Annotated in this window: 54 protein-coding genes and 6 pseudogenes (2 of these 60 cut by a window edge); 31 read left to right on the forward strand and 29 right to left on the reverse strand. The window is 67.9% G+C overall.

Features of this window, described 5'->3' with window-relative positions; all coding sequences use genetic code 11:
* Positions 1-1,850 carry the 5' end (the start) of a hypothetical protein gene (locus tag OG520_RS38000; protein WP_406016163.1) on the reverse strand. 2,374 nt of this gene lie to the left of the window's left edge, so the window shows 1,850 of its 4,224 coding nt (coding positions 1-1,850); it begins with the start codon at positions 1,848-1,850; the stop codon falls past the left edge of the window.
* Between the two features lie 219 nt (positions 1,851-2,069).
* Here OG520_RS38000 and OG520_RS38005 point away from each other — a divergent pair, with 219 nt between their 5' ends.
* Positions 2,070-2,279 carry a hypothetical protein gene (locus tag OG520_RS38005; protein ID WP_399332506.1) on the forward strand — a complete coding sequence of 70 codons (210 nt, stop codon included), beginning with the start codon at positions 2,070-2,072 and terminating at the stop codon, positions 2,277-2,279.
* 478 nt (positions 2,280-2,757) lie between these two features.
* On the opposite strand, the gene OG520_RS38010 is transcribed toward OG520_RS38005, so the two are convergent.
* From OG520_RS38010 to OG520_RS38020, 3 genes are all read right to left on the reverse strand, one after another.
* Complete coding sequence (locus OG520_RS38010; protein ID WP_406016164.1) at positions 2,758-3,714, reverse strand: SDR family oxidoreductase; 957 nt, start codon at positions 3,712-3,714, stop codon at positions 2,758-2,760.
* Positions 3,715-4,517: 803 nt separating this feature from the next.
* Positions 4,518-4,988, reverse strand: coding sequence for a hypothetical protein (locus tag OG520_RS38015; protein WP_406016165.1), 471 nt, complete (start codon positions 4,986-4,988; stop codon positions 4,518-4,520).
* A 113-nt stretch (positions 4,989-5,101) separates the two neighbouring features.
* Entirely contained in the window at positions 5,102-5,287 is a 186-nt protein-coding gene (locus tag OG520_RS38020; protein WP_406016166.1) for a Tn3 family transposase, read from the reverse strand.
* 1,136 nt (positions 5,288-6,423) lie between these two features.
* On the opposite strand from OG520_RS38020, the gene OG520_RS38025 reads away from it, so the two are divergent.
* A complete protein-coding gene (locus tag OG520_RS38025; RefSeq protein ID WP_406016167.1) occupies positions 6,424-6,708 on the forward strand; it encodes a hypothetical protein in 285 nt (94 codons plus the stop codon).
* On the opposite strand, the gene OG520_RS38030 is transcribed toward OG520_RS38025, so the two are convergent.
* Both OG520_RS38030 and OG520_RS38035 read right to left on the reverse strand, forming a co-directional pair.
* The gene (locus OG520_RS38030; RefSeq protein WP_406016168.1) at positions 6,692-6,889 is read right to left on the reverse strand and encodes a hypothetical protein; all 198 of its coding nucleotides are present in this window, start codon (positions 6,887-6,889) and stop codon (positions 6,692-6,694) included. The two genes, OG520_RS38025 and OG520_RS38030, sit on opposite strands and share 17 nt — an antisense overlap.
* Positions 6,886-7,146, reverse strand: a complete 261-nt coding sequence (locus tag OG520_RS38035) for a hypothetical protein (RefSeq protein WP_399332494.1) — start codon at positions 7,144-7,146, stop codon at positions 6,886-6,888. The genes OG520_RS38030 and OG520_RS38035 overlap by 4 nt, the downstream gene beginning before the upstream one ends.
* Before the next feature lie 195 nt (positions 7,147-7,341).
* Here OG520_RS38035 and OG520_RS38040 point away from each other — a divergent pair.
* A pseudogene (locus OG520_RS38040) lies at positions 7,342-7,867 on the forward strand (transposase); the annotation flags it as partial.
* 19 nt (positions 7,868-7,886) lie between these two features.
* On the opposite strand, the gene OG520_RS38045 reads toward OG520_RS38040, so the two are convergent.
* The gene (locus tag OG520_RS38045) at positions 7,887-8,276 is read right to left on the reverse strand and encodes a hypothetical protein (RefSeq protein ID WP_406016169.1); all 390 of its coding nucleotides are present in this window, start codon (positions 8,274-8,276) and stop codon (positions 7,887-7,889) included.
* A gap of 196 nt (positions 8,277-8,472) precedes the next feature.
* On the opposite strand from OG520_RS38045, the gene OG520_RS38050 reads away from it, so the two are divergent.
* Positions 8,473-8,841: a hypothetical protein gene (locus tag OG520_RS38050; protein ID WP_406016170.1), complete on the forward strand. Its 369-nt coding sequence runs from the start codon at positions 8,473-8,475 to the stop codon at positions 8,839-8,841.
* A 123-nt stretch (positions 8,842-8,964) separates the two neighbouring features.
* On the forward strand, positions 8,965-9,279 hold the full coding sequence (locus OG520_RS38055) for a hypothetical protein (RefSeq protein ID WP_406016171.1): 315 nt from the start codon (positions 8,965-8,967) through the stop codon (positions 9,277-9,279).
* A gap of 192 nt (positions 9,280-9,471) precedes the next feature.
* On the opposite strand, the gene OG520_RS38060 is transcribed toward OG520_RS38055, so the two are convergent.
* From OG520_RS38060 to OG520_RS38095, 8 genes and pseudogenes are all read right to left on the reverse strand, one after another.
* Positions 9,472-9,795, reverse strand: coding sequence for a hypothetical protein (locus OG520_RS38060; RefSeq protein WP_406016172.1), 324 nt, complete (start codon positions 9,793-9,795; stop codon positions 9,472-9,474).
* Between the two features lie 72 nt (positions 9,796-9,867).
* Positions 9,868-9,965 (reverse strand): annotated as a pseudogene (locus OG520_RS38065) (phosphotyrosine protein phosphatase); the annotation flags it as partial.
* Positions 9,966-9,968: 3 nt separating this feature from the next.
* Positions 9,969-10,535, reverse strand: coding sequence for an alkylmercury lyase family protein (locus OG520_RS38070; RefSeq protein ID WP_406016173.1), 567 nt, complete (start codon positions 10,533-10,535; stop codon positions 9,969-9,971).
* A 142-nt stretch (positions 10,536-10,677) separates the two neighbouring features.
* On the reverse strand, positions 10,678-10,941 hold the full coding sequence (locus tag OG520_RS38075) for a hypothetical protein (protein WP_406016174.1): 264 nt from the start codon (positions 10,939-10,941) through the stop codon (positions 10,678-10,680).
* 314 nt (positions 10,942-11,255) lie between these two features.
* Positions 11,256-12,020, reverse strand: coding sequence for a DUF899 family protein (locus tag OG520_RS38080; protein WP_399337812.1), 765 nt, complete (start codon positions 12,018-12,020; stop codon positions 11,256-11,258).
* On the reverse strand, positions 12,013-12,372 hold the full coding sequence (locus OG520_RS38085; RefSeq protein ID WP_406016175.1) for an ArsR/SmtB family transcription factor: 360 nt from the start codon (positions 12,370-12,372) through the stop codon (positions 12,013-12,015). The genes OG520_RS38080 and OG520_RS38085 overlap by 8 nt, the downstream gene beginning before the upstream one ends.
* Positions 12,369-12,863 (reverse strand): SRPBCC domain-containing protein, encoded by a 495-nt coding sequence (locus OG520_RS38090; protein WP_406016176.1) that lies wholly within the window; start codon positions 12,861-12,863, stop codon positions 12,369-12,371. The genes OG520_RS38085 and OG520_RS38090 overlap by 4 nt, the downstream gene beginning before the upstream one ends.
* A 282-nt stretch (positions 12,864-13,145) precedes the next feature.
* Positions 13,146-13,406, reverse strand: coding sequence for a relaxase domain-containing protein (locus tag OG520_RS38095; RefSeq protein ID WP_406016662.1), 261 nt, complete (start codon positions 13,404-13,406; stop codon positions 13,146-13,148).
* Positions 13,407-13,421: 15 nt separating this feature from the next.
* Here OG520_RS38095 and OG520_RS38100 point away from each other — a divergent pair.
* The 9 genes and pseudogenes from OG520_RS38100 to OG520_RS38140 all read left to right on the forward strand — a co-directional run.
* Positions 13,422-13,835 (forward strand): annotated as a pseudogene (locus OG520_RS38100) (IS30 family transposase); the annotation flags it as partial.
* Between the two features lie 1,490 nt (positions 13,836-15,325).
* Positions 15,326-15,799, forward strand: coding sequence for a nuclear transport factor 2 family protein (locus tag OG520_RS38105; protein ID WP_406016177.1), 474 nt, complete (start codon positions 15,326-15,328; stop codon positions 15,797-15,799).
* A gap of 752 nt (positions 15,800-16,551) precedes the next feature.
* Entirely contained in the window at positions 16,552-17,025 is a 474-nt protein-coding gene (locus OG520_RS38110; protein ID WP_406016178.1) for a hypothetical protein, read from the forward strand.
* Positions 17,026-17,278: 253 nt separating this feature from the next.
* Positions 17,279-17,749: a MarR family winged helix-turn-helix transcriptional regulator gene (locus OG520_RS38115; protein ID WP_406016179.1), complete on the forward strand. Its 471-nt coding sequence runs from the start codon at positions 17,279-17,281 to the stop codon at positions 17,747-17,749.
* Positions 17,746-19,218: an MFS transporter gene (locus OG520_RS38120; protein ID WP_406016180.1), complete on the forward strand. Its 1,473-nt coding sequence runs from the start codon at positions 17,746-17,748 to the stop codon at positions 19,216-19,218. The genes OG520_RS38115 and OG520_RS38120 overlap by 4 nt, the downstream gene beginning before the upstream one ends.
* Positions 19,215-19,832 (forward strand): cysteine hydrolase family protein, encoded by a 618-nt coding sequence (locus tag OG520_RS38125; RefSeq protein ID WP_406016181.1) that lies wholly within the window; start codon positions 19,215-19,217, stop codon positions 19,830-19,832. The genes OG520_RS38120 and OG520_RS38125 overlap by 4 nt, the downstream gene beginning before the upstream one ends.
* 531 nt (positions 19,833-20,363) lie before the next feature.
* A complete protein-coding gene (locus OG520_RS38130; protein ID WP_406016182.1) occupies positions 20,364-21,026 on the forward strand; it encodes a M15 family metallopeptidase in 663 nt (220 codons plus the stop codon).
* Between the two features lie 289 nt (positions 21,027-21,315).
* A complete protein-coding gene (locus OG520_RS38135; RefSeq protein ID WP_406016183.1) occupies positions 21,316-21,756 on the forward strand; it encodes a hypothetical protein in 441 nt (146 codons plus the stop codon).
* Positions 21,757-22,275: 519 nt separating this feature from the next.
* Positions 22,276-22,366, forward strand: a pseudogene (locus OG520_RS38140) (VOC family protein); the annotation flags it as partial.
* A 17-nt stretch (positions 22,367-22,383) separates the two neighbouring features.
* Here OG520_RS38140 and OG520_RS38145 read toward each other — a convergent pair.
* Complete coding sequence (locus OG520_RS38145) at positions 22,384-24,132, reverse strand: IS1182 family transposase (protein WP_406016184.1); 1,749 nt, start codon at positions 24,130-24,132, stop codon at positions 22,384-22,386.
* On the opposite strand from OG520_RS38145, the gene OG520_RS38150 reads away from it, so the two are divergent.
* Positions 24,131-24,541, forward strand: a complete 411-nt coding sequence (locus tag OG520_RS38150; RefSeq protein WP_406016663.1) for a VOC family protein — start codon at positions 24,131-24,133, stop codon at positions 24,539-24,541. The two genes, OG520_RS38145 and OG520_RS38150, sit on opposite strands and share 2 nt — an antisense overlap.
* Positions 24,542-24,697: 156 nt before the next feature.
* Here OG520_RS38150 and OG520_RS38155 read toward each other — a convergent pair.
* Positions 24,698-24,940 (reverse strand): annotated as a pseudogene (locus OG520_RS38155) (helix-turn-helix domain-containing protein); the annotation flags it as partial.
* 233 nt (positions 24,941-25,173) lie between these two features.
* On the opposite strand from OG520_RS38155, the gene OG520_RS38160 reads away from it, so the two are divergent.
* Positions 25,174-25,839, forward strand: a complete 666-nt coding sequence (locus OG520_RS38160) for a DUF4097 family beta strand repeat-containing protein (RefSeq protein ID WP_406016185.1) — start codon at positions 25,174-25,176, stop codon at positions 25,837-25,839.
* A gap of 53 nt (positions 25,840-25,892) precedes the next feature.
* Positions 25,893-26,711 (forward strand): alpha/beta fold hydrolase, encoded by an 819-nt coding sequence (locus tag OG520_RS38165; RefSeq protein ID WP_406016186.1) that lies wholly within the window; start codon positions 25,893-25,895, stop codon positions 26,709-26,711.
* Positions 26,712-27,389: 678 nt separating this feature from the next.
* Here the strand turns inward: OG520_RS38165 and OG520_RS38170 are convergent.
* Positions 27,390-28,100, reverse strand: coding sequence for a DUF6796 family protein (locus OG520_RS38170; protein ID WP_406016187.1), 711 nt, complete (start codon positions 28,098-28,100; stop codon positions 27,390-27,392).
* A 251-nt stretch (positions 28,101-28,351) separates the two neighbouring features.
* Between OG520_RS38170 and OG520_RS38175 the strand changes: the two genes are divergently transcribed.
* Positions 28,352-29,008 (forward strand): hypothetical protein, encoded by a 657-nt coding sequence (locus tag OG520_RS38175; protein ID WP_406016188.1) that lies wholly within the window; start codon positions 28,352-28,354, stop codon positions 29,006-29,008.
* A 753-nt stretch (positions 29,009-29,761) separates the two neighbouring features.
* Here the strand turns inward: OG520_RS38175 and OG520_RS38180 are convergent.
* Positions 29,762-29,896 carry a hypothetical protein gene (locus tag OG520_RS38180; RefSeq protein ID WP_399336630.1) on the reverse strand — a complete coding sequence of 45 codons (135 nt, stop codon included), beginning with the start codon at positions 29,894-29,896 and terminating at the stop codon, positions 29,762-29,764.
* A gap of 136 nt (positions 29,897-30,032) precedes the next feature.
* On the opposite strand from OG520_RS38180, the gene OG520_RS38185 reads away from it, so the two are divergent.
* The 3 genes from OG520_RS38185 (at position 30,033) to OG520_RS38195 (ending at position 32,565) form a co-directional block, all read left to right on the forward strand.
* Positions 30,033-31,016: an aldo/keto reductase gene (locus tag OG520_RS38185; RefSeq protein ID WP_406016664.1), complete on the forward strand. Its 984-nt coding sequence runs from the start codon at positions 30,033-30,035 to the stop codon at positions 31,014-31,016.
* Between the two features lie 373 nt (positions 31,017-31,389).
* Positions 31,390-31,677: a hypothetical protein gene (locus tag OG520_RS38190; RefSeq protein WP_406016189.1), complete on the forward strand. Its 288-nt coding sequence runs from the start codon at positions 31,390-31,392 to the stop codon at positions 31,675-31,677.
* A 603-nt stretch (positions 31,678-32,280) separates the two neighbouring features.
* Positions 32,281-32,565, forward strand: a complete 285-nt coding sequence (locus tag OG520_RS38195) for a hypothetical protein (protein ID WP_406016190.1) — start codon at positions 32,281-32,283, stop codon at positions 32,563-32,565.
* A 59-nt stretch (positions 32,566-32,624) separates the two neighbouring features.
* Here OG520_RS38195 and OG520_RS38200 read toward each other — a convergent pair whose 3' ends face one another.
* Positions 32,625-34,037, reverse strand: a complete 1,413-nt coding sequence (locus OG520_RS38200) for an aminopeptidase P family protein (RefSeq protein ID WP_399336626.1) — start codon at positions 34,035-34,037, stop codon at positions 32,625-32,627.
* A gap of 214 nt (positions 34,038-34,251) precedes the next feature.
* Between OG520_RS38200 and OG520_RS38205 the strand changes: the two genes are divergently transcribed.
* The 3 genes from OG520_RS38205 to OG520_RS38215 all read left to right on the forward strand — a co-directional run bounded on the left by OG520_RS38205 (position 34,252) and on the right by OG520_RS38215 (position 40,496).
* Entirely contained in the window at positions 34,252-35,235 is a 984-nt protein-coding gene (locus OG520_RS38205) for a LuxR family transcriptional regulator (protein ID WP_399336624.1), read from the forward strand.
* A 324-nt stretch (positions 35,236-35,559) separates the two neighbouring features.
* Entirely contained in the window at positions 35,560-35,943 is a 384-nt protein-coding gene (locus tag OG520_RS38210; protein WP_406016191.1) for a hypothetical protein, read from the forward strand.
* 776 nt (positions 35,944-36,719) lie between these two features.
* On the forward strand, positions 36,720-40,496 hold the full coding sequence (locus OG520_RS38215; protein ID WP_406016192.1) for a CHAT domain-containing protein: 3,777 nt from the start codon (positions 36,720-36,722) through the stop codon (positions 40,494-40,496).
* Positions 40,497-40,879: 383 nt separating this feature from the next.
* Here the strand turns inward: OG520_RS38215 and OG520_RS38220 are convergent, their stop codons facing one another.
* The gene (locus OG520_RS38220) at positions 40,880-41,854 is read right to left on the reverse strand and encodes a LysR family transcriptional regulator (RefSeq protein WP_406016193.1); all 975 of its coding nucleotides are present in this window, start codon (positions 41,852-41,854) and stop codon (positions 40,880-40,882) included.
* 86 nt (positions 41,855-41,940) lie between these two features.
* On the opposite strand from OG520_RS38220, the gene OG520_RS38225 reads away from it, so the two are divergent.
* From OG520_RS38225 to OG520_RS38235, 3 genes are all read left to right on the forward strand, one after another.
* Entirely contained in the window at positions 41,941-42,486 is a 546-nt protein-coding gene (locus OG520_RS38225) for a dihydrofolate reductase family protein (RefSeq protein WP_406016194.1), read from the forward strand.
* A gap of 30 nt (positions 42,487-42,516) precedes the next feature.
* Positions 42,517-43,353: an alpha/beta fold hydrolase gene (locus tag OG520_RS38230; protein WP_406016195.1), complete on the forward strand. Its 837-nt coding sequence runs from the start codon at positions 42,517-42,519 to the stop codon at positions 43,351-43,353.
* A gap of 206 nt (positions 43,354-43,559) precedes the next feature.
* Complete coding sequence (locus OG520_RS38235; RefSeq protein WP_399336610.1) at positions 43,560-43,904, forward strand: hypothetical protein; 345 nt, start codon at positions 43,560-43,562, stop codon at positions 43,902-43,904.
* A 75-nt stretch (positions 43,905-43,979) separates the two neighbouring features.
* Here the strand turns inward: OG520_RS38235 and OG520_RS38240 are convergent, their stop codons facing one another.
* On the reverse strand, positions 43,980-45,365 hold the full coding sequence (locus tag OG520_RS38240; protein WP_406016196.1) for an MFS transporter: 1,386 nt from the start codon (positions 45,363-45,365) through the stop codon (positions 43,980-43,982).
* The gene (locus OG520_RS38245) at positions 45,362-46,027 is read right to left on the reverse strand and encodes an ArsR/SmtB family transcription factor (protein WP_406016197.1); all 666 of its coding nucleotides are present in this window, start codon (positions 46,025-46,027) and stop codon (positions 45,362-45,364) included. The genes OG520_RS38240 and OG520_RS38245 overlap by 4 nt, the downstream gene beginning before the upstream one ends.
* 357 nt (positions 46,028-46,384) lie before the next feature.
* On the opposite strand from OG520_RS38245, the gene OG520_RS38250 reads away from it, so the two are divergent.
* Entirely contained in the window at positions 46,385-46,774 is a 390-nt protein-coding gene (locus tag OG520_RS38250; protein ID WP_406016198.1) for a hypothetical protein, read from the forward strand.
* 765 nt (positions 46,775-47,539) lie between these two features.
* Positions 47,540-47,944: a nuclear transport factor 2 family protein gene (locus OG520_RS38255; protein ID WP_406016199.1), complete on the forward strand. Its 405-nt coding sequence runs from the start codon at positions 47,540-47,542 to the stop codon at positions 47,942-47,944.
* Between the two features lie 693 nt (positions 47,945-48,637).
* Here OG520_RS38255 and OG520_RS38260 read toward each other — a convergent pair.
* Positions 48,638-48,787: a hypothetical protein gene (locus OG520_RS38260; RefSeq protein WP_399338051.1), complete on the reverse strand. Its 150-nt coding sequence runs from the start codon at positions 48,785-48,787 to the stop codon at positions 48,638-48,640.
* Here OG520_RS38260 and OG520_RS38265 point away from each other — a divergent pair.
* Positions 48,780-49,976: an alpha/beta hydrolase family protein gene (locus OG520_RS38265; protein ID WP_399338053.1), complete on the forward strand. Its 1,197-nt coding sequence runs from the start codon at positions 48,780-48,782 to the stop codon at positions 49,974-49,976. The genes OG520_RS38260 and OG520_RS38265 overlap by 8 nt on opposite strands.
* A 1,368-nt stretch (positions 49,977-51,344) precedes the next feature.
* On the opposite strand, the pseudogene OG520_RS38270 reads toward OG520_RS38265, so the two are convergent.
* The 3 genes and pseudogenes from OG520_RS38270 to OG520_RS38280 form a co-directional block, all read right to left on the reverse strand.
* Positions 51,345-51,797: pseudogene (locus tag OG520_RS38270) on the reverse strand (GNAT family N-acetyltransferase); the annotation flags it as partial.
* Positions 51,798-51,844: 47 nt separating this feature from the next.
* On the reverse strand, positions 51,845-52,852 hold the full coding sequence (locus OG520_RS38275) for an IS3 family transposase (RefSeq protein ID WP_406016200.1): 1,008 nt from the start codon (positions 52,850-52,852) through the stop codon (positions 51,845-51,847).
* A 17-nt stretch (positions 52,853-52,869) separates the two neighbouring features.
* Positions 52,870-53,262 carry a transposase gene (locus OG520_RS38280; protein WP_331737243.1) on the reverse strand — a complete coding sequence of 131 codons (393 nt, stop codon included), beginning with the start codon at positions 53,260-53,262 and terminating at the stop codon, positions 52,870-52,872.
* A gap of 290 nt (positions 53,263-53,552) precedes the next feature.
* Between OG520_RS38280 and OG520_RS38285 the strand changes: the two genes are divergently transcribed.
* Positions 53,553-53,996 carry a hypothetical protein gene (locus OG520_RS38285; RefSeq protein WP_406016201.1) on the forward strand — a complete coding sequence of 148 codons (444 nt, stop codon included), beginning with the start codon at positions 53,553-53,555 and terminating at the stop codon, positions 53,994-53,996.
* Between the two features lie 95 nt (positions 53,997-54,091).
* Here the strand turns inward: OG520_RS38285 and OG520_RS38290 are convergent, their stop codons facing one another.
* Together OG520_RS38290 and OG520_RS38295 are read right to left on the reverse strand one after the other, a co-directional pair.
* On the reverse strand, positions 54,092-54,280 hold the full coding sequence (locus OG520_RS38290; protein WP_406016202.1) for a hypothetical protein: 189 nt from the start codon (positions 54,278-54,280) through the stop codon (positions 54,092-54,094).
* A 493-nt stretch (positions 54,281-54,773) separates the two neighbouring features.
* Positions 54,774-56,063: the 3' portion of an alpha/beta hydrolase gene (locus tag OG520_RS38295; protein WP_406016203.1), read on the reverse strand. 354 nt of this gene lie beyond the right edge of the window; only the last 1,290 of its 1,644 coding nucleotides appear in the window; its start codon lies beyond the right edge, outside the window; its stop codon occupies positions 54,774-54,776.

Here is a 56,063-nt window from a genome sequence, read left to right on the forward strand (position 1 = left end):
GCGCTGTCCGGAGCGTGACGCAGTCCGGCCAGGATGCGCAGGAAAGTCTCCCGCGCGACCGGAGAAGAAGCCTGGGCCAGGTGCGCCAGCCACGGGTACCAGTGACTCGATCGGTGTGCGTGCATGCGGTCGCTGTAGTGGAAGGAGTGGCGGGCGGCCTCGGCGAGGTACAGGTCCTGGGGGTGCTCGGTGATGCGACCGACCGTTGCTTCGAGCCCCGCAGGGGCCTCGGCGAGGCCCCTGCCCGCGGCGTACTCGCCGATCGCCTGGTGGTGGAAGCGCAGCCGGCCGGGAAAAGGCTCGCCCAGTACGCCTCGCCGGAGCAACAGTCCGATCCGGTGGGCCGCGGTGTCCGGGGACACGGCAAGGCGGGACGCAACGAGATCGCGGGCGCTCTCCCGCTGAAGCTCGATCGAGCCTTCGAGCAGGGTGGCCAGACCGAGTTCGGCAGCGGCCTCGCCGAGGGACAGAGTCTGTTCCTGGGGTTCCACGCCGGGGGCCGTCACCGCGTGCCGGTTATCGCGGTCGACGCGCCACGTCCAGTAGTCGTGGAAGAGGCCGGCCACGTCGAGGTCGAATCCGCTCGGTCCCTTGGGCTGATACAGGTCGAAGATCATGCGCAGGTGCAGCGGGTGCCGGATCAACCTGCCCAGGGGCAGACCGCGGGCGGCCGCGTCCGCCAGAGCCCGCCTCATCTCCGGCAGGGTGCCGTCGTGGTCGTTGCGGGCCGGTGCGTACGCGCCGGCGTAGGCGTCGACCGCGCGGTCGAGTTCGGAGCCGGGGGCCCAGCCGTGTCGACGGTCGGCCTCGGGGCCCTCGTCGTACAGACCGAGGCGAATGTCGGCGAGGACCGAGGTGTAGGCGCCGGACTCGTGTTCCGTGTCCCGGCGCTGCTTGAGCAGGCCGGCCTCGCCCGCCCGGCAGGCCAGGGCGACGGCGGTGTTCCTGGACCGCAGGACGGTTATGAGTTCGACGAAGTCGTGCGCGGTCTCCGGCTGGTGCAACAGCAGGTCGGCGGTGTCGAGCAGCAGGACGATCCGGTGCCGGGCGCCTGAGGTGCCGGCGGTCCGTCTGTGGTGTTCCTCCAGCAGCGCGGGGAGTTCGCGCGGGCGCAGATCCGCGGCCCCGCCGGGACCGGCCAGGAGGGAGGTCGCGGAGAGCAGGACGAGGCAGATGTCCTTGCGTTCGGACAGAACCTGGTACACGCCCCACAGGGAGCAGCTCTTGCCGACACCGGGCTCACCGACGAGAGCGGCGGCCCGCCCCGGAGCCGCACCGGTCAGTTGGCGGTCGATGTGCTTGAGCACCTGTCGCTCGGCCGCCCGTTCGATGCGGACCTCGGCCAGTGTCACGCGGTCGAGCCCCGGCCCGAACTGGTTGACGGTGACCGTCTCGAGGGATCGCAGTGCGCCTTTCCGAGCCTGCGCCAGTGTCGGCAGCCTCCGGTCGACTTCCTGCCGAGTGAGGGCGTGCGAGGCAGGGACCGCGGGTCGCCGTTGTGATCGCTGCCGTGCCGCGGACTGCTCCTCGTCGCTGTGGGGCAAGGCCGCTGCGTACCGCTTCCGCAGCTCGGCGAGAACCCCGTAGCCGCTGTCGCACTCGGGAGAGCAGCCCGACCGCACTCGGGCCTCCTCGCAATAGTCCAGGCCGGCCTGCCTCCATACCCCGCCCTTGCGGATCCAGGTGGAGATGGTCCCGGGCGACCGCACACCGCACCATTCGGCCAGGTCTCCCGTGCGCATACGGCGCCCCTCGTAGCCGTGCGCGACGCTCCACATCCAGTGCTTCAGCGCATGCAGAATCCAGAGCCGGTCATTGCTCCAGCCCTTGGTGTCCTCGGGCCACTGCACCTGACGGCCCGGACTCGCGGGATGCCATCGCTGTTCTTCACCGGCCAATTCTTCAACCCCCGGCACAATCTGAAAAACGACCACTCAGTGTCATCCGACCAGGCAGGCAGCGTACGCGAATTGTGTGAGCAGCGGTCGGCGATCGGCTCCGTTCTGCACAACTTCCCCGTCGAGAAACCTCGTTCGTGCCGGAAGAACCGACATGACCAGGAGGAACCGATGAACCTCGACGAGCTGCTCGACCACGCGACGGACTGGGCAGAGACCATCGCCCCGTGGACGGGCATCAACCACGGACTACGTTTCGCCCGGGACGTCGTCCGCTACGGAACGGTGCTGTGGATGACCCGAGGCTGCACCCCGCGAGAACGGGCCCTGGCCTTCGCGGCGATGCACCGGTCGCGCCGGGGCCACCGCCGGAGGAGGTGAGCACCTGGCGTCCCGCCCTCCGAGCCCCGCGGACCACGCCCTGTCGGGACCGAATTCGGCGAGCGGGGCGAGCTTGTCCGCGGGGAGCATCGCGAGCCTCGCCTCCGAGTTCGAGGCCCAGACCCCGGATTCGCCCCGATCGCCTTGGCCTCATCATCATCACCACCACCATTACCACCACCATCGGCCACGCTGTCCTTCAGCACCTCGACATGTTTCTGCTTCTCCGCATGGGCACTGGAGGCGGATCATGTGTCCTCTGTACTCCGTAGCCCAGTGATCAACGACCCCGTGTGGAGAGGAAGGCGCTTCTTGAGGTGAGCGCAACAGCCGAGGGCATCCAGCTGATCCGACCGTCACGCCGTTGCCCCGGCTGTCGGGCGCGCCCGCGGAGGCGCCGGCCCCGGCGGGCCTGCGCGCCCGCCTCCGCGAGCAGGCGCAGGCCCTCGCTGTACTTTGTACGGCGCGGGGCCGGGGGTCAGCGGTAGTCGTCCGGGGAGCTGTCCTTCCCGCCGTACGTGACATCCTCGAAGTACGCCCAGGCGTCGGGCCGGCTGCCGTCCACGTCCCGTACGTCGTAGGTCCTGGCGAGCTCCGCACTGGAGGTGGACTTCCTGTTCCAGCGGGCGGCCCGGTCCAGGTCGGCGGCGAGCGCGGCCACCCCGCGGGCGAGGTAGTGCGGCGATTCGGCGATCGCGAAGCCCGGTTCCCGGGCGACGGCGTCGCGCCAGTTCTCCTCACTCACGCCGAAGTGGGCGAGCATCTGTTCCGAGCGCAGGAAGCCCGGCGTGACGGCGACCGCCGTGCCCCCGTACTCCGCCAGTTCCTCGCCCAGCCCGAAGGCGATCCGGATCGGGGCGTTCTTCGCGAGGTCGTAGTAGAGGTTCTCGCGGTACCGGCGGTTGGAGACTGCTGTGCCGTCGGTGACCTCCACGTGCAGGGGCGCGTCCGAGCGGACCAGGAGCGGGAGGGCGAGTGCCGCGGTGATCACGTGAGAGCGCACCCCGAGTTCCAGGATGCGCAGACCGTCGGCGAGCGGCGTCTCCCAGCTCTTCTTGCCGAAGACGGAGCCGACGAGCAGATGCTCCCCGCCCCAGAGGTCGTTGACCAGGATGTCGAGCCGCCCCTGTTCGCGGTCGATTCGCTGGACGAGGGCGCGCACCCGGTCCTCGTCCAGGTGATCGGTGGGGACGGCGATGCCCGTGCCGCCGGCCGCTGTGACCAGCTCCGCAGTTTCCTCGATGGTCTCCGCCCGGCCGACCTCGCTGGCATGCTCGCGGGTGGTGCGGCCGGTGACGTAGACCGTGGCGCCGGCGCGGCCGAGTTCGACGGCGAGGGCACGCCCGGCGCCGCGGGTGGCCCCGGCGACGAGCGCGATCCGGTCGGCGAGCGGGCCGTTCTGGCTGGTGTGCTGGGTGTTCCTGTTCTTGTCCATGGCACCACGGTGCACGTTAAAGGCGACAGTTCATGTCGCCTTTTTCCCTGAGTTGTTCCCGCATGCTCTCTGGGGGTGCAGCCGAGTTCCACGGCTGACGGTCATGTGGTGGTGGACGTGAGCTGTCGGACATCAGGACCGCTACGGGGTGTGGGTCGGGCTCTACGGGTGGTGCGGCAAGAACCCGAAGGTTGTGGTTTTCCTTGTTGGGAAGACTGGCGGCCGGAAGCGCGTGCTTCGTACGTGGACGGCACGGGGCGAGAACCCTGTCGCAGAGCGAAACCAGCGGGTTCGCGGATTCTGAAGGTCGTCCGAACGTGAACCTGCTGGTAGTAGAAAGCCGTTGAGGGGATGGGCACTCGGGTTGAACGCTGCTTGAATGCTCCAGTGATCCAAATAGTGGTTGTTTTGGTAGCGGCCGGATTGACGGCGTGGCTGCTTCGCCGGAAGGTGAAGCAACGTGCAGAAAGTGCCGCTCAGGGAAATATGATCAAGGTTCCCTGTCTGCTCCGGCATCCTTCGCTTGAGGGCCGGTGGCTCCGTGGGCGGCTGTTGACAGGCCCCTCCGGGATGGCCTGGGAGCCCCGGACCAAGGCCGGTGCGGCAGTGTCCCTTCCGGATGGATTGCGGCAGGTCAGCGTGCGTTCACCATCGCTGCGCGAAGCGATGAAGATCAACGGTGGGTCCAGGATCGTTGAGTGCACCTCTCCCGAGGGGGCACTTCTTGTTGCTGTGATGCCGAATGAGTTGGATCACGTACTCACGGCCTTGAACAGCAACGGAGCAGAATAGACAGCATCCCGTCATGCCTGGGTCGGATCGATAGCGAAGTGCTCAGGGTGGGCGGTGCGGACGTAGTGGATTGCGGTGTAAGAGGTGATGCCGAACAACCGCATCATCCGGACCGGATCCGCGGTTTCTCGCGACCAGGTGGTCGCGGACGCGCCCATGGTGCTGTTCAGCTTCCTCAACGGCCACCTGCTGGCGCGCACCAGCGACGGGCCCAGCGCCGTGCCCGCGTTCGACGCCACCGCGTACCCGGCTTCGACCGGATGCTCGACACCGTGCTCGCCGGGATCAAGGACCGGGCCGCCCGCTAGAACCCTGCCGGTGTCCGACGCGGGCGCGCAGGTTGTCGTAGGCGGTACCAAAGAGTCCGGTCCCGCTTGGCCGCATAACGGTGTTGTCAGCCCTCGTCGTTCCTGTAGCACCTCCAGAAAGGGCTGGCTCGACGACCGCTGGCGGCTGGCCAGGAGCACGGCGTTGCCGGCCACGGCCTTCGGGTTGGTGGGCGGTTTACGCAGCCTGGCCGAAGCCTGTGGCTCTCGGGTCGTCGCCGCGGAGTGGGCTGAAGTCGACGTTCAGGTGTGGGTCGTACGCCTCGGGCTCAAGGCGGAGTTCGTGGGGTGGGGTACTCGCCGAAGCGGCGGATGTGCTCGGTCAGGTGCGGCGAGATGTGGGCCGGGTCCTCGGGGTCGATGACGTGCCCCTCCTTCTGGAGCTGGCGGACGATTTCGGCGATGTCCAGGGCGTTGTGGAAGATCACCGCGTTCGCAGAGCGTTGAAGGATCACCGCGCTGCGCACCGTGGTTGTGGTGGCCTACATCGAGGTCTGACAGGAGGACCACCGCCAGGACGCCGTCCTGATCCGCACAGCACGAAGCATTGCCCCGGACCTGTCCGGGGCAATGCTGTGTCTGCTGCCCGGCGTGCGTGGGTCGGGAGCTGCGCTGCTCGCCACTCTCGCCCGCACCGGCACGCCTGGCCGCCGCCGACGATGAGCTGGGGTTCGTCGGCCGCCTCGCCCAGGCCGGCGGCCTGTGGACGCCCGGCGGGTCTCACTGAAGGGGCACTCCAGCAGGGTGCGGAGCCCTCCGAGGTTGCGGTGGCCGGAGAGCTCCTGGACGGCAGACGGCACTCCTCGACCATGAGCTGTCTGACGCCACACCGGGTCTACGGGTGCCGGTGATCCTGATGTGCCGGGGGGGAATCAGCCAGTATCAGGTGAGTGGAAATATGGCCTGAAGTGCTGGGCGCTGCGTGATCGTTGTGAGGTCTACTCTCTGCCTACCAACCACACCTGGTGGTCACAGTGAGAATGCGGCTAGTTGGTACTGCTGTTGCAGCATTGCTGATCCTGGAAGCCAGTCCGGCGAGTGCGGCAAGCGTTTCCTGGTCGAGTTGCAGCGATTGGGGGTGCGACTACGCGGCGGTCGCGAATCATGGCGCCGGCGGAAGTACGGCGACGGTTACGGATGGAAGTGCCGACGGCCAGGGAGCGGCGCTTGTGGTGGAGTATTTCAACGGCGGTACGGATTGGATCTCAACCACCGGAGGCCAGGGGTCGAGTGTCAGTAGTAATTTCCTGGCGACCATTCGGAGGGCTCGTATCTGCGACTACCTGGACGTCGGGGGACTCCATAACTGTGGTGACTGGAAGTATTTCTGACTGGCTGGGTGAGAAGGCACAACCGCGCCCTGTGAGCCTCTGGTCCAGGATCGCCACAATGGTGGGCGGTCGTACGGGCGTCTCTACGCTACCCGGCCGTGGCACCTCAAGGTGCTCGACGTCGCGGGCATGAGTACCCGTCTCCATCCGGCCCCGACGGTGGAGGTGGCCACTGCTACCGGGTAGGGCGGGCGGTGCAAGGGGCGGTGTCGGCCCCCTCCCGCGAAGGCAGACGCCACGGGGCGAAGGGGGCAGGTTCGGTGGCGGGTGGCGAGGTTGATGGGCGGTTCCAGCCGCTTCTGCCGCTCGGCTGCTTTTGCTTGCTTCTCTTCCTCGTACGCCTCGATCTGCTGCTCGTAGCGCTCTTGGAAGTTGGGGTGGTCGAAGCGGTCGTCGTCGTTCATCCCGCCGATCGCCTGGAGCTGTTCGGCGTGTGTACGGAATCCGGCGATCAGCGGGCTGAGCCGGTAGCGCCGTTGCCTTCCTTCCAGACCATGCGCGCGAAGCCGAGGTGCTGGAGCGCGCGGGTCACCTTGGGCCGGTGATGCCGATCTCGGAGGCGAGGGTGCCGTGTGTGACCAGGCAGCGCCCGCCGGGCTCCTGGCGGTCCAGGAGGTGGAGCAGTACGGGGTGGGCGGCCGGCGGCATGCCGCGCGGAGCGAACACGAGGGCGTTGTTGGCCGTCCAGACGTACTCGGGGGCCGCGGGCTCCACAGCGATCGTCATGACGTCCCATCCTCCTTGGCGCGGGCCTGGGCGCGCGCCTTGTCTTCCCGCAGCGGCTTCTCCGCCGGCCTCGGGAGCTCTCGCAGTTCCTTGAACGCCTCGGGCAGACGTGGATTGTCCTCGATGGCGTCCAGCAGCGACAGCTGGTCCACCTTCAGCGTCCCCTGCGCCCGCATACCCGGCTTCGGCTCCACCGGGACCCTGCCACCGCGCAGCGACAGCCTCGGATGCAGCTGGTAAAGCCCGGCTTTCGACACATACCACCTGATACGGTGCAACCGGTCCCCGGATGACAGCTTGTGAGAGCGTCAGCTTGTACGCCACGGGCCCGAAGACGGGCGATGCCGGGTCCATGCTCGTGATCAGCCGCGGTTCCCTGTCCTCACCATTCCGGGCGCGCTCGGGCGTCTCCCAGATCCGGGCCGTGGAGGTCATGTACAGCCGACGACTGCTGCTGGGCCGAGCAGGGCCGGCCCGACCGGGTCCCGGCGACCTACCACCGCACCCACGGCGTGACCTACTTCCACGCCTGCTACTCCATCGGCGACGACACTCTCTGGGGTGTCAACCGCCGCCGCAAGGGCACCACCAACAGCCTGGCCGTGCTCAGGTCCATCCGCGCCGCTCGCCCCGACGGCGCCCCGATCTACGTGATCACGGACAACCTCTCCGCCCACAAGGGCGCCAAGATCCGCCGGTGGGCGTGGAAGAACAAAGTCGAGCTGTGCTTCACCCCGACGAACGCCTCCTGGGCCAATCCGATCGAGGCGCGCTTCGGGCCGCTGCGGCAGTTCACCCTGGCCAACTCGAACCACCCCAACCACACTGTTCAGACCCGCGAGCTGCACCGCCATCTGCGCTGGCGCAATGCCAACGCCCGCCACCCCGACCTCCTGGCCGCCCAACGCTGCGAACGAGCCCGCATCCGCAGCGAAGAAGGGCCTCCGCTGGGGCGGCCGACCGTTGGCCGCGGCCTGAGGCTTCCCGCCACGGCGGCCTACTCGGCCATCTCCTCGGGAGAAAGACGAGTGATCTTCTTTCCCGCCTCGGTCTCGACCAGGGTCAACGCGCCAATCCAGTTCCCGTCTTCGGGATACTCCCAGTTGGCCGCGTCATCGAGAATCGCCGGAAGCTGATCATGAGGCACCAGCTCGCCGGGCTGGAACCCGCTCTCCCCGGCGGGGGAGGTCCACGGCGCGAGTCGGCGGACCTCGATCCACCCACGATCGATGAGAGCGAGCAAGATTCCCGCCAGCTCGTTGACCGGTCGAGGCTGGTCGGCTTCGTCGAGATCGCCCCAGACACCAGCCAGGATGTCAATTTCATAGGAATTGACCATGAAGGCTTTTTCAGACTTGGTCAATGTGTCCCACTCTTGCTTGCTCACTCAGCAATCGTCGCAGAGCCGGGGCACGACAGGCTCCCCACACCGCTGACCAGACCATCCCAACTCGGAGCTCACCCTGACCGCCCGGACCCGGTGAACCTTCGCGGTCACAGCACTAGCTAGCCGACGACGAAGACCTGGAACGGTCCCGAAGCACCGTGAAACGCCGGGGCACTCCGACCATGAGGGAGAGGCCATGGCGAGGGTGGTAGTCGAGGGGACCGATATTGTCGTACACCTGTCCTGGCGGGAGAAGGCGCTGGCACGCCACCGCAATGTGCGGGTTCCGGTGTCGGCGCTGCGCCAGCTTTATATCGAGCCCGACTGGTGGCGTGCGCTTCGTGGCGAGCGTGATCGGGGCACGTGCATCCCCGGACAGGTGTGCGCGGGCGTCCGGCACCTACGGGAGGGGCAGGACTTCACGCTGGTACGGGCCGGAACACCGGTGCTGTGTGTGGAACTCCGCCGGAGCGCGCCATTCAGCCGGCTGGCGATCTCCGTCCCCGATCCTGAGAAGGCGATGCTGACTCTCCTACCGCTGGTCCCACGGGATCGGCTGGGATGAAAGCGAGCGGCCTCGCCTCCGACTGCGTAGGGTTCTCGCCCCTGGCCGACAGCCGTTCGATGATTGTCCGGTCAGGAAGATCTTCGGCTCGAGGAGCAGGTCGGCCCGCCAGGTGAGCACGGCGTGCCGCTGCCGACGGTGGAGCAGCCCGCCGCGATGGACCTGTCGAGCGCCGGCGACGAGGTCGCCGCGCGGCGGCAGCACGATCCGGAGCAGGCGGCCGCCCTGGTGCGTGAGCTGGTGGCCGGCGGCGAGCTCGCCGCGGACGAGGTTCTCGACGAGGCGGTCGACTCCGCGGTGCTGACCGTGCAGGAGGCGCGCACCGCGTCCGATCCGAGCACGGCGGCGGAGCTCTGCCTGAACGCCGTCCCCCACATCGCGCTCGCGGTCACCCTGGCCAGCACCGACCCGACAGAGTTAAGGGTGCTGGGAGAATAGGTGGTGCCGTCGGTTTCCCGGGTTTCTGGGTGGCGGTGATCCGGACCGACGCGGTGTCGAGCAGTCGCGTTGCGTTTCGCGGGAGGCCAGTTGTCCGGTTTCTGAGAGAACTTCGGCGGGTGACGTGGCTGGTCATGAGGGTGATTGCGGCCCAGGTGATCAGTGGTTCGGAGTGCTGGATCAGCCGCTCGGCTACCGGTTCTCCGACCCCAGAACCTTCTCGATCAGTTCCTGAAGGACCTCTCGGGCCTCGGCCGCGCGGAGTTCGGCATCCCACTGACGGGGTGCCCGGGAGTGGTTCGGGCAGTGGATCTCGCAGACGGCCGTACCATCCGGCTGCCAGCGGACAGGGCCCGCACCCACGTAGCCAGCACGCGAGCATTCCAGGCGGTGAACGGCAGCGAGGTGGTTGCGGATGACGTCCTCGTGGTGGCGTCGGGGAAGCGTGTGCTGTGCCCGGCAGACCGTGCACTCCAGCAGGTGCTCGACACTTCCCGGCCGGCTCACGAAGACCATGCCGTTTCCCTCGACGGTGTTGCAGCTTGCGTATCGACTCGAAGGTCAAGCGTCCCGGTTGCCCGCGCCCGCTCGGGCGGCGCCGATGGCCTTGCCAGCCGGCTCTTGGGCTCCCAGTCGAGGTAGCGCTTGCCGGGGAAAGCGGCATAGGTGTCGCCGCACCCCATGGTGGGTCAGTTCTCCAGCAGCGGCCCGAAGGACTGCGCTGCGATCTCCTCGGCGCGGGTGTGGTTGACCGCGCTGCCAGGCACGTCCGGGTGCTCGTCGGCCCAGATCGCGGCCGATTCGTGGCTGGCGAAGAAGTTCAGGGCGTCGCAGCAGATGGTGGCCGCCGGGCCGCTGCCGGGTCGGCTCCCGACGAACACCACCGCGCCGCTCGGCTCCCACCGTAGAACGCCCCTGGTCGCGGTGACTATTACCGGTTCGCTGGTGACTGGGTCGGTGGAGGTGATCACGGCGTCCCGGCCGAGCATGGGCGGAATGCCGAGCGCGTCGATCGCACATATCGACCACACCTCGGCGCCGCCGTGGATGCGGACCCGGTGCCGGGTCGCTACAGCGGAGAACGGGTACGCGGCGCGGATCCGGCCGTGCTCGTCCAGGGTCAGGAAGTCCTCCCGGGCGAGCTCCTCCAGGACCTCCCGAGCCGTTCGGCCCGCCTCGGCGGCGAGCGGCTCCAGCACGCCGGGCTCCGGCGCGGTGCCGACGGCGGCGAAGTGCCGCAGCACCGCCTGATGCACCGCCCCCAGGCCCCGCTCGGCCGGCGCACGGCGCCCGCGCCCACCGCGGCCGATGATGTCGAGAGCCGCGGTGTCGCAGCAGCCGCCCGGCGCGGCGGCTTGCGGCAGGCCCGCGCCGTCGAACGCCGCCCGCAGGGCGGCCTCACTCGGAGTTCCTGATGCCGTCCGCGTCCCGGTACAGTCGGCACGACACGCTCGGCTCCGCTCCCGGCAGCGCGAACGGGTCGGCGCCGTCCAGCAGGACCGTCGGCGAGCCGTTCATACCGAGCGCCGTCGCCTGGGCCTGGTCGCGCACCTCGACCAGCTCCACCTCGGCCGCCCGGCCGGCCAGCGCGGCGGTAACCCGCTCCACCGCCGGCACCGCGTTCGGACACCCCGGAACCGTCAGCACTGTGATCCGCATCATCGTCCTTCCACCTCGTCCCGTACGGCACAACGGTAGACCTCCATCGCCCGCAATCCTTCGGTGCCGCAGTTGCTCGCCGGAGACGCGGCCTCGGCATCGGCGCAGGTCGGGGTCCCAGCAGGTTTCGCCGAGAAGACAAACGAAGTAGCCCCTGACCTGCGCCTGCTCGGGGGGCGAGCGCTGGTTTGCGGCCGCTGCAGGCGCCGCGATGTCTGGCCGCGGGCCTCCCAGTGGTCCGCGACGCGCGGCTACACGGAGATCGCCCCGGGCTGCACGGTCATCGACCCCTCCGGCCCTGCGTGGCCGCTTGAGCGTCAGGGCCTCGGTGTGAGGTCGTCGGAACGGCCAGCCTCAAGTCGTGACCACTGAGGGATGGGGCGTCCGTTGCTCCGCAGTCGGACGTGATCGGCGGGCGTGCCCTGAACGCGGGGCCAGCCGGAGGGCGAGTCTTCCCACAGCTCCTGACGTCCGTACACGGTGAGGTCCATGAGTGCATAGCTGTAGTCCATGGCCTCTACGCCGCGCAGGGTCGTCCAGTAGGTCTCGAAGATGCGGTCGCCGTCCCGTAGGTAGCACACGAGGTGCATCATGCCGACATGGCGTCCGACCAGGAGCACGTCCTGGGAGGGGACTGCCGAGTACCACGGCACGTCCCAGCCCATGAAGTCGCGGTAGCGGCGGCTTGCCTCGTAGGGGCCCTGGCAGAAGACCGCGTAGGTGATGTCGCGCGAGTGAAGGTAGGACAGCTCCTCAACCTGGGTGGTGACCCACGTGCAGCCTTCGCATTGCTCGGCCGCGGGGTGGCCGTGGTGCCACATGAAGTAGTAGGCGATGAGCTGGCCGCGCCCTTCGAACGCTTCAAGCAGAGTGACCGGCCCGTCGGGACCCGTCAGCTCGAGATCGGCGGCCACCTCGACCATGGGCAGGCGGCGTCGGGCTGCAGCGATCGCGTCACCTTCCCGGGTGTGCGCTTTCTCCCGCACCCGCAGCTTGTCCAGTTCTGCCTGGAAGGTCGCCCGGTCGGCCACCGCCGGCAACGCCGACGCGCGGTCAGTCGTCCTGTTCTCCTGATCAGTCATGACCTTGTCCTTTCGTCCCTTCGTCGGCCGCCTCGGGGTCGGGGCGCTCTGCCAGTTGCTTGATTTGCAGAAGGCGGGTCTCCCAGGAGCGGCCGATCCGGTCGAGTTCCCGGGCCAGCGCGCCGAGCTGGGCGCCGACGGCGAGGTAGACGACCTCGCGCCCGCGCTGCTCGGACTCGACCAACCCGACCTCGCGCAGCACCTCCAGGTGCTTGCCGATCGCCTGCCGGCTCACCGGCAGCACCTTGGCCAGCGCGGACGCCGACATCGGGCCCTCGCCGAGCCGGGTAAGGATCTTCCAGCGCGTCGCGTCGCCGAGCACGGCACACACGACGGGAGGGGTGGCGGTCACGGGCGCGTCGTCGGAGCCGGCGCGCTCGCCTCGACGAACGCCTTTGCGGCCTCGAGCTCGGCGAGCCACCCATTGTCGTTGCCCTCGCGCTCCTTCAGCCACGCGGCCGGGTCGTCGGCGAGACCGGAGAACCCGCTCTCCACCACGCGCAGGGTCACCCCGCCGCCACGCTCGTCGATCCAGAACTCGACCAGGGTCGAGGGCGTCGACTCGTCACGGAACGGGGTTCCGATCCAGCGGAACGCCGCGTAGCGCGGCTTGTCCAGCTCCACCGTCCGGAACCGGAACTCACCCAGCGAAGGATGGCGTACCACGGCCACGTCGCCCTCGTAGTACAGGTCCGGCTCGGCCTCGACCACGCCGCCGTTGACGTACCAGCCGGGCCGCACGACCAGCTCCCATACCCGCTCGGCCGGGGCGTCGATGTCGATCTGCCGCGTAATCCGGTCGAGCTCGGCCAGTTCCGCGGAGGTGTAGGTGGCGTCGGTCACGGATTCCTCCCTCGCGACTTGATGTGCAACTCAACGATTGCGTATCTGACCTCTTGAGTGCAACCGGAGGGTTGCAAACGCCGCCACTCTGCTCACGCGCCGCCAACGCCGAGCAGTCGCAGATCCGGCGGCGTGAGTGCTGCAGTGGAGTGCTCTGCCCAGGTCAGGGCCTACTCTGTTGGTTTCTCGGCGAGAACTACCGGGACCCGAGGCCGCGAGATCCATTGCGCACTCACATTCGGATTTGCGCATCAACTGTGCATCCTCAGCCGATATAGCGCATCAATTCGCGGACCCTGCAGTCGCCAGCCCCAGCTCTTCACACACCTCGGTCGTCATCGTGAGGGTGTAGTGCGTCCTGGCTGCCGCCACATGCTGGAGAAGGCGGCGCGTCTCGAGAGCGCCCCACACCGGCTTCCGGTCGTCGTCCAGGCGCTGAACCCGGTTGAGGATCAGGTAGTGATCGTGAAGTAGCGGGAAGCCGTCGCGGTCCGGAAACGCGCAATGACCAGGGCCGGAGTCTTCGCACGCTCGTGCGTCCAGGGCTTTGACACCGAACCGAGGGTGAAGAACGGGCCGGCGCTGGCCGGTCTGGGTGCCGAGGCCGTCAGGGACGCGATCACCTCCACGATCACCACGCTGCCCGAGCGGCTGCGTCGCTCGTTGACCTGGGACCGCGGCAAAGAACTGGCACAGCATGCCCGGCTCCGCGTCGACACCGGCCTCGAGATCTACTTCGCGGACCCGCACAGCCCGTGGCAACGCGGCACGAACCAGAATACGAATGGGTTGCTGCGGCAGTACTTTCCGAAGGGCACGGACCTGTCCCGATGGCAGACAGACGACCTCGCAGCCGTTGCACTCGCCCTCAACAGCCGCCCCCGCAAAACCCTCGGATGGAAGGCACCCGCTGAAGCCCTCAACGAACACCTACTCTTGACTCAAGAAGCCGGTGTTGCGACAAGCGATTGAGTCCGGGCGGTATACCCCGATCGATTTATCGGCTTCGGCAAGGTTCGCTTGGACCTGCTGACCCAGCAGCTCGCGGTGGACGTCGCGGGAGATCGTTGGCCGGGTTTCTGGGGCATCGGTGACCTGACCCCACCTCCTGATATGGCGGGTCAGATCGAGCCGGTTCTGCGCGCAGCGTCGGATCACAGTGAATACCGGTTGTCCTGCTTGGTTTCGCGCCGACCACGGTAGGTGACCTGGCGACGATGGCCGGTCCCGCACGCCGGCATCCGAGAGTCCCTCTCGCAGAACTGCTGGGTCTCTGACGGCACGCACGGCTCCGACCGAATATGTGACCCATGGGCCCGAGTTCCTGCCCAGAAGACTTCGCCTGGGGACGGTTCTTCGAGCCGCGGTGCTCGACATGTTCCTCGTTCGCCAGCCGCTGGGATGTGGGCGAGCGCGCCGGCTGCACCCGCCGAGTGCCTATGCAGGAGGGGTACTGCCGTCTGCGCTGGGTCCAGGCGAGAACGGAGGCGGCCGCGACCGGTGACAAACCGGAGTCCGTCCTGCCTCGCCTGCGTCACCAGCAGCTGTTCTTCTACGGCCTGACGGCACTCTGGGACCGCCAGCCCAAGCAGACCGTGGTGAAGTGCGACCGCCGGGGCCGTCCCCGGCGGCCCGACCCGGCCCCGGCTTCGCCGCCGTCCTTGTGCTGGCTCCAGCCCGCACTGTTCGCCGTCCGCCGGGACTTCACACGATGGCGGGCAAATACGGCTGTCTCCTGTGACAACCCCTGGCTGGCCTGGGGCGGTCACCTGGCCCACCGGCTCGGTGAGGCGCGAGGCTTGCCTCGCAAGGCCTGGCTGCGTCGGCCAGCGCGTAGAAGGTGTCATCCAGCCCCTGGAACCCGAGCACACCAGTGGGTCCGTTGCCGCCGTCGTCCACCCTGCCGACCGGCTGATCCTCGCACTTGCCGCAGTTCACACCGCACGACCTGGCGCCATGCGCCGCCTCCTGCTCGACGATCTCGACATCGGCAACCGTCGCCTGCCGATCGATGGCCGCACCCGCACTCTGGACGGTCTCACCTTTCGACTTGCCCAAGAATTGCTGGAGTTCCGTCACCGCCGCTGGCCCGGAACAGCCAACCTGTACCTGCTGATCAACAAGCAGACCGTCCTGAGGACCGACCCATCAGAAACAGCTCCGTCGCCGGCCCGGCGCTGCACAGCCAGATCGCGACACTGGCACGACTCCACATGGACCGTCAGCTCGAAGAGGCGCTCCTCCACGGTCCCGACCTGCTCCACCTCGCCGAGGTCTTCGGGCTCAGCGAGAAGACCGCGATTCGCTACTCAAACTTTGCCCGCCGACTCCTGGAGCGACCCCGTCGAGAGCGGCTCTGGCTGTCGTGCCACGTCGAAGATGGCGTCGCGTTCACGGGCCGAGGAAATGGGCAGCCAAAAAAGCCATCGCCGTACCCCATAGAGGGCTGGTAGCAATTGATGATGTCGACTGAACTTTTTGACCCGATGGAACGTCTCTTCGCCGAGCGAGCCTGCGAGCGTCTGATCGTCGAGTTCGTGCGCCGTCTTGACCTGGGAGATCCGGGCAGTGTCGCGGACCTCTTCACGCCTGACGGGGTGTGGGAGTGGCCTCACGGCGACCGAAGAGTGGAGGGGCGTGAGGCGCTCCGCAGCTACTTCGGTTCGCGCCCCAAGGACCGGCTGTCACGCCGTATGTCGACGAACATCCTGGTCACGGTGAATTCTGCGTCGGCGGCCACCGCCACCTCTTACTTCGCTACTTACCGGGTCGACGGCCATACCGATGGCATGGTGCCCCCGAGGCTCCCCGCGAACGTGGGCCACTACGAGGACACGTTCCGGAAGGTCGAGGACACCTGGCTCCTCGCCGGCCGAGTCACGCACCTACCATTCGGCGGAGAGACGGTGCGTCTCAGCCACCCCGACCAGTCGTGACTGTGGGGCCCAACCTGGCTATGTCCACCTGCCGCCGAGGCGCTGGCCGCCTGTCGGCGGCGGCTTCACCACGAACCCACGGATCCGACGCCGCGAGGCACGGCGACAGACCCTCGGGTTCCCACCGGGAACCCTTCAGTTTTCGCGAACTCGCCGGGGTCTCGGGGTATCGCCGAGAGGAGCCCAGAAGGGGCCACGAAGTAATCTTGATTACTTCGGAGTGCACGCCTGTGGCGTGGATCGGTCTCACACCACATCTCATGCGCACTCCGGTCCGGAAACGCAGCCCACTTGCGCATGTCCAGGGGATCTACGGCCAATCGCCCCAGTGAAGACTCCGCACGGCGCGGTGGACCGCCCGCGGGGGAGCGGTGTCCCGTCCGCCGTTTCGAGTGTGGGGGCATCGGAAGGATTCCTGCGCCGGTCACCGGTCACCGGCCGTCGCTCGTCGGCCGGTCCGCGCCGACCCTCGGTCTGCGGTCGCAGAGGCGCCTCCCTCGCGCGGGGGAGAGGCTCGGTCCGTGAGAGTGATCCTTCGGCCTGCTCACTGCGCGAGGGTGGAGCCATGGCCCCGAAGATCTTTCACACGCCCCCGCCCGTCAGTGACACCGCGCGGCCTGTTCCGCGCTGGGCGATGCGCCTGGCCTACACGCTTCCGCTGCTCCTGCTGCCGTCGTGCCTGTGGCGGCTGCCCTTCGCCCTCCACTTCGAGATGGGGCAGGTTCAGGAGCGCGGTATGCCAGCCGTACTGGGTGAGCATTCCGTACGTTCTGGGGCTCAGCGTGCTCTCCGAGGTGTCTGCGATCTTGGCTATCGGGCTGGTCCGGCGATGGAGCGAGGCGGCGCCTATCTGGATTCCGATCATCGGTGGCAAGCGCATCCGCCCGATGACGGCCGTCGTCCCCGCCGTCATTGGCGGTCTGATCCTCACCATGATGTTCACCGACATTCCGATCGGCGACGGTCGCAGACTCACCGCGTACGGCGTCATCGGCACCGTCGACTACACCAACGACGCCTGGCAGGCGCTCGCGACGGTGTGCGTCTCCCGACCGGGGCATGGGGACCCGTCATCATCCTGGCCATCGCCTACTACCGCCGCCGTCGAGCAGAGCGCCGAACGGGAGGGTGGCCGGTGCGCGGTCACCTGCGCGGCAGCGAAGCGCATCTGCGCGACGACCGCAACTGGGCGCTCCGCGCCTGCTGTTGATGATCTTCGGGCGTGAGGCGGTGACGCAGTGGGTGAGAGGTGGAGCTTTCCGGAAGGTGTGCGGCTTGAAGGAGCTGGTGTGAATCGAGGGAGCGGTGCACAACAAGCTCGAGGGTGAGGGTGAGGGTGAGGGTGAGGGTGAGGGTGAGGGCGAGAGCGAAGGGCGGGACGCCCGCGGTCGCGGGCTGGCCGGCTTTCTGCCTTCCACCTCGCAGAAAAACTACACAAGTAACTTGGCGAAGTTGCTTGTGTAGTTTTATGCTGGAGCCATGCACGAGAACCCCGGGCGTCAGCAGTCCGCTGCGACCGCGCAGCGTCTCAACGACGCGATGAAACGACTGCGTGCACGCCTGCGCGCGGAATCGGGACAGCATGCGACCGGCCTGACCGCCACGCAGCTCGGTGTGCTGGCGAGCGTCGTGCGGGAGGGGCCTGTCACCGCGGCCCGGCTTGCCGCGCTGGAGCACGTCAGCGCGCAGTCCATCGCGCAGAGTCTGGCGGTGCTCAAGGCCGCCGGGTTGATCCACGGCGAGCCCGACCCGCGGGACGGCCGCAAGAAGCTGATGAGCGCCGACCCGACCGCGACCGAGCTGGTCGACAAGCTGCTCGCCGGTCGCGCCACCTTCCTCGCGCGGGCCATCGACCAGGTTGTCGCCGCGGACGAGCGCAAGGACATGGAGAAGGCGATCGACCTGCTGGAGCGTCTCGCCGCAGCCGACTTGAGCGACGGCGCCATATGAGTAGCGGCGCCGAACCGACCGGGTCCGCGACGGACGACGCCGCACGCAGGCCCTTCGCGTGGACGTTCACCACCCCGCTCTACGTGGGTTCCAGCCTCAACCCGATCAACAGCTCCATCATCGCGACGGCCCTGGTGCCCATCGCCACCGACCTGCACGTCTCGGTGGGCGCCACCGCCGTGCTGGTCTCCTCGCTGTACCTGGCCAGTGCCGTCGCGCAGCCCACCGCAGGCAAACTGGCGGAGGTTCTTGGCGCACGCCGGATCTTCCTGTGTGGCATCGTCCTGGTGCTGCTCGGCGGTGTGGTCGGCGGCCTCGGCCGAAACCTGGCCGTGCTGACCGTCGCCCGGGTTCTGATCGGCCTCGGCACCTCGGCTGCCTTCCCCTGCGCGATGGTACTGATCCGTCGCCGCGCCGAGCAGGCCGACATGGACTCGCCGCCCGGCGGCGTCCTCGGGGGTGTCGCCATCGCGGGTATGGCCACCGCCGCCGTGGGCCCGCCGATCGGCGGCCTCCTGGTGGGCGCCGCGGGCTGGCGCTGGGCCTTCCTGATCAACATCCCGGTCACCCTGATCGCCCTGGCCATGGCCATCCGCTGGCTGCCCAAGGATCGTCCGCTCGACCGCGCGGACAGCGGTTTCCGCCGGGTCGCCAGTCGGATCGACCTGCCTGGCATCATCGGCTTCGCCGCGTCCATGACCGCGCTGGTCATCTTCTTGATGGGCCTCCCACACGTCGGATGGGCCGCGCTCGCCGTCTTCGTCCTGACTGCCGTGCCCACGATCGTGTGGGAGCTGCGCAAGACCACACCGTTCTTCGACTTCCGAGGCCTCGCCGCCAATGGCGCCCTCACCCGCACCTACCTGCGCCAGGCACTCACCCTGCTGGGCGTTTACACCGTGATGTTCGGCGTCACCCAGTGGATGGAGGCCGCGCACGGGATGTCCACCCTGAAAGCAGGGCTCCTCCTGCTGCCAATGGGAGCCGTTTCCGCACTCCTCTCACGCCCGCTCGCCAGCCGCAACCTGGTACGCGGACCACTGATCGCCTCGGCGGTGACGATGCTGCTCGGCTCGGCCGGCATCATGCTGCTCACCTCGCACAGCCCGGCGATCGCGATCGTCCTGGTCTCCCTGGTCTTCGGCATCACGACCGCCACCACCACGGTCGGCAACCAGACCGCCCTCTACCTCGCGGCCCCGGCCGACCAGATCGGCACCGCCTCCGGCCTGTTCCGGACCTTCGGATACCTCGGAACCATCACTTCCTCCGTGATCGGCAGCATCGTCTTCCGCGACGGCGCCAGCGACCACGGTCTGCACTCCCTCGGCCTCGTCCTGATCGCGGCGGGAGTCGCCGTCCTCCTGCTGACTGTCCTCGATCGCCACCTGATGGGCGGCAATACGAGCCGCCCGACCGACGACACTCCCAACACCGCCGGAATCACCACCAAGGAGAACACCGCGTGACCACCCCTACGCCCACCCCCTCCACGATCACCCCCTCCACGATCAACCCCGGGCGGACCGCCCTCCTGGCCATGGACTTCCAGAACGGGATCGTCCCCCTCGCCCCCGACGCCGACGCACTCGTCGAACGGGTCAAGGGCGCCATCGACGACGTCCGCGCCGCCGGCGGCACCATCGGCCATGTCCGAGTCGCCTTCACCGAGAACGACTGGGCAGCGGTCCCCGAGACCAACAAGTCGTTCACCGCGGTCGCCACGGCGAGAATGCTGCACCACGAGGGCACCGCCTCGCAGATCGACGAGCGCCTCAGGCCTCAGGACGGTGACATCGTCGTCCGCAAGATCCGCTACAGCTCGATCTCCACCACCGATCTCCACGATCAGCTGACCGACCGCGGCATCGACACCCTGGTGCTCGCCGGGATCAGCACCAGCGGCGTCGTACTGTCCACCCTCATAGACACCGCCGACCGTGACTACCGCGTCTACGTCCTGTCCGACGGCACCGCCGACCCCGACCCCGAGACCCACCGGGTCCTGGTCGACAAGGTGTTCCCCTCCCGCGCCCACGTCATCGACACCACCGAACTGCGCGGACTCCTGCAGTCCGCCTGACGTGGCAGACGGGGAGTAGCCGACGGCCGCGGCCACGTAGCCCATCAGCTCGTGGTTGCCGTCGCGCGATTCCACACCCCGTCATCATCGCCGGTGCCCCGTCCACCCGGCCTGGCCCCATGAGTAGAGCCAGGTTGACCACCGTGTCCGGAGTCAGGTTCTGTGCCGCGCCGATTTGCCGTTTCAGGGACTTTACGGGGGGCGTCCGCCACCGTCAGGGCATGCGCGTCCTCCCACAGACAGAGGCCGGACTGCCTGTCGCCGAGAGCCACCACGCACTCGGGGAGGGGGCAGGCGCACTTCGGAGCCAGACCGGACGGCTTCGCGCCCACGTGTACGTCGCCTTCGGAGATCCAGAACAAGCCCACCATGCCTATGGGTTGCGCACACATCAAACGATTCGGGACGCCCTCCGCGACGTGCGACGGAGCCAGGAAGTTTCCACGTCCCGCCCACACACAGCACGGCCCGAACCAGCAGTGTTGCGACGGGGAAGGTTCGCCGGTCTGAGGCGTGCGAGATGATCGCGTCATGAATGAGATCGTCTTGATGTCGGACTCGAAGGTCGCCGCAATACCCGTTGCGGAATGCGGCGAACGTCTTGTGGATGTCCGCCGTGGCGGCTCGTTGCTGGTCGACGCACGTCAACAGGGCCCGGCGGATGCCTTCGTGTACCTGCGCGATGGCGTGCTGGACCGGTTGCTCGAGGCCCAGGCGATGCTTCCACGGGGCCTGCGGCTGCTGTTCGTCGAGGGGTACCGGCCGCCCTCACTCCAGCGGCAATACTTCGAGGAGTACGCAGACCAACTGCGCGCCGGCCACCCCGAGTGGCCGGACGGGCAGATCCACTCGGCGGCGAGCCGCTACGTGTCCCCGCCCGACATCGCCCCGCACAGTGCTGGCGCGGCCGTCGACCTCACCCTGGCCGACAACAGCGGACGCGAGCTGGACCTGGGTACACCGATGAACGCGGACCCGGAAGAGAGCGAAGGCGCCTGTTACACCCACGCCCTCAACATCGGCGAGGAAGCCCGCGCCAACCGGAAACTGCTGGGCTCTGCGCTCACCACAGCGGGCCTGGTGAACTACCCGACCGAATGGTGGCACTGGTCCTTCGGCGACCGCTACTGGGCGCTGATCACGGGGGAGGCTGCGGCCCTCTACGGACCGAAGGAGATCACCCCGTGCCGCTGACCGGACTGACTTTCCCGGACCGGCTTTCCCGGACAGGCCGTTCAGGCGCCTACAGTCGGCGGTGAGGCGTTCCTCGGGTGACGCTCGTACCACAACGGGCTTGATTCAGCGACGAGTTCCCTTTCCGAGTTCCCTTTCCGGGCTTCTCCGGTTGCTGGGGCCGCGAGTGATGCGTGACTGGCTTCAACTCTGATCTATGCAGAGGAAATTCAGGTTTGCGAGGTGGCGGAACTGGCTACCCTGCACCGGTACACGCTACGCAGCATGAGTTCAGCTTGGAGGAAGAACCGTGAAGCTTCGAATAGCGGCTGTGACTGTCACCGGCCTCGTGGGTCTCGCCATGACGGCAGGCGCTGCCCACGCCGATGCGGGCTCGGTCGATGTGGCTTCCACCAGTACGGCAGTGACCCCGCTGGCCGGTCAGGACGCCTGCTCGACTCTTTATGTTGGCACAGTCCTCACTGGTCGGGGCTGTTTCGAGTCCTACGGGGACAAGATCTGGGCCGAGGACCTCAGGGGCGATGGCCTGCGAGTGATTGTCGAGACCAGATACAACTATGACCGCCCGAACGACGAGTGCCACCAGACCGGCGGTGTGGGATCGGGCGGATACTGCAACTACAACATGAGGGAGGACGGTCAGGTGAGCTTCCGTGTCGTCACACGGAACGGTGCCACGGGGCCGAACGACACCACTGGTGCATGGACCAGGTGGCTTGCGATCGGCTGAGCCGCGGCCGCGGGGAAGACCGACTCTCGCGGTCCACCACCACGTGCGATTCCCGTAGTGGTGGCGAGCCCTGCGGAGCACAATGAATGAACCCTTGGGGTTCTTGACCGGGTGGCGGAGGCCGTGGTCGGGGCTTTCGCTACCGAGGTCGGTCAGGGTGGGGACACCAGAGTGCTGGAGTGTTGGTTCAGGGCTTCGCGAGGGTCTCGACGGTGGCCCTGCCGACATCGAGCCTGCCGGTGCAGGTGGTACTGGGCAACCCGTGAAGCCTCTCGGTGCCTGGAACCTGTTCTTCGCGGACTCGTTCCTACCAGGGGCTTCACGCAAACCTGCTGTTGGGCCAGGTCCGCTTGATGCCCTCGCTAGGCGTATAGATGTCCGCTACGGGGCGGTCACCTGGCGGCCACAGCACTCCTCTGTCCTGCGGTGCGTTCGCCAGCAGTCATGAAGATCCCCGAGCTGCCGGACGGGCGGCATGAGTCAATACTCTGAGCCCCGTCCACACCGTCTGGGAGAGTCATGACAAGTAGGTTCGCGGAATTGGCCGTTGAATGCCACGATCCGGAGAAACTCGCGGCCTTCTGGTGCGAAGTTTTGGACTTCAAGGTGACTCTGCTGCGTAATTCGTCAGGCGGAGAGTTGGTAGCTGAGTCGTTCGAGCCTGCTGTGGCGGGCGCGGTCGAGTGGCCCGGTGGTCCAATGGGCGTCGAGCCGGATCACGTTGAGCGCGGTGGCGGAGAAGGCGTGTTGGAGGCGGACTTTCGGTAGGCCGCGGTAGCGGGCCCGGCGGATGCCGGTGATGTCGAGGGCCTGGTTGATGGTGCCCTCGACGCCGGCCCGGAGGGCGTATTTGTTCTTCCAGGTGTCGGTCTTCTGCTCGGCGCGGGCCCTGGCGAGGTTGTCGTGGAGTTCTTCAGGCCTGAGGGTGAGCATGCGACGGCCGGTCTTCGAGGTGGTGCACTGCTTCTGGAAGGGGCAGTTGCGGCAGGTCAGGACGCTGAAGGTGACCACGATGGCGTCTGTGCCGTGTTGCTGGACGGGGTTCCAGTGGGAGCTGATCCTCCCGGCGGGGCAGCGGACCTGGCGGGTCTTCCAGTTGATGGTGAAGGCGTTCTTGTCGAAGCCTTCGGCCGCCTTGGCCTGCGCGGAGTGGTCCAGAAGGACCGGAGTGACCATGCGGATACCGTCCTGCGTGGCCTTGGTGATCAGGTCGGCCGACGGGTAGCCGGAGTCGAGGTAGTGCTCGGCCGGTTTCACGCCGTGCTCCGCGAGGCTCTGCTGGATGGGAGCGGTCGCCTTCACGTCGGGCACGGTCGCGTCGGTGGTGTGTACGTCGGTGATCAGATTCGGCATCCTCCCGGACCCGGACCCGGCGTCGGCGTCGGCGTCGGCGTCGGCGTCGGCGTCGGCGTTGGCGTTGGCGTTGGGGAGTGTGCCGCACGTTTCGGTGAGGTGGATCTTGTAGCCCATCCAGAACAGGTCATCGCCCTTGGCCGCCCAGCGTGCGTCCGCGTCGTAGGGGGAGGCCAGGCGGAGTTGACCGGGCGGGACGCCGTCGTCGGCGTCCCGCTTCCTGATCACCTGCCGTCCCCGGGCATCGGACCGGATGATGTAGGTCTGCACCAGGACCTGCCGCAGCAGATGCACCGCCTCGACCTCATGGATCCACACCGGGGCGTCCTCGGCCCAGGCCGCCCGGCACAGGGCGAGGGCGTCCTGGCCGAAGACCTGGGCGAGGCGGTCGCGTTTGGCCTGTGAGGACGGCATCCGCCAGCCGTCGGTCCTCGGTCCGTACCGCTCGGCGAACTCCGGCACGTCGATCTGTCCGGCCAGCCAGATCGGCGCCGCGACCGCCAGAGCCTCCAGCGCCGCCCGCACGCTCTCCCCGGCCAGCTCCAGCCGGTTCAAGTCCCGCACCGCACTGATCACATGGGTGGAATCGGTGCGCTGCTTGCCCCCGGCCACCACCAGCCCGGCGTCCTTGCAGTGCTCAAGGAGCCGGTCGAAGACCACCCGCTCCATGCCGTTGTCCGCGAGCCGGGCCCGGAACCTGGACAACACGCTGGCATCGAAGCCGGTGTCCGTCAGCTCCGCCCCAAGCGCGTACTTCCAGTCGATGGCCCGTACCGCCATCGCCACAGCCTGTCGATCAGTGAGGTCCTCGGCGAACTGCAACACCGTCACCAGCGACAACACCCCCGGCGACAGCCCCGGAGCCCCACGCACCCCGAATGCCCCCGCGAACGGCTCGGCGACGAAGACTTCCGCAAGGCGGTCCCGCACCCGTATCGCCAGGCTTCCCTTCGGGAACGCCGCCCGCGCCACCGCCACGGTCTGTTCCGGGATCTCCGGCAGCCCCACCGGCCGCATCGACATCCGTACCGCCTCCACGGCCGCACGACAGAGAAGCGACCTCAGGAACGATCATCACGGACCCGACCTCACCCCCGCAGCGAATTGCGCAGCAGAGTCCAAGGTGATCGACCGGAGCGAGGGAAAGGTCGAGATCGGCTCCTGGGTGCCGACTGTCGAGGATGTTCGGGCCCGCCAGATGCCGCCCACCCTGCTGTTCATCCAGGTGCCCGAGGGCAAGACCGTGAAGAACAGGCTTCACCTCGACGTCAGCCCGATCGACGGCAGCACCGGGGACGAGGTGACCAGAGTGCTCGGTCTCGGCGCCACCAAGGCGGATGTGGGCCAAGGCTCAGACCGAAACTGGGTGGTCATGGCGGACCCCGAGGGCAATGAGTTCTGCGTCCTACGCACCCTGGCGCCGCAGAACTAAGCGGCGAGCGGGCGCCCGCAGCCCGTCACACATCGCAATCATCACTATGCCGAAAAGACCTGACTGGCTCCTGCGGGAACGCCGGGATCCCGACTGGCTGAGCAGGGAGCAGGGAGCAGGGAGCAGGGAGCAGGGAGCAGGGAACAGGGAGCAGGGAGCAGTGGGGGCTGACTCCGACCCTCGGGAGGAGGCGGGCCTGCGCCGGTGGGCGCGGCGTTCGGTGGCGCGGTGGGCCAGGTCGGCGCGGTAGGCGGTGGGGCCGCCGTTACGCATGACCTCACGCGTGATCGTCGAGGTCGGACGGTCGAGGCGCCGGGCGATTTCGGCGTAGGGGTGGCTGTCGGCCAGCCCCAGCGCGATCTGCTGGCGTTCCTGCTGGGTGAGCCTGCCTGCTGGCATCGCAATTCTCCTGGTGATCCTTCGTGGCGGTTCCTGTTCCGCCATAGCGTTCACTTTCTATTCATTGCAATGATTGGATGGGTGTCGTTGCGTTACCTGGAAGGCTGTTGCAATAGATTCCATCCTCTGAGCTGCATGTATATAGATTCTATGCAACAAGCGTGTTGCTGTTATTTGGAAAGCAACGTAGCGTTTCTGGTGTCGGAAACAGTGAACGAGCACGGGAGAGCACCATGCAGAAGTTCGATACCCCCGCCCCGATCTCCGCCGTCCTGGACATCCCCGCCGGACGTATTCAGTTCATCGCCGCCAACCGCACCGACACCACCGTCGAGGTCCTGCCCGCCAACCCCTCGAAGAGTCGCGACACCAAGACCGCTGAGCAGACCACCGTCACCTACACCGACGGCATCCTGCGGATCCACACCCCCGAGCCCAAGAACCAGCTCTTCGGCCCCGCCGGATCCCTGGAGGTCACCGTCCAGTTGCCCGTCGGCTCCCGCATCGAGGCCAGGACCGCCAGCTCCGAACTCCGCGGCGTCGGCCGCCTCGGCGACGTCACCTTCGAAGGCGCGTACCGCCAGATCAAGATCGACGAGGCCGAGAGCGTTCGCCTCACTGCGGTCGACGGCGATGTCCAGGTCGGCCGGCTCAACGGCCCCGCGGAGATCAGCACCGCAAGGGGCGACATCCGGATCACCGAGGCCGTGCGCGGCACGGTCGTGCTCCGCACCCAGTCCGGCAACATCTCGGTCGGCGCCGGTGCCGGCGTCTCGGCCGCCCTGGACGCCGGCACCGACCGCGGCCGTATCAGCAACGCCCTCAAGAACAACGGCGCCGTCGAACTCGACATCTGCGCCACCACCTCCCACGGCGACATCACCGCCCGCAGCCTCTGAAGGCACTGAACCAGAACGAACTTGGCCACGCCTCCCGAGAACAGGTGGAACACATGACGAAGGACAGCACTTCCTCGACCGGTTCGAAGTGGACCGGCATGGTGCCGGTCGACGATACGGCCCTGGCCGTCACCGACACCGGCGGTCCCGGCATACCCGTGGTCTACCTCAACGGCCAGTTCGCCACCCAGGGGTACTGGCGGCGGGTCATCGCCGAACTGGGGGCGGGGTGGCGGCACATCACCTACGACGAGCGGGCCCGCGGCAAGAAATCGAAGCGTTCGGCGGACTACTCCTTCGAGGCAGCCGTCCGGGACGTCGATGCCGTCCTCGCGGCCAGGGGCGTGGACCGGGCGCTACTGGTGGGCTGGTCCTACGGAGCGTTCGTCGCGGCGCACTGGGCCAGCCGGAATCCGGACCGTGCCCTGGGCGCGGTCATGGTCGACGGCGCATTCCCGTACGACTGGCTCGACGAAGCCATGGAACAGCGGATCCGGAAGATGTTCCGGCGGATGGGTTGGTTCCTGCCGCTGCTGCGCCCGACGGGCCTGGCCCCGCGGATGACCGCCGAGCAGCAGGCGGACAGCAACATCGAGATCGGCGTGATCTCCCGCGAACGCGAGCTGGGCCCGGTGCTGGACAACATCACCGTCCCGGTGCGGTACGTGGTCGCTTCGGGGACATCCCTCGGAAGCCGCGGTGACGAGCAGGAACAGATACGCACCAGCCTCGACGTGGTGACCGCCCGCAACGCGAACATCAAAATCAGCGCGAAGGTTACCAGCAACCACGGTGCGATCCTGAAGAAGGAGTCCCCGGCCATCGCCGAGGCCGTACGCGACATCGCCGCCCTCGACCACAGGGAGCACTGAAGTCACGACCAGAGCACTGACGGCTGGCTCCATTCGGCCGACGTCCGGACCGACGAATCGGGCCGGACGCACCGTCGGCGCCACGCGAGAATCATCCGGTGGGTTCCGTACAGGGTTGCCACAGCGAGTAGTTCGGTCGGCCACCGCGTCCCACGCGTCGAATTCGCCGCGTCCGACAGCGCCTCGGCGCGACCTGCCAGCGCCATGCCGGGCCCTCGACCTGCAGTACGAGCAGGAGGGCGCCAAGGCCAAGGTCGCCACCACCCAGTGGGCATACGGCCGGGCCAAGGACGATCGAGCGGCATTCGTGAAGGTGGTTGAGACCATGGATGACCTGCTCGGCCTGACGCGTGCGGTCCTCGATACCGCCCACGTGGGGGCCAGAAGAAGGGGCGAACTCACAGGGGCGAGCAGGGTGACGGCGAGTGTGATGGCCCCGTTGTCGACGGCCCGCGGCAGTAGTGTGTTCTCGCCGGACAACGGAGGGCCCGGATCGGCGCCTTCTTCCGGCAGGGTGTCCGCGATCGGCTCGTCGTACGCAGCGATGGTCGAGCAAGACCCGGAGATACCCTGCCGTTCGGCTGTGTTCGAGTCAGCACCTTCTTGTCGAGGGCGTCTTCATCACCTCCGCATCCCCCGCCCGCAATTCGCTGCCGGACAGGGGAAGCGCCCCGCTGGTCACACTGACGGGCCCTCTCGTTCCGCCGACCCGGCCGTGCTCGGTGCGGGTGCGGGTGCGGGCGAAGGCACCAGAATCGGTTGGTGCGCCACGGTGCTCAGGCGGGTGTTCCACAGCGTGATGGTCGACAGTGAGAAGAACAGCAGATTGCCGATGCTCAGCTGCGCCCCCTGGATCGCGGTCCCCACGGAACCGGGCACCAACGTGGTGACGAGGGCCCCGACAGGGATGCAGATCAGCGGGTTCACGGCACACATCCACCGGGGGAAGGCAGTGGTGCTCCGGAGCACGCATACGGCCATCCAGACGGAACCCAGCACCCAGCAGGCCAGCAGTACCGCGTAAGGAAGGAACAGTACGCTCGCCAGGTCACCCGGCAACGCGTTCAGAGCGGCCGACCGCGCGCCGGAGGCATCGATCACCTTGGCCGCCTGGCCCAAGTAGACCAGGTTGTGTGGATCTGTTCGTAGGCGGCTTCGGTGTGGGGCGCGTGGAAGGGCGGCGAGTACGCGGTTGATGGTGCCGGTTGTGGCCCGGTGCGGGGCGTCGGGCAATACCGCACAACTGCCGCCAGTCGCGGTCTCGTTCTTGTTCTCGTTCTCGACAGCATCGGAGAGCTGAGACAGCACCACGGCGTCGAGGCAGTGCACGTCGTGAATCCATGACGGGATACCGAGCAGCACACAGTGGTGATCGGGTCGCGAAGTCATCCGATCGGCGTTCCGGCCCACACGTCCACAGCGGCACACTTCGAAGAGACTGTTCGCGCAGGGGTGGTGAAGGGCGGGCACGCGCCGGCCTCTGATGCGGTCGGGAGACCGGGAGCTGAATCCGTGGCTCCCTTCGCCTTCTTCCAGGCGTGGGCCAATGGTCAGTACTTGTATGTGCCCATGCCGGTTCGCGGCAGCGGACACCGACAGCTGGGCGTTCGATTGTCGTAGGTGTCTGCTGAAATGCGGGCATGACCGTTTATGACGTCGCACGGCGGCTTCCCGAGATCCCGGCCTTGCGTGACCGGTGTCGTTCCATGGCGATGGTGGAGGCGATCCTCGCGCCCGGTGGCCCGTACCGCCGCCATGGATTCGACGCCCACTGGTCCCCAGGGCGCGAACTGGGCTGGATGGACAGCGGAGCAGGCGACGAGTACTCGGTCATCTTCTCGCCCGAGGGCGTGTACATCCGCGGGTTCGATCACGAGTCGCCCATGAGCCCGCACGCCGGTGACGGGAATGTCTGGCCGGGAGTCGTGGACTCGGTGCCGGAGGTGTTCCGGTCCTGCGTCGAGGAGCCGTCCTTCGCCGCAGACGGGACTCAGCATGTGACGGCCTGCCTGTGGCGCGAGACCGGCGACGACAGGTGGCGTACGGGACAGATCGAGTACGACGGCGGAGGCAGCGACCCCGATGGGGCGTCGTACCTGTTCTCCTTCCTCGTGGACGGTGCGCCCGAGGAGTTCGCCGGCTGGGCCCGGAGTTACTACGAGACCCCGGTGGACCTCGATTCCGTACGTCACATCTACGCGATGCGTCCGTTGACCCCAGAGGTCGTGGCGGCGCTCAACCCCGATGTGACGCCCGAACAACTGACGGCCGAGATCGCGGCCATCGGCTATCCGTAGACCGTCCCAGCCCGGCCCCAGCCGGACAACCGATGACCCACGGGCCAGAGGTCGGCCTGCTGCGGCTCGTCGCAGCGCTCACCGAGCACCTCGGTCATGACATCCACGTGGACGACGCGGCCCCCGTCCCATCTGGACGGACGGCCCGACCGTCACACAATTCCGGCAGGCTGCCGGGGCGACGGAACCGGGAGCGATCTGCTGTCTGCGACGGCTCTCCGAGAGAGCCATCGCCTTCGGTGTCATACTCCCGCGCGGCGTGCTGGAGGGGCGAGACCCGAGGCGATGAGGTACGAGAGCGGGTGACCCTCGATGTGATTGAGACCAGGGGGCCTCGGCGCGGGGCCGACTCGACGCAGAAGCCCTGGGCCATGGGTGCTGCGTTCCGGTCACTCACCGTGGTCCGCGGCCGGACCGCTCCGCGGGAAACCGGATGCAGCCCGCCGACATGCCAACCAACCAACTCACCGGGGCCGGCCCGGACCATCCATGGACCGGCGTACAGTTCACCGACATCTGCGGCAGCCGTGAGTCCCTCTAACTAACCCTCGTCGTAACCGAGATGGCCGCAGAGGTCAGCGCCGACACCGCCTTCGGCCGCGGTCACCGCCGTGTCTCACAAGACACCGCCCCGACCGCCCGACCGAGCTCGGCCATGGCCGCTCCCGGCGCGCCTCTTTCGGGCCTGTTTCTCCTGTCAGCTCAGCCGGGCCAACATGGCCCGCCAGCTCTTCGGTCGGCTCTTCAGCCCGCCTACGACGGCCGTGCCCCGGGCTTGGTGACGACGAACTCCTCGCCGGTCCAACGCACGACCAGCCAGTGCCCGTGCTCCGTCCGGCCCGCTCTCAGCGGCCCGGACCAGCTCGGCACGATGATTCTCGTTGACAAGCGGGGAGTTCGCTCCGTAGGTTCGGCCCGATCGGATGTCCGAATTCCAGGATGCGTAGCGGGAAAAACGGACCGAGGGTCGAAAGTACAGCCAAGGGAACCTGAGGGAAAGGCCCTGGATTTGAACTCGTCACTGATTCCGCGGCGTCGGCCGGGGAGTGCCGGCCTGGAAGTCTCCGCCCTGGGGCTGGGATGCATGGGAATGAGCCAGACTTACGGGGTTCCGGACGACGAAGAATCGATCGCAACGATCCAACGGGCACTCGAACGGGGCTGCTTCTTCTTCGACACCGCGGAGTCGTACGGTCCATTCGCCAATGAAGAACTGCTGGGCCGTGCGCTCCGTGGCCGTCGCGATGAGGCGGTCATCGCGACGAAGTTCGGGTGGGAGTACGAAGGCACGCGGCGCGGAGAGCTGAACAGCAAGCCCGATCACATTCGCAAGGTGGTCGACGAGTGCCTTGGGCGGCTGGACACGGACCGGATCGACATCCTCTACCAGCACCGGGTGGACCTCGAAGTGCCGATCGAGGATGTGGCCGGCACGGTCGGCGAGCTCATCCAGGAGGGAAAGGTACTCCACTTCGGTCTGTCGGAGGCCGGTGCCGGCACGATCGTCCGTGCCCATGAGGTCTGCCCGGTGGCGTTGCTCCAGACGGAATACTCGCTGTGGGAGCGGCACATCGAGCAGGAGATTCTGCCGGTGATCCGGGATCGGGGGATCGGTCTCGTGGCCTACTCGCCTCTGGGGCGTGGATTCCTGACAGGAACCGCGCTACCGGCGGAAGAGTATCCGGAATCGGACTACCGACGCCACGACCCCCGATTCCAGGGTGACAACTTCACCGCCAATTCGACAGCGGCTTCGGTGGTGCACGAAGTGGCCGGGAAGCTGGCGATGACGCCGGCCCAGATCGCCATTGCGTGGCTGCTCCACAAGGGCGAGGACATCGTCCCGATTCCCGGGACCAAGCGCAGGATCACGCTGGAGGAGAACCTCGCAGCCGTGGACGTGGTGCTCGATGCCGAGGATCTTCAGCGGTTGGACGAAGCGTTGCCGCCCGAAGCGGTGGCGGGTACCCGCTACCCAGAATCTGTGATGCATATGAACGGTCGCTGAATCGGTGAAAGGAAGAAGAGGCGGGGCAGTGGAAGGGAGTTGTATCCTCGGCCTGGCGTTTCGTTGCCACTGTCTGGATTGATTTCTTCATGAGGAACATGCGTTTGTGCCAGGGCGAAATCCGGGGGAGTGTGTATGCGGCCCACGCCCGAGGGCTGTGGACAACGAAGGACAACATCATCCCCGACACGGCGGAACTGGGCATCAACATCCGCACCTTCACCCCGGCCGCACGCGACCTGGTCCGCACCGCGATCGAACGCGTCGTCACCGCAGAAGCGCAGGCGAGCGGTGCGCAGAGAGAGGCCCTGAACTCACCTGGTTCAGCGCGGCCCCGGCACTGGTCAGTGAACCTGAGGCGCCGCAGACCACGGTGGCCGCGTTCGCCGAGCGCTTCGGGGCGCAGCGGATCATGCCGATGCCGCAGGTCAACGCGAGCAAGGACGTGGGCGTGTTCGGGGAGGCGATCGGCGTACCGACCGTGTTCTGGTTCTGCGGAGGCCTGGAACCCGAAACCGTCCTCACCGCCCTCACTGAGAACCGTATCGACTCGTTGCCGAGCAATCACTCCCCATACTTCGCTCCGCTTGTCGAACCCACCCTGAGCACGGGAGTGCAGGCTTTGGTCGTCGTGACTCTGACCTGGCTTCACTCCACCTGACCCGGTGAGGACGGTGAAGGAGGCGGAGAGGAGGCGGTGTTTCTGGCCGGGCTCGACTCTGGCACGGCGGAGGGAGCAAGGGGAGACCCCCTCCCGCGGCTGGTCGGTCGGCGCCGTTGTGGGAATGACGATCACGTGGACGGGCGTGGTGGCCTGTAATGCCGCCGGTAGCAGACCCCGCCCACCCCTGCGGCCCTCCTGACCATGGTCCTCGATCAGGCCGGAGGCGAACTCGTCCAGCACGGCACGCCGGTGGGCGGGCGGATGCTCGCCGCGCAGCCAGGCGGGCCTCACCCGCTGGCCGGCCAGCTGCCGGTTCTCGGCCCGTGCCCGGCTCACCAGCTCGTCCAAGGCCCCACCGGCACGGTCCGTGCCGGGTCGACACTTCGTGCCCGGTCCTGTTCTCACTGGGCATCGCCGCATCTTCCGTGATCCGGGTTGGCCGAACGGGTTACACCCCGGATGGTGTCCACGTATCGGAAGCAGGATTCTCTCGTTGACGGGAGTGCGGCCCGAGTTCGTCCGGCCGGGCAGGAACTGCACGTACACCGGGAGACGATCCCGCATGCACATCGGCAGTACCGGCTGACGGCCGATCACCTGGTGGGGCACTTCGACCGCTGGCCCGCCGATGAGCTGGCCGGTCTCATGCTGGGCGCGTTCTCCGCGTGTGGGGACGCCGTCTACCGTGCGCACGGTGATGCTCTGATGGAGCAGCAGGCGGCGCTGGGCCCGGAGAGCTGGCCCTGGATGAGTTGGCTGGCATCGACCAGGGCGGAGCAGGGCCGGGTGCGGGAGGCGCACGAGCTGGCCGGACAGGCACTGGCCCTGCACCCCGTGACCGCCGCACGAGCGGCGGCGGTCACCGCCTCGGCCGGGCCCCGCTGATCGGACCCTCGCGTCGACCACGCCCGCGGCCAGTAGGCTCGGATTCTGTTGCGACGCTGTCAGCCCGCGAAGCGGGCCATCCACGCCTCGACCTCGTCCGCCGACCTCGGCAGGCCCGCCGACAGGTTCTCGTGACCGCTCTCGGTGACGACCAGGTCGTCCTCGATCCGGACGCCGATGCCGCGCCACTCCTCGGGCACGGTGAGGTCGTCCGGCTGGAAGTACAGGCCAGGCTCCACGGTGAGCACCATGCCCGGCTCCAGCACGCCGCCGACGTACTCCTCGTTCCTGGCCTGCGCGCAGTCGTGGACGTCCAGACCGAGCATATGGCCGGTGCCCGCCATGGTGAAGCGGCGCTGGAGGCCGAGCTCGTAAGCACGGTCGGCCGGGCCCTCGATGAAGCCCCACTCGACCAGCCGGGCCGCCAGATGACGCTGGGACGCCTCGTGGAAGTCCCGGTACGCGGCACCCGGTTTGACCGCTGCCATGCCGGCTTCCTGGGCCTCGTACACCGCGTCGTAGACCTTGCGCTGCAGGGGCGTGAAGATGCCGCTGATCGGCAGCGTGCGCGTGACATCAGCGGTGTAGAGGGTGTGCGTCTCCACGCCGGCGTCGAGCAGGAGCAGGTCGCCGGGGCGCACCGGGCCGTCGTTGTCGGTCCAGTGCATGATCGTGGCGTGCTCGCCCGCGGCGCAGATCGAGCCGTAGCCGACGGCATTGCCCTCAAGGCGTGCACGGCGGAAGAACGTGCCTTCGATCCACCGCTCGGACGACGCGATTGCTGTGGAGAGCTCACCGATCACATCGGTGAATCCGCGCACCGTGGAGTCCACGGCCTTGCGGAGCTCGGCGATCTCCCAGACGTCCTTGACGAGGCGGAGATCGCTGAGCGCCTCTTCGAGTTCGGCGTCACGCTCCTCCTCGGTGGTGACGGCGGCCTCCAGGGACGGGTCGAGACCGCGGACGATCCGGGTCGGCGCGCCGGAGGCGGCGATCAGGTCATCGGCCGCCGTACGGACATCCCGGCACGGCAGACCGAGCACGAGTTCCGACTCGGCGAGGGAGCGGCGCCGGCCCATCCACAGCTCCGCCGTGGGACCGGTCCAGAACTCGTTGTTGTCCCGGCTGTCCCGCGGCAGCTGGTAACAGTAGGCGTCATGGCCGCCGTCCGTGCGGGGTTCGAGGACGAGAGCGCCGTCCCGGGCCTGGTCCCCGGTCATGTGTACGTAGCCCGAGTACGGCCGGAACGGGTAGGTGTCGTCGTTGGAACGGACCTTGAGATTGCCCGAGGGGATGACAAGACGTTCGCCGGGGAAGCGCGCGGAGAGCGCGGCGCGGCGGAGGTCCGCGTACGGGGCCTGCTCACCGGGCTGCAGGTCGTGCCGCTCGGTGTCCGCCCACCCCGTCCGCATCAAAGCGGACAGTTCCTCGGAGATCCCTGAATAGAGACCGTTCTTGCGGCCTTTCGCCACGGCGTACACCTTCTTCCGGGTGGGTTTCCTCAGCGGCGAGGGACGGAGTGAGCCGTACGGACGGCCTTGCTCCCGGTGCGGCTCGGGTACCCTCGCTGCCGCCGTTCGTCGGCGGCTCCCGGACGGTATCCCGCACCGCGCGCGCCCGGTGCCCAGGAGTGCCACTGGCACGGATCCGCCACAGCCCTGACCGGGATCGTCGACAATGAGACATATGACGAACGTGAAACTCGGCGAGGCTCTCCGGCTTCTGGGCATGGATCACGCGGCGAGCCGGGTCTATCTGGCGCTGCTCGAACTGGCGCCCGCTCCGCTGAGCGCGATCGAGACCGCGTCCGGTCTGGGTGGTGCGGAACTGGCCAAGGCGTACGGTGCACTGGTCGACGCCGGTCTGGCCAGTGCCGCCGAGGAAGGCGGGGACATGGTGGCCCCGGTTCCGCCCGCCGCGGGCCTGGAGATCCTCGCCCGGCACCGGGCGGCCGAGGTCGAGGAGTCGCGCATCACCGTCCGGGGCGCGTTCGAGTCGTTCCGGCGGCAGCGGCTCGCCGCGTACAACGACAATCTCGTCGAGGTCGTCACCGGCGAGGCCATCGGCCCCAGGATTCGTCACGCTTGGGCGAGCGCCCGGGATCAGATCCGGCAGTTCGAGTCACCGCCGTACTTCCCCTTGTCCGGAGCCACGGACGACGCGCTGGCCACGCTTGCCCGCGGTGTGACGCAGCGCGTCGTGTACTCGCGGGAGTCACTGGAGCATCCGGGCCACCTGAAGGAGGTCATCGAACCGTGCATCAAGGCCGGCGAGCAGGTCAGGGTACTGCCGTCGGTACCGGTCAAACTCGTGATCATCGACGAGGCGTACGCGCTCGTGTCGTTGTCGATCAAAGAGGCCGACGTACACAACACCATGCTGGTCGTGCAGCCGTGCGGCCTGCTCTCCGCTCTCGTGGCGCTGTTCGAGCAGTCCTGGCAGAATGCCCTGCCGTTCCACGGCCGCACCACGCGGCCGGGTGGTCTGCCACCCGCCGACCGTCGACTGCTGTGGCTCCTCGCGGGCGGCGCGAGCGACGACGTCATCGCCCGCGAGCTGGGAATCAGCCGCCGCACACTGTTCCGCCGCCTGCAGATCCTGATGGCCCAGCTGGGCGCCGCGAACCGCTTCCAGATGGCCTTGCAGGCACAGCGCTCCGGATGGTTGTGACCGGCACGCTGCCAGGCGAAACGGACGCGAGCGGCTCGCTCGCTCGTTCCGGGCGGGCGCTGTCGAGGGCTCGGTCGATTCGGGATACGAAGGGCACTTCCTCCAGCCGGTTCACCAGCGCCCCCGACGACCTGAAAGTCATTGCGGTGCCCCCGCTAGATCCGGCGCGGGGCCGGAGCGCGTGGAGTGGGTCGAACTGGTCGATCACGGGGCTGTCCAGGACGGCTCCGACGCCGTGATCACACCAGCCACGCGGAAATCATCTCAGTTGCCGACGTTGCCCCATCTCCTCGATCCTGTGTGATCAGCAAGCAGGGAGGGCACATGGGGCTGGTTCTTTTCCCGGGCGACGGCGACATCAGCAGCCCGGATGTCTCCTGGTCGTGCAGCGGTTTTGCCGCATTCCGACGGCGCCTTGCGCAGGCCGAGGGGCTCGTCCTCTCCGAGATGTGGGGTTTCGGCGGCGGACGCCCGTGGAACGAGGTGTCCACCCCACTGGAACCGCTCCTCGATCACCCGGATGACGGCGGTGACGACCTCTCGCCTGCCGAGTGCGCGGTGATCCAGTTTCGACTGGAGACGATCACCGACCAGTGGACACGGGAGGGCAACGATGCGCTCCTCCAGCAGCACATCGAGGACGCCTGCCAGCTCGCGGGCGTCCTACGGCTCTGCATCGAGAAGGACGTCCCGCTGCTCTTCCTCTGAACCCCGCCGACTACGGAACCCCACTTGCGGGGCAGCCCTTGGGGTCCTTCGTTTGGATCACGCCGGGCTTGCGTGACCTGGTGCCGCGCCGCGTCGTCGTCGGTCGCCATGACTCCGCGCCACTGCTTCCTCCGCGCAGCTGGCGCCGGGACCACAGGTGTGCGACGACATCCTGGTCCCCGGGTAGCAGCACGCGGATGGGCACCGGCATCGAGCGGAGGACGCCGTCATGCCTCCCACGGTACGGACGGCCACCCGCAGCACGCTCGCGACCTCCGCGGCAAGGATTCGGCGGCGGTGCGCGGCTCGCGGTCGGCCGTGTCGGGGTCCTGGCGCACAGCTCCCGCAACCGTGTGCCGATCTCCGCGTGCTGCGCCTGCAGTTCGTCTTCCAGGTGCTCCGCCTCAGCCGCTCGCCGCCTGGACCACCGCCCCGGCGCAGGGCGGGCAGTGCCTCTGCGAGGTCACGGGCGTCGGTCACCGCGTTGTCCAGCGCGTACTGGGCGATCAGGGGCGTCGGCTCCGTCGGACGCACGCAGCGGCACCCCGCCCGCCGACTTGTCGAGTGTGCAGGCGCCCCAGCGCACGGTGTGGCCAGCACCAGGTGTGTCGCCTTCCGGTCACTGGACCCCAAGTCCGTCAGCGCATCTGCGATCCTCTGACTGGCGTCGCGCACGGTGCCCCCTCCAGGAGTACTCGGCGGGTCCGCAGCTCGGCGCCCCCGGGCTGTACGGATCGCCGGCTCATCGCCGGGAGCGGGACTTGAGGGGGGAGTCGATGACTGACGGGGTGCGAAGGGGCGCGGACGGCGGCGGTACGGCGGAATTGCGGGAGCGGGCGGCCGAGGCCATCCGTGCCGCAGTCCGGCTGGCGGAAGGGAAGGGCTGGTCCGACGAGGCGCAGTTGGGCTCCTTGATCGATCGACTCCACTCCGTGGAAAGAGAGTTGATCCGGCACGAGGAGGATTTCTCTCTGGTCTTCGTGCACTTGGGCCTCCTGCTCGGTGTGCGCTGCAACATGCGGCGCGACGGCAAGGCGCTCGACCCCGACGAGCGGGCGGAAGCGCTACAGCGTCTGCGCTGGGTGGACCGCCACGGGCCCCTCGCCGACCCGCTCGCGCTGCAGGCCCGCATGATGCTGCTCTTCCTGCTCGTGCCCTGGGCCCTGCCCCGGGCCGACGGCACCCGTACCGCGCTCCAGAACGCGCTGCTCGACGTGGCCGACGGGCAGGTCCTCACAGAGGCGCTGCGTTGTGACCTCATCGAGGCCAGGGAGGTGATCGACCGCATCGCCGAGGCGCCCTGTGACGAGGCCTTCCGGCGGCAGACCGAGAGCAACCGGCAGGACATCGAGCAGATGCTTGCCGCCGGGTCCGCCGGGTCCGCCGGGTCCGCCGGGTCCGCCGGGTCCGCCGGGTCCGAAGTGTCTGCTGGGTCCGAAGAGATGAAGGCCCGTGGCACGGGCCACTCGGCACAGAGCGAACTCCTGGAAGCCGTACGAGGTCTGGTGGCCCTGGCCGAGTCGTACAGCACGGCGCGGTTCACCCGTGTACTCGTATGGCTGGACGTCGCTTCCCCCTCCGAGCCGGACCGCGGCCCCCAGTCCGACAACCCGACGCTCGACCCGGAGGTCGATCGGCTGCTGCGTCAGGCAGCCGTCGGCCGCGCGGCGGGCGCCGACGGTGTCCGCCGGGCCGCCGACCTGGTGCTGGCGAGCCTGCGCGCGTTGCCGCCGGACACGCCGCAGCGAGCCCGGGTGGCGAGGCTGCATGCCTACCTGCTGATCGCGTGGGAGATCCTGACCGGCGAGCCGGCCGACTACACCGACGTGGAAAGGCCTACGCCCGAACCGGACAGCGGCAGCGCGGACCGCTTGGCCGACTGGCCGATCGGTACGACCGTGGATCCGGGCCTCCTCCCGTATCTCAAAAGCCATATACGGGACTTCGTCGCCCACACCGGCATCCGTGAGCGGCGTTCGGCGGCCTGGCGGGACCGGCTGCTGGCCTACCGGACCGGCGACCCCGGCTATCTGGACGACGCCGCCGCGCTGCTCAGGGAGGCGATCGGCGCGAGCCCCGTCGGCTCCTGGTGGGCCGTGGTGCTCCAGGCGGACCTGGTCGAGATCCTGAAACAGGCCGCCGAGCACGGAGGCAATTTCCACGACGCCGACGTGGCCCTGGCCACCCTGCGCGAACTGCTCGGCGCACTGGAGCGTGACGGCTCGGTGCCGCTCGACGCGCCGTTCGCCCTCGACCTCGCGCTCACCGCCGCCAGTTGTGAACTGAGCTACGCCCAACGCACCGGCGACCACGGCGAACTGCCGCGCCTGAGCGCCGAACTGCGCGGTCGGCAAGCGGCCCTGCCCCCGGACAGCGAATGGCGCGAAAGGCTGGAAAGTCGGGTGGCCGAACTGGACGCACTCCTGCTACCCGCCCGACAGGACCGGATGACGCCCGCGGACGTCCTCGACCCCACCCGGCCCGAGGCGGCCGCACCGGATATCCTGGACCGCGCGCTCTCCGAGATCCGCCGCGACCTCGATGATCCGCACGTCTACCACGAGCAGGAGTACGACCGACGGGCCGCCCTCGGCCTGCGGATGCTCTTCGACGTGATGCGCGGCGATGCGTCGCAGGAACTGCTGGACGAGGCCATCACCGAGATGACCCGCGCCCGCGTGCTGATCGCGGAGGGGCGTGGCCAGGCACACCGCGTGGACGTCCTGACGAAGCTGGCCGAGGCCCACCTCATGCGCGCCGCGCGCGGCGGCCCGCACCGCGCCGCCGACCAGCGGGCAGGTATCGAGGCTTTCCGCGAGGCGCTGGGCGAGCTGGCCGCCGACGTCCTCCTCCAGGTCGGCGCCGACCACGGTCTGTCGGCGGCACTCAACGGCGCCACGCTGTCGCGACGGCTTGCGTTCATCGCTTTCCGTATCAACCGGCCCGCAGAAGCGGTGGCCGACCTGGAGCGGGGCCGTGCGCTGGTGCTGCAGTCGGCCGCCGCCACCCGTGGCATCCCGGCGCTGCTCGACGCCGCAGGCCATCCGGGACTCGCCCAGCAGTGGCGGGCCCAGGTGCCCGCGCGCCCGCGCCGCCCCACCACGACGGAAGCCTCCGGCGCCCGCGAGCCGCAGGCCCCCGACGGTACCCCGCCGATCCCCAGCGGCCTGCGACGCAAGGCACTCGCCGCCCTCGGAGTGCGCAGGAGAGCCATGGAAGGTTCGGGCACCCAGCGGCTCCTCGGCGCCACCAGCCCGGCCGAACTGTCCGCGGGCCTCGCCGCGACGGGCACCGACGCGTTGGTGTACCTGGTGCCCGGAGCGTCGGTGTCCAAAGGCACGTTCCCGGGCCGTGCGCTGATCCTGCGTCCCGGTGCGGCCCCCGAAGCGATTGTCCTGCCGGAACTGCTCCGCCACGGCAGCCCACCGCTCACCCGGTACCTCGACGCGGCGGCGGAACGCTCCCGCGCCCTGACCGATCCGGACCTGGCCCCGTCAGCACTCGCCGCCGGCGAGAGGCGCTGGCAGGAAGCACTGGGCACGCTGTGCGACTGGGCCTGGCAGGCCGTGATGGGACCGGTGCTCGCCGTCGTACGACCGATGCTTGCGGCCCAGTGGCCCCTGGCCCGGCCGCCGCGGATCGTCCTGGTGCCGTGCGACACGCTCGGCGTCGTCCCGTGGCACGCCGCGCGTATCCGGGGCCTCGGCGAGCACGGCCATCGGTACGCCTGTCAGGAGGCGGTCCTCAGTTACGCCCCTTCCGGCGCCCAGTTCCTGGCAGCGACTGCCCGGCGGCGGATGCCCCTCGCCACCGGACCGCAGGTGCTCGTCGCCGATCCGGAACTCACCCTGCCGTGGGCCGAGTTGGAGGCGGCGACGCTGCGTGCCAGCTGCTACACGGAGGCGCTCCGCTACGGCGAGTTCTTCACCGCCGACGGGGAACGGGACGCCGCCGGCACACCGGAGGACCTGCTCGCCGTGTTGCCCGGTGGCACCAACCCGGCGGCGATGGTCCACCTGTCGTGCCACGCAGTCGCCGCGTCCCGGCCCACCGACTCGGAACTCCGGCTCGCGGTCCCGCCCGGTGCCGGAGCCGACGCCGGGAGGCTGACCGTGGCGGACATCCTCGACGCCTCTACCGACCGAGGCCCCGGTACGGCGGGGCCGCTGGTCGTCCTCAGCGCCTGCGAGACCGACCTGAGCGCGGGCCACCACGACGAGGCACTGACCCTCGCCACCGCACTGGTCACGGGCGGGGCCGCCGACGTCGTGGGATCACGCTGGGCGGTACGCGACGGCCCGACCTCGGTGGTCATGGCGGTCTTCCACCACTACCTCACTGCCCGGGGCCTGGCCCCGCCCGACGCTTTGCGCGCCGCCCAGCTGTGGATGCTCGACCCGCGGCGCGAACCCCCGCCCACCCTCGACGGCCCCCTCCGAGCCCAAGCCGCCCGGCCCGACCTCCACCACCTGCACCACTGGGCGGCGTTCACGCACCAAGGGAATCCGGCAGAGAAAGCTCCTGGGCGGCCGACGGAGCACTGGAGCCAGTGACAACAGCCGTGCATTCCGCGCTGCTGGTGACAGGCAGCGCAGCCGGCCTGGTGACAACTACCGTGCCTCGCTCACCGAAGCCGCAGGTCAGTGGCCGATGGTGACAACTGTCGTGGAGGCCCGGACCGCCTTCGCAGGGGGCCCGAGATCGTTGTGGAACACCGTGCGCACGCGCGTTTTTGGTCCGCTCCATCAGACCTTCGTCTCTCGGTGCGCCAACGCCTCCTTCGACATCGTTCACCGTTGGCCGCGTGTGGTCGGGTCCGTCCCGTGGAGGCGAAGGCTCCGAGGACATCGGCGTCGGTCGTGCGCGTGCAGGAAGCAGTCGGTCCACGGGTGGTCAGCGCAGTGTCCCGAACGCTGAGCAGGTGAGGCTGGGAGTGCTATTGATCGAGATGGCAGGCATCGTATGCCGCTTGGACGAATTCACGGACACGGTGGGTGGTGTTGGTCTTCAGCCACATGGGCCCCCACTGGACCGGTGGGGCGTCGGTGAAGGGCAGGTAGACGACATCGGGACGGGGATAGAGCCGGGCAACACTGTCGCCGACCGGGAAGACCCCACGACCGAAGGCGACCAGAGTGAGGGTCTCGGTGAAGCTGGCGGCGCGGGGGCCACGGGGAACCGGCGCGCCCGACGGCGTGACCGTCGGATTCCGGTCGGTGCGGAAGGCCTCGGGCATGTCGGCGGGCACCAGGATCACCGGATGGACGGCCAGTTCCTCCACCGATACCGCCTGACGGCCGGCCAGCGGGTGCTGGGCCGCGACTGCGAGCAGCCGCGGCTCGGACAGCAGGACCGGCCCGGCCAACACGTCAGGCTGGGCAGCGATGAGGACGTCGGTGATCAGGACATCGATGTCGCCGCTCCTGAGGCGGGTGACGGCGTCGTGCCCCTGCGTCTCATGGATGTGGACCTCGCAGTCGTGATGCCGCTTGGCGAACAGGGCGACCGATTTCAGCAGCAGTTGCCCGGCGACGCCGCTGAGAAACCCCACGCGCAGGTCCCCGGTGATGCCGCGTGCGGCGTCGATCGCCCGGCGCACGGCGTCGTTCATCCCGGCGGCCAGGGGAGTCAGGTCGTCGACCAGTTGCCTGCCGATCGGCGTCAGGTGTACCTGGCGGCTGGTGCGCTCGAACAGCGGCGCACCAATCATGCGTTCAAGCTTCTTGATGGTCTGGCTCACCCGCCCGGTGGTGACTCCCACCCGCTCGGCGGTGCGCCCGAAATGCAATTCCTCGGCCAGCGCAAGGAACGCCTCGACTTCATGCCGTTCCAACACAGCCCTGGCTCCCTTGAGTTCAGCTAAACGATCGTAGCGTGATCGTGCGTTGATGCCCTCATCTCCGGGCGTCATCGTTGAGCACACCTCACCCCCGGGGGACCGGCAAGAACCCGAGGGGGAGAGGGGCTGTGACTACCCGTTTCGGTGAGGAGATTCCGATGGCCGCTGCGCGCAAGGTCGTTGCCGGACTGTTCGTGTCGCTGGACGGCGTGGTGGAAGCGCCGGAAGCCTGGCACTTCCCTTACATGAACGACGAGATGGGTGCCGCGGTCGGCCAGATGCACGCCGAGGCCGACACGATGGTGATGGGACGGGTGACCTACGAGGCGTTCGCCGGAGTCTGGCCACATCGGACCGGCCCGTTGGCCGATGCGATCAACAACATCCGCAAACTGGTCGCCTCCACCACCCTGCAGGAGCCCGGCTGGAACAACTCCACCGTGATCGACGGCGACGTCATCGCCGCGGTCAAGGACCTCAAGCAGCAGCCGGGCCGGAACATCAACCTCTCCGGCAGCATCGGCCTGACCCGCGCCCTGCTGGAGGCAGGACTGCTGGACGAGTTACGGCTGCTGGTCCACCCCATCGTGCTGGGCGCCGGACAGAGGCTGTTTCCCGACGGCACCCGCCAGGTGCCCCTCGCCCTCGTTCGCTCGGCCACCTTCTCCACCGGCGTGCTGGACCTGACCTACCAACCCGCCTGACCCGCCCACTTCGAAAGAACGGAGACACCCATGAACAACATCGAGACCAAGATCCTCGAGGTCCCCGGAGCACAACTGCACTACGAAGTCCGCGGAACGGGGCCACTGCTGCTCATGATCCCGGGTGCGCCGGCCGATGCCGGGGCGCTGGCCGGGCTCGCCGACGGTCTTTCCGACCGCTACACCGTCGTCACCTACGACCAGCGCGGTCTGTCCCGCAGCCCCTTGACCGGCCCCGCCGGGGACCAGACAGTCGCGGCCTTCAGCCAGGATGCGCATCGCCTGATCGCCGCCCTGAGCGACGAGCCCGCCTACGTGCTCGGCACCAGCGGTGGCGCGTTGACCGGCCTCGACCTGGCGACCCGCCACCCCGAGCAGATTCGCGCCCTGATCGCGCACGAACCGCCGATCCCCGAGCTCCTGCCCGACGCCGCGCACTGGCGTAGAACGTTTCACGAGGTGTACAACACCTACCGGAGCCAGGGGCCGGAGGCGGCGATGCAGAGATTCGTAGCCACCATCGACGGTGATGCCGACGCTCCTCCGCCGGAGATGCCCGACTTCTCCCAGATGCCACCTGAGGCGCTGGAGATGATGGGCCGCATCCAGGGCAACCTCGACTACTTCTTCGACCACGTGCTGCTGCCCGTGCTGCGTTTCGAACCCGACATTGCCGCGCTGGGTGCCGCCCCCGTGCGGATTGCCGTCGGCATCGGAGCTGTTTCGCCCGCAGGCGTTCCCCTCAACTCCGCCCTCGTGCTCGCCGAACGCCTGGACACCAAGCCGATCGAGTTCCCTGGTGACCACCAGGGTTTGGCCATCGACGCCGTCACCAGCGCCGAAATCGTCCACGCCGTCCTCGCCTGACAACCCCGCCACGAGCTGAATGGCCCCCCGAGCACGACCGCCCCGGCCGGGCGCAATCGGGCACAGGAAGGGAACGACAGCGAGGACGCGGCGACAGCGCAGCGGAGATGTTCGGGGTTGACCAGAACGGATGCCTTCCTGCCGCGCGACGGAGAATTGCGGTTTCTCCGGGAACTCAAACTGGGCAGCCAGCGTCTCTAGTGATCATGAGAGAACGCGTTGAAGCACTGAGTGGTACCGGGGTGGCCCTGGCCGGTGGATTCGTAGGGCTGCTGGGATGGGCCGCGGATGCCGAACTCCGGGCGCGCGCCGGATTCGAACCAGGGCCGGACTGGGGCGTGCTGTACGCGGAGCTTCCGCTGACCGTTCTCGTCGGAGTGGCAGCCGCCTTGTCAGCGTGGTTGCTGCCCCGGCGATGGATGATCGGGCCGTCCGTTGTCGGGTACGCCGGCCGTGCCGCGCTCGTCGCCGTAGTGCTGGCCGGATTCTGGCTGGCCGTCCAGGGCTGGTACGCGGGACTGCCCGAGTCGGTGCCGGACCTCAAGCCCTAGTTGTAGCGCCCTCATACGTCGTGGACGTAGCGGCACTTCAGCAGGGCTCAGGTCGGCGCGCACTGCTGGTACCCGTCACGTATTCGTGGAGCTGCCCTCGACAGTTTGTGGTGCCGGACTTTGACATGCCATGAAGTCCGCACCGGTTGACTGACCGGCTTCCTCGGGCCGCTGCTCCTGGGTACCTCGCCCGCCCTGGCGATCCATTTCGCGCCATTCCGGCCTGAACCAAGCCAGGTTCGTGGTGAGGAAGTACGCGGCTCCGCCGGCGAGCAGCACCGGTACGAGTCCGACTGAGGCCACCACCGCCCCGGCGATGAGTCCACCGAGAGGGATACCTGCCCAAGCCAGCGAGTCACCAAGAGCGTTGACCCGGCCCAGCAGCTGACGCGGTACCCGCTCGAAGAGGACGGCACCCAACACCGGATTGACGAAGCCGGCACCGAAGCCACTGACAGCGAACACGGCCAGTACTGCCCACATCGGCGCATCGGAGGCGAGGATGAAGAACCTTGGAGCCCCGGCCAGAAGAAACCCGGTGAAGAACACCATCCTGCGCCGCAGCCGGTGAGCAGCCATAGCAGCGATCAGGCTCCCACCAACTGCAGCGGCTCCCATCACGCTGACCATCAGGCCGATCGCAGTCGGCCCATTGCCGGACTCTCGGGCCCAGACGGGCAGGAGCACCGCAGTGAACCCTGCGTCCAGCAGGTTGGTGATTCCGACCACGACGATGACGGTGAACAGCAACGGCTCGCCACGCAGGTAGGTGAAGCCCTCGCCGAATCGTCGCCAGTAGCCCAGCCCCGCGCCGGCCCGGCCGGGGGCTTCCTCGGCTGAATGACCCATGCCACGAGGCAGGGCCAGTCCGATGATCACGGATCCCAGGGCAAAGCAGGTTGCGTTGACGATCAGCCCTGTCAGGGGGCCGACCAGCGCCACCAGGGAACCACCCGCCGCCGGGCCGATGGTGGAAGCGAGCCGCTCGGTCACGCCGGTGAGACCAGTGGCCCGCTCCAATGGCACCCCACTGCGCTCGGCCGCCTCCGGAACCATGACCTCCTTGGCGAGATCGCCGGGGCCGCGGGCCGCGCCAATCAGCGCGACCAAGGCCAGCAGCAGCGGAAAGGACAGCAGGTCCAAGGCGTGCAACAAGGGAATCGTGGCGGCAGCAGTTGCGCTGGCCAGATCGGTGGTCCAAGAAATGGCCCGCGGGCCGATCCGGTCCACCAGCGGCCCAGTGAACGCCTTGACCACCACATAAGGAGTCATTTCACAGAAGGCGACCAGTCCGGTCTGGGTGGCGCTGCCGGTTGTGACGAGCACGAACCAGGGCAAGGCGACGGCCGAGACACGAGTGCCGGTCAGCGATACGGCCATGGCGGCCAGCACCCCGCCCAGCGGTCGTAAGGAGCGGCGCCGGCCGGGTATGCCCCCGGTGCCTGGAACATCCGCCGTCACGACGGCTCCGTTCCTATTGCCTTCTGAGGGACGTATGCGCCCGCCGGCGCGCTGGGCACATCCAGTTCAGGAAGGACGTGTGTGATCACACCGACCCGCTCGGCTCCCGCTGGGGCACTTGCCGCTGCCTCAGGGGTATCCGGCCGATAGCGAGCGAGGACTTCCCTCAACTCCTGGTGGAGGGCAGCAGTCTCCTCGGGGGTGAGCCGCAGGGCCCAGTCGCTCATGTCGAGGTTGTCCCGCCACGTGCGGGGCATCGTCTGAAGCTCGTTGAGTGTCTGCTGGGTACGCAATGTGTAGGTGGCGGCGATCGACTGCAGGTAGGCCAGTACTGCCTCGGGTTCCTGGTCGGCCAGATTCGTATCGTTGAACCAGGTCCTTTGGTGCACCGAACGCCACCAGCGCTCTCGCGCGTTGCCGCGTTCGGTGTCCTCCTCGACAAACCCTGCCGCGCCGAGCTGGCGGAGATGATAGCTGGCCGTGCCGGAATTGACACCCAGCCGCTCCGCGAGGCGGGTAGCTGTCGACGGGCCGTACTTTCGCAGCAGCCCGACCAGTTGAACTCGTACCGGATGTGCCAGGGCGCGGAGGCCCTTGGCGTCCAGAACAACCGCATCCGCTTCGAGGTGGAAGCCATTCCGGCCCTCGCTGGTATCTGTCATACCCTCACGCTAGACCGCAAACAGTTCTTCGCAAAGACTACTTCGCGAAGAACTGTTTGCGGATTCCTCTGATGCGGGCGTCGACGTCCACCCGGCATGCGGCGAATAGTGCGGCCGACGGCCGAGTCGGGCTGGGCTTGGTCTGCTTGCCGACGCAAGACGCGACAGGCAGCAGGCGGCAGCGTGGCGGGCTGCGTGCCAAGGACCAAATGCGGCTCGTCGCCGCCGGAGACGGCGGTAGTAGTGAGTTCCGGGATGCGAGTGATCGGTGCCCCATAGAGCAGCATTGCGGCGCCCGCCGCCCGGACGTCCAACGGGGAGTGTCTCGTCCTGCAGGCAGCGTTGCAGGTGTGCCCAGTGGTCGGCCTCGTCCCACCAAGGGTGGGGATCATCTCGGGGCCGGTCGGGGACCTCATGGTCGATGGTCAGGTTCCGATGATGCGCCCAGCGCAGGAAGTTCCGCAGTTGCAAGCGTCCTGGATGCTCGTGCAGCCACCGGTCGACATCGACCTGCGTGAGGTCGGCCAATCGGAGGTCCTGGTCGTTGAGCCAGGTGAGGAAGGCGGCGGCGCGGCGGATGGTTTGGCGCACTCGTGCGGTGCTGGCTGGTGCAAAGCGCGTTCGGGCCGCTCGGCGTCGGGCCTGGCGCAAGACCGACCACTCCGCGTAGACGCGCAGCATGTGGCGGTGCTGCGCGGGAACTTGGGAGAGGCTGCGCTCCAGCCAGGGCTGCAGATGTCGTCATGAAGGTCTGGGACCGGAACGGCGATGCGGTCGACAACGACACTTTCACCGCCGGCCAGGACCACAACCTCGGCACTCCCGATGGGAGCGGGGACATCCCCCGAGGGATTCGAGGTCCAGCCTCATCCTCGCTGCTGGAGCCTACAGAACACCCCCGATCACCGGCATCGCCTGAACCCATACCGCTCGCCGTGACGTGGTAGGAGGGCCGGCCTCTCGATCGTCCGAACGGCGCTCGACGGCGATGCCCTCACCAACGGGCCTCGCGCTCTCCTCCCTCTTCGTGATGGAATTCGAACAGCACCACCACGGGAAATCTGAACTCTCACTCGCAGCATGAACTCCGGTGTCCACACTCCGGGGGCCACCCAACTTACTCATCTGGAAAGTGTCTCCGGCCGGGGTGAGAACAAGGACCTGGACAATCCTCATTGTCTCTGATCAGAGCCCCTTCTGTTTTCCCGGCCACCCATCGGATAACCTGCTTCACAAAAGATCGAGGCCAGGCAGCGCAGACGGTACCGCTCGACCTCATGCCGCGGAAGCGTTCTCGCCTGAACGTGTCGCCGGACTGGGCACCAAGCATTTCCACGTATCACGAGTTGTCCGGTCTTGATCCGCAGCTGTCGTAAAGCCGACTCGCCGCGTTGGGCGTTCTACGCTGTCACCGTTGCCCATTTCGTTCAACGGCCCAGCGTCCTGGGAGGAAGCCTTGAAGCGTTCCCAGGTCCCCGGATCGCTCCGGCCACCTGCAGAAGGGACAATGCGATGGATCCCGATATCCGGACCAGGGCCGCACTCGAGGAGCACTGGCAGGCATCGGAACGTGGGGATACCGAAGCCGAGCACGCCATCTACGCTGCGGACGCGATCCTCGACTACCCTCAGTCAGGTGAACGATTCCGGGGCCGCGCGACGATTTCGGCGCAACGTGGCGGCCACCCTGCCAGCCGGCACTTCACGGTCCACCGGATCGTTGGCAGCGGGGATCTGTGGGTGAGCGAGTGTGTCATCACGTACGACCGGGCGCCCACCTACTCAGTGAGCATTATGGAGTTTGCCCACGGGCATGTGGTGCACGAGACGCAGTACTTCGCGGACGCCTTCGGTGCGCCTGAATGGCGGACAACACTCGCGGAGCCGATGCCGGGCAGGAATATCGCCAGGGCTTGACCCAGGGTTGGCCTCGACCGTTCATGAGTCCTCGTCGGTTCGCTGACGGGGACTCTGCGTTTGCGGGGTGCGGCTTTTACGGGATCAGGGCAGGCTGAGGGCCCGGTTGTCGCATCGGGCGGGCGTCGGATTCGACAGGTTGCGCAGGCCGGTGTCGAGGGCGTTTCGAATGTGGTCCTCGCAGCGGGCCCGTCTACGGTGACGCAGTTCGAGGTCGGCGAGTTGGCCGCCCTTCGTGCAGCTTCCTTTACGACGACCAGGACCCTGGACAAGACCCATCGTCCCAGGTCAGAGGCACTCCTCGCCTCCTTTGATCACGCGTCAGACCAACCTGCTCGTGGTGGTGGCCCGAGGTTATCCCCGCCCCGGAAGGCGGGTGCGCAGCCAGGATGCTGTTCGTCGGACGGGCAGGCTCCCCGCTCTCAGGGGAGCACCTCGAACCGGCCCCTGTTCTTCACGCCGCCTCGCCTGCCTGCGGGCCAACACGCCATGTGCGTCGGGACGTTCGAATTCCTGTGGCGAGACGCGGTGCAGCATGAACGGAAGCGTCCCGTTCAGTCATGCGACCAGGCGGGGCGAGTCCTGTGTGTCTGCCGCTGCGCGCATGCCCGAACTCCCTCCGTGCGACGACGTGAGTGACAAATGTCAGCGAAAGCGATGAGAAAGCACAGCAGTGCACCGACAGTGCGGTACCTAGCCTTTTGGCAGGGCACCACGTGCCTGTGCACCGCGCGCACCATCCGCGAAGGAGATCGCCATGCCGCGTCCGGCCTCGTTCCCATCGAGCAGCACTCTCACGACCAGCAGGACCACGGCAATCAGCAGGAGACGGATGATGACCACGGGCACCGCGCTCGCTGCGGGTCTCGGTGTGACCGCCGCTTTCGGCACCCCCGCCCTCGCATCGTCGCTCCGCCGGACGCCGGGTGATGTCCAGCCGCCCGTACGGCTCGTCCTTCCGCGACCGAGCGGTCCTCATTCCATCGGCACTGTGACGCTGCATCTCAGCGACCGTAGTCGCCGGGACCCCTGGATCGCTGCAAGACCGGTTCGGGAGCTGATGGTTCAGCTCTGGTACCCCGCACGCGCAGCCGCCGGCCTGCCCCGGGCACCATGGATGACCGAACAGGCCGCCGTTGTCTTCCAGCAGACGGGGTATCTCCTCCCCGAGTACGTCACGCTGCCGGACACGCACGCCCGGATCGGCGCAGCGGCGGACACGCGTGGTGGCCGGCTTCCGGTGATCCTCTACTCCCATGGGCACGGTCAGCACCGCAGCTCCAGCACTGCGCTGGTCGAGGAACTCGTCAGCCACGGATACGTCGTGGCCGCCATCGACCACACATATGACGCCGGACAGGTCGAGTTCCCCGACGGCCGGGTCGAGAAGTACGCGATGCCACCTCTCACGGAGGAGGACGACGACCCGACGATCCTCAAGGCGGTCGAAGTGCGGGTGGCCGACACCCGTTTCGTACTGGAGGAGTTGTCACGGCGGGTACGGAGCCGCCGGGGCCCGCTTCCGCACGGACTCGGCGACATCCTCGACCTGTCCAGGACGGCCATGCTCGGTCACTCCCTGGGCGGTGCGACTGCGGCCTCGGCGATGGCGGCAGGGGTACCGATCGCAGCAGGCGCGAACCTCGACGGCAGTCTCTTCGGTCCGGTGGTTACCCAGGGACTGCGCAAACCGCTCCTCCTGATGAGCGAGGACGCGGACAGTAACCCGAGCTGGGCGGAGATCTGGCCGCGGCTGCGAGGCTGGCGCCGGCACCTCAGGTTGACCGGTACCCGGCACTTCTCGTACACGGATTACGAGACGTTCATGCCGCAGGCCGCCGCGCGGCTCGGAGCGACCGACGAACAGCTGGCCGAGTTCATAGGACCGCTCGACGGGACACGCGGCATCGACATCCAGCGGCGCTTCCTGCTCGCCTACTTCGACCTTCACCTGCGCGGCCGTCGCGCCCCGATCCTCGAAGGGCCGTCTCCCCGGTACCCGGAGGTGCGCTTCATCGGCGGTGCCAGATGATCAAGAGAGAATACGCGCCGCCGGTTTCGTGCGCAGGGTAAAGCGCGACGTGTGTCCCGGGACCCGCGTGACGGAGAAGCACTTCTTCCTGAGCAGAGGTCAAGTCCGGCGTGAACCAGAACGCCCGAAGCACCTCGGACTGCACGTGAACCACCGTCGCGCACTCGCCCGGTGCAGTTCTTCCAGCGCCTCGCGGCCGTCGCCGAACAGCTTTCCCGGGTCCCTGGCCTGCTCCTGGTTCCGCTGCTCGATGGCAACCTGGATCGCAGGATCCACGGCGGTGGTCCTTCTGGTGGCCCGGTGGGCTTCGAACGCGCGGCGGTGGCCGACCGACGCGGTCTCCCGGGTCCGCGCCGGACTCTCGGGCGAGGCGGCGGCGACTGGTTCCGGGGCGGCGGCCGCCCTGGTGCTGGTGACCGGGTGGGGAGCGGGCGGCAGGCTGTGGATCGTGAGGACCTGCTGGCAATTGCTCGGCGCGGTCGGGGCCGGCCTTCATCAACGGTGTCTCGGCCGGGTCGCCGACATACGACGGTCCGGCGGGTTACCGGGCTCTGATGTTGACGGCCATGAGGCCCGCGAGGGTGATGTTCTCCGTTCCCGACACGATCGCCTGGACGGGTCGTGCAGATGAGCAGGGACGGGAGCGCGTTGTGGCCGCCGGTGATCTCGTGGAGCTGTGTGGCATGGCGGGTGAGCGCGTGACCGTCGAGCCTGTACAGGTTCAGATTCTCCTGGAACCGGCCAGGACCTGGCGGAATGTCTCCGGATCTTCCTTGTCCACACTCCGGGGGTCACCTCAGATTGAGGGCATCGCGGTGCTTCGGTCCTTCGCAGAGAACTGTGCACCAGCTCAGGCAGCGCACCATGGAACACGGCAAGTGTGGGGGGCCATTCCTTCCGGACACAAAGTCTTGATCACTGCCTTGCGGATCGCTCGCCATGTCCGCAGGGAACACGCCAGGTGGACGCGCAGCTCAACCGCTTCCCGCTCTCCGCTGTTCTGGCCAGGATGTTCGAAGGCCCACTGTTCCGGCAGATAATCATAAATTTCAGCGGTCGTCAGGTCGCTGTCAGGGTAGGTGCGTGCGATGTCGGCCCTGGCAATCCGGGCGCTCCGGGAATCTACAGTCCCGTTGACGAGTTCCCCGACCCATGCCAGCCCCTGTTCGTCTGCGTACAAGCCGAACCTCAGAATTCGCGTCCTCATGATGACACAAACCTACTGACAACTGTCCTTCAGTGACAACGCTTAACCTCCAACGGCGCAGGACATGAGCCAGGCATTCCGGGAGTTCCGACACCCGAGCGGGCCCTTACGCGGGGAGCAAGAGGCGCCCGACGCGTCCTTCGACCCCACCTCCGAGCAGATCAAGTGGTTTTGGCGGCGACCCTGGCCCGCAGCCTGTCGCGAACGATGGGCCACTCGTCTGCGAGCAGGCTGTAGTACAGCGAGTCGCGGCGAGTGCCGTCCTGGCGCCGCATATGGCTGCGCAGAGTTCCTTCGTGAACCAGGCCAAGCCGAGACAGGGCTTGCTGGGAACGCACGTTGAGGTTGTCAGTGCGCAGGGCGAGCCTGGCGAGTCGCAGGTCATCGAAGGCATGGCCGAACAGCAACAGCTTGGACTCAGCGTTATAGGGACCGCCCCAGCAGGAACGATCGAACCAGGTCGCGCCGATCTCAGCACGGCTCTCGGCCAAGTCGAGGTCGTACAGACTGGTCGAACCGATCAGGGCGTCGTCAGCGCAGCGTTGCGCTGCGAAACACCGCCGCGCAGGATCCACGATCATCTCGCTGAGCAGCGCGTGCATCTGCGTCACGGTTTCAGGGCGCGGCGGTAGCTGTCAAGTCAAATGAGACGTTCGTGGTGCTATGAACCTTGTGGTTCGGGTTCCATGCGTTTGGCGGGGTCGTTGATCCAGACCTGGCCGGGTATCTCGGGTGGCCTCGGTCGTCGGGCGAAGCGTTCGGGGTGGCGTTCGTATGCCTCGGCGAGAGCGGCGGCCCGCTGGTCACGGACCTCCTTGGCGGTGCCGAAGTGGACGGAGGCGGGGGTGTGCAGGCCGATCCCGGAGTGCCTGTGGTCGTGGTTGTAGTAGGTGATGAATGCGTCCATCCACTCCCGGGCATGGGCCAGCGAATCGAACCGTTCCGGGTAGTCGGCGGTGTACTTCGTGGTCCTGAACTGGCTTTCCGAGTACGGATTGTCGTTGCTGACCCTGGGGCGCGAGTGACTCCTGGTGATGCCGAGGTCGATCAGCAGTTGGGAGACCTTCTTGCTGGTCATCGAGGTGCCGCGGTCCGCGTGCACCGTCTCGGGGACAACGCCGTTGCGCTCGATCGTCTCGCGGATCGACTCCTCGGCCCGCTCGGCCGTTTCGGCCCGTTCGACGGTGTGGCCGACGATATAGCGGCTGAAGATGTCGATGATGACGTAGGCGTGGTACCAGATGCCTTTGTCCGGGCCCGGCAGCTTGGTGATGTCCCAGGTGAAAACCTGCGACGGGCCGGTCGCCACCAGCTCGGGGATGGTCCTGGCGGGATGGGTGGCCTGGCGGCGGCGTTCGCCGTTCTGCCCGGCGGCGGACAGGATCCGGTACATCGTCCGCTCCGAGCACCAGTAGTTTCCGGCGTCGAGTTCGCGCGCCCAGACCTGCGCGGGCGGCAGGTCGGCGTACTCCGGCCGGTTCAACAGCCCCAGGATTTCGGCCCGCTCGGCCCGCGAGAGGGCCGAGGCGGGCGCGGGTCTCGGGGACGGCGCGGGCTTCGGCTTGGGGTTGATGCGGCGGTAGTGGGTGGCGCGCGAGCGTCCGGTCAGCCGACAGGCCGCCGTGGTCCCCAACTGCCCCTGGACGCCGGCGAACGCCTCATCCACCACCGGTGCGACGGCATGCTTCAGTCCGCGCTCTCGGAGAGCAGTTCCAAGAGCGCGTTGGCTTTTCCCATGACCTCCAGCGCGGCGTCCCGGCGGGCCACGTCCTTCTCCAGCCGTGCGACCTTCTTGCGCAGCCTTTCCAGTTCGGCCTGCTCAGCGGCCTTCTTTGGTCGCACCGCCGAGGTCCGCCGGTCAGCCAGGGCGTCCAGCGCGCCGGCTTCCCGAGCCTGGCGCCACTCGACTACGTGCGAGTGGTACAGCCGCTCACGCCGCAAGATGGCGCCCTTCTCGCCGGAAGGGGCGGCGTCGTACTCGGCAACGATCCGCAGTTTGTACTCCGCGGAAAACGTCCGCCGCTTCGGCTTCGGCGCCGGATCGTCACCGGAGGCGGGTATCGGGGTAGTGCTGGCCATGCTGAGGGGTCTCCTGTCTCGCCCATCCAGACTAACCCGATATACCGGGCGTCTCAGTCGAGACTGTCAGAGAGGGCGGTCGGGGCATCCATCGCCATACCTCCGGGTCGGACGCAGAGGGCAAGAGTGCTTCGGCGTGGTCGGTGGACAACGGCACGAGGCGGACAGTGTCACCGAGGAAAGAGTTGTTGTTCACCGCAACACAGTAGTGCCAGCGATTACCACAGACCTGTCGGATCAGAGACAGGTACGGACCTTTTCGTTTGACCTCGTCTCCGTCAGAGGTGGGGATGGAGCAGGCGGCAATGGAGCAGGCGGTTTTCGAATCCGTCAAGTACTCCGCTGTGTGCCAGGACTGCGGTGCGGAGCTGGAGTGCTGGGGAGTGCAGGCCCTGGTGGACGGCCGGTTGCGATGGGACGTTGAGTCAACCTGTTCCGCCTGTGGATTTGCGGTAGCCGTGTGCGGTGGCGACGTGCCGGTCGAACGGCGGGATCAGATGCTCTCCGAGCACGGACCCGCGAGGCTGCAGGTGAGCAGTGCGCCGGCGAAGAGCGTCGCCATCATGCGCGTGCTGCGGGCTGAACTCGGCATTGACCTGATGAACGCCAAGGCTGTGCTGCGCCGCGTGCTGGACGGTGATTACTCAGGGACGCTTCCCGAGAGGGAATACCTGGCCCGCACGCTTCGGGAGTCCGGCATCGCTGCTGCCGCCAGCCGCTCTCAAGACGTCTGATCCGGTGCCTCCGTGACAGTTCGCCTGGGCTTGGTGCCCTTCTGTGGTGAGCGGGCCGGCTGTATGCCTCGCCGGTAGCGAGGATGCGGTCCACGTCATGCCGGGTGGCCGGGAGGTGGTTCTTCGAGCCCTTCGACCTCGGCCTGGTGCTGGTGCTGGTGCTGGTGCTGTTCCTGGTCGTGGCGGGCGGTGACTTCCGCGCCCTGGGCCGCCGACCCCGAGGACATGCGCGAGCGGTACGAGATCTGGCGCCCGTGCGGCAGTCCGCGCACGACCAGCGGCATGAAGGCGTGGGCACTGGACGCCCACACCCTGCGCCCGCTGCGAGGAAGCCGCCCAGCCGTGGATCGAGTGCCTCGCCGCCGATGCCGCCCGCCCCCTCGCCACCGACGTCAGCTCGGACGCCGCGCACTGCGCCCGCAGCCGTGCCACCGAACTGGCCGCCGCCCAGCAGCAGGCCCGCTTCGACGCGTACGTCCCCGACACCCTGCGCAGAACCGACCTCGACACCCCCGTCACGGCCGATGCCTGACGGGCTCTCCGCGGCGTCGCGGCCTTCACACATGACGGAGGCCGCGACGGGAGCCCGAGCGACCACGTACGAACCGTCGTCTGCGTCACCTGCGTCCGCTGGATCAGGAATCTCACGCAACGGCCCACTCGTTCGTCTGAGCCGATAGCTCAGCCGGTCGCATTCACCAGGGAGGGCGGGACCCCGACGCGGGGTCCCGCCCCCATCTTCAACGGGTCATGCGGAAATGGACCACGCGACCGGGCTCAGAAACGGTCCGGGACACGCTGCGGGAGCGGAGACCCGGGGAGCGCGTCCCGCTTCTGGTTCTTGCGTGCCTCCGCGTTCGCGTCGGCCGTCGCCCTGCAAGCCACGTCCTTCGCCGGGAGCTTGCCGGTGAGCAGGTAGGCGGTGACCGTGCCGTCCGTGCACGCGTTGCCGTTCGGGTAGACGCCATGGCCCTCGCCGCCGAGGACAGTGACCATTTTCGAGCCCTTCAGGTCGGCGTGCAGGGCCTGACCGCTGGGCAGCGGAGTCTGCGAGTCCCACTCGTTCTGGACGACCAGGGAACCGACCCTGTTGTTCACCTTGGTTGCCGGTTCCACGGACTTGTCCCAGAATGCACAGGGCTTGATGCTGGACGCAAAGTCACCGTAGAGCGGGTAGCGGCGCTTGTCTTCGATGGCGTCCTGCCGGTAGCTCTCAGGATCGCGGGACCACGCGGCCGAATTGTCGCCGCACACCACGGCCCAGAAGCTCGCCGTCATGTTGTCGGACGGCACCTCGGCGGCATCGGAGGCGCCTGAAGTCCCGGTCCCCTCCGATCCGGCGAACGCCGCGAGCTTCTTCGCGGAGGCGGGCTCGCCAGCCGCGGCACTCTTCAACTCCACGATCCCCTCGGTGGCGTACTCCGGGCTGAAGACCGCCCCACGCATACCACTCCGGATGTCATCACCGGTGATCGGCTGCCCATCTATCTCGATGGGCTTCTCGTCTGCCTGCGCGACCAGGTCCCAGAAGGTCCGGGCGACCTGCTTCGGGGTGTCACCGAGGCCGTACTTCTCTGAACGCTCGGCGGCCCACTCGGTCCACCGGACGAACGCGGGCTCGGCACCCTCCGCCCACCACTGGATCATCCCTCGCCAGGCGCGCGCCGGATCGACCGCGCTGTCCAGCACGAACCGGTCGGTCCGGCCCGGGAAGAGCTGGGTGTAGACGGCGCCCAGGTAGGTGCCGTACGAGTAACCCACGTACGAGATCTTCTTCTCACCGAGGATCGCCCGGAGCAGATCCATGTCGCGTGCGGTGTTGCGCGTGGTGATGTGCGGGAGCACGTCGCCCGCCTTCTCCTTGCACTTTTTCGCAACATCGCGTGCCCAGGCGACGTCCTTGTCGAACGTCTCCTCCTTGTACGGCCGCAGCCAGTTCTCCTCCTCCGGCTCCAGATCGCAGGAAACCGGGCTGCTCTGCCCAACACCGCGCGGGTCGAAGCCGATGAAGTCGTACTTCTGCCGTGCGGACTCGGGGAGCCTCTCCTGCATCCCCAGTGGCATGTA

It is taken from the genome of Streptomyces sp. NBC_00984, from assembly GCF_045162475.1.
Lineage (GTDB): Bacteria > Actinomycetota > Actinomycetes > Streptomycetales > Streptomycetaceae > Streptomyces.

What these genes read in the sequence shown, in the direction of transcription:
- OG520_RS38005 (WP_399332506.1), top strand. Translation starts at nt 2,070, where the DNA reads ATGAACCTCGACGAGCTGCTCGACCACGCGACGGACTGGGCAGAGACC.
- OG520_RS38010 (WP_406016164.1), bottom strand. Translation starts at nt 3,714, where the DNA reads ATGGACAAGAACAGGAACACCCAGCACACCAGCCAGAACGGCCCGCTC.
- OG520_RS38030 (WP_406016168.1), bottom strand. Translation starts at nt 6,889, where the DNA reads ATGACGATCGCTGTGGAGCCCGCGGCCCCCGAGTACGTCTGGACGGCC.
- OG520_RS38050 (WP_406016170.1), top strand. Translation starts at nt 8,473, where the DNA reads ATGGCGAGGGTGGTAGTCGAGGGGACCGATATTGTCGTACACCTGTCC.
- OG520_RS38060 (WP_406016172.1), bottom strand. Translation starts at nt 9,795, where the DNA reads ATGGTCTTCGTGAGCCGGCCGGGAAGTGTCGAGCACCTGCTGGAGTGC.
- OG520_RS38075 (WP_406016174.1), bottom strand. Translation starts at nt 10,941, where the DNA reads ATGATGCGGATCACAGTGCTGACGGTTCCGGGGTGTCCGAACGCGGTG.
- OG520_RS38080 (WP_399337812.1), bottom strand. Translation starts at nt 12,020, where the DNA reads ATGACTGATCAGGAGAACAGGACGACTGACCGCGCGTCGGCGTTGCCG.
- OG520_RS38105 (WP_406016177.1), top strand. Translation starts at nt 15,326, where the DNA reads ATGTCGACTGAACTTTTTGACCCGATGGAACGTCTCTTCGCCGAGCGA.
- OG520_RS38115 (WP_406016179.1), top strand. Translation starts at nt 17,279, where the DNA reads ATGCACGAGAACCCCGGGCGTCAGCAGTCCGCTGCGACCGCGCAGCGT.
- OG520_RS38120 (WP_406016180.1), top strand. Translation starts at nt 17,746, where the DNA reads ATGAGTAGCGGCGCCGAACCGACCGGGTCCGCGACGGACGACGCCGCA.
- OG520_RS38130 (WP_406016182.1), top strand. Translation starts at nt 20,364, where the DNA reads ATGAATGAGATCGTCTTGATGTCGGACTCGAAGGTCGCCGCAATACCC.
- OG520_RS38145 (WP_406016184.1), bottom strand. Translation starts at nt 24,132, where the DNA reads ATGTCGATGCGGCCGGTGGGGCTGCCGGAGATCCCGGAACAGACCGTG.
- OG520_RS38160 (WP_406016185.1), top strand. Translation starts at nt 25,174, where the DNA reads ATGCAGAAGTTCGATACCCCCGCCCCGATCTCCGCCGTCCTGGACATC.
- OG520_RS38165 (WP_406016186.1), top strand. Translation starts at nt 25,893, where the DNA reads ATGACGAAGGACAGCACTTCCTCGACCGGTTCGAAGTGGACCGGCATG.
- OG520_RS38170 (WP_406016187.1), bottom strand. Translation starts at nt 28,100, where the DNA reads ATGACTTCGCGACCCGATCACCACTGTGTGCTGCTCGGTATCCCGTCA.
- OG520_RS38175 (WP_406016188.1), top strand. Translation starts at nt 28,352, where the DNA reads ATGACCGTTTATGACGTCGCACGGCGGCTTCCCGAGATCCCGGCCTTG.
- OG520_RS38205 (WP_399336624.1), top strand. Translation starts at nt 34,252, where the DNA reads ATGACGAACGTGAAACTCGGCGAGGCTCTCCGGCTTCTGGGCATGGAT.
- OG520_RS38210 (WP_406016191.1), top strand. Translation starts at nt 35,560, where the DNA reads ATGGGGCTGGTTCTTTTCCCGGGCGACGGCGACATCAGCAGCCCGGAT.
- OG520_RS38215 (WP_406016192.1), top strand. Translation starts at nt 36,720, where the DNA reads ATGACTGACGGGGTGCGAAGGGGCGCGGACGGCGGCGGTACGGCGGAA.
- OG520_RS38220 (WP_406016193.1), bottom strand. Translation starts at nt 41,854, where the DNA reads ATGACGCCCGGAGATGAGGGCATCAACGCACGATCACGCTACGATCGT.
- OG520_RS38225 (WP_406016194.1), top strand. Translation starts at nt 41,941, where the DNA reads ATGGCCGCTGCGCGCAAGGTCGTTGCCGGACTGTTCGTGTCGCTGGAC.
- OG520_RS38230 (WP_406016195.1), top strand. Translation starts at nt 42,517, where the DNA reads ATGAACAACATCGAGACCAAGATCCTCGAGGTCCCCGGAGCACAACTG.
- OG520_RS38235 (WP_399336610.1), top strand. Translation starts at nt 43,560, where the DNA reads ATGAGAGAACGCGTTGAAGCACTGAGTGGTACCGGGGTGGCCCTGGCC.
- OG520_RS38245 (WP_406016197.1), bottom strand. Translation starts at nt 46,027, where the DNA reads ATGACAGATACCAGCGAGGGCCGGAATGGCTTCCACCTCGAAGCGGAT.
- OG520_RS38255 (WP_406016199.1), top strand. Translation starts at nt 47,540, where the DNA reads ATGGATCCCGATATCCGGACCAGGGCCGCACTCGAGGAGCACTGGCAG.
- OG520_RS38265 (WP_399338053.1), top strand. Translation starts at nt 48,780, where the DNA reads ATGACCACGGGCACCGCGCTCGCTGCGGGTCTCGGTGTGACCGCCGCT.
- OG520_RS38280 (WP_331737243.1), bottom strand. Translation starts at nt 53,262, where the DNA reads ATGGCCAGCACTACCCCGATACCCGCCTCCGGTGACGATCCGGCGCCG.
- OG520_RS38285 (WP_406016201.1), top strand. Translation starts at nt 53,553, where the DNA reads ATGGAGCAGGCGGCAATGGAGCAGGCGGTTTTCGAATCCGTCAAGTAC.
- OG520_RS38290 (WP_406016202.1), bottom strand. Translation starts at nt 54,280, where the DNA reads ATGCCGCTGGTCGTGCGCGGACTGCCGCACGGGCGCCAGATCTCGTAC.